Annotated in this window: 53 protein-coding genes (1 of these 53 cut by a window edge); 39 read left to right on the forward strand and 14 right to left on the reverse strand. The window is 70.6% G+C overall.

From position 1 onward, the window contains the following. Positions 1–160 precede the first annotated feature (160 nt). Positions 161–3,196: an SdrD B-like domain-containing protein gene (locus tag ACZ48Z_RS31775; protein WP_468739336.1), complete on the reverse strand. Its 3,036-nt coding sequence runs from the start codon at positions 3,194–3,196 to the stop codon at positions 161–163. 556 nt (positions 3,197–3,752) lie between these two features. Between ACZ48Z_RS31775 and ACZ48Z_RS31780 the strand changes: the two genes are divergently transcribed. After that, positions 3,753–4,094: a hypothetical protein gene (locus ACZ48Z_RS31780; RefSeq protein WP_468739337.1), complete on the forward strand. Its 342-nt coding sequence runs from the start codon at positions 3,753–3,755 to the stop codon at positions 4,092–4,094. Between the two features lie 148 nt (positions 4,095–4,242). On the opposite strand, the gene ACZ48Z_RS31785 is transcribed toward ACZ48Z_RS31780, so the two are convergent. Then, positions 4,243–5,055 carry an AbfB domain-containing protein gene (locus ACZ48Z_RS31785; protein ID WP_468739338.1) on the reverse strand — a complete coding sequence of 271 codons (813 nt, stop codon included), beginning with the start codon at positions 5,053–5,055 and terminating at the stop codon, positions 4,243–4,245. A gap of 446 nt (positions 5,056–5,501) precedes the next feature. Between ACZ48Z_RS31785 and ACZ48Z_RS31790 the strand changes: the two genes are divergently transcribed. The 5 genes from ACZ48Z_RS31790 (at position 5,502) to ACZ48Z_RS31810 (ending at position 9,940) form a co-directional block, all read left to right on the forward strand. Then, complete coding sequence (locus ACZ48Z_RS31790) at positions 5,502–5,822, forward strand: DMT family transporter (protein ID WP_468739339.1); 321 nt, start codon at positions 5,502–5,504, stop codon at positions 5,820–5,822. After that, entirely contained in the window at positions 5,822–6,379 is a 558-nt protein-coding gene (locus ACZ48Z_RS31795; protein ID WP_468739340.1) for a TetR/AcrR family transcriptional regulator, read from the forward strand. Before ACZ48Z_RS31790 ends, ACZ48Z_RS31795 begins: the two co-directional genes overlap by 1 nt. A 634-nt stretch (positions 6,380–7,013) precedes the next feature. Beyond that, positions 7,014–8,003 (forward strand): 2,3,4,5-tetrahydropyridine-2,6-dicarboxylate N-succinyltransferase, encoded by a 990-nt coding sequence (gene dapD / locus ACZ48Z_RS31800; protein WP_468739341.1) that lies wholly within the window; start codon positions 7,014–7,016, stop codon positions 8,001–8,003. Between the two features lie 153 nt (positions 8,004–8,156). Next, entirely contained in the window at positions 8,157–8,726 is a 570-nt protein-coding gene (locus ACZ48Z_RS31805; protein WP_468739342.1) for a SigE family RNA polymerase sigma factor, read from the forward strand. Continuing rightward, positions 8,723–9,940 (forward strand): YncE family protein, encoded by a 1,218-nt coding sequence (locus tag ACZ48Z_RS31810; protein WP_468739343.1) that lies wholly within the window; start codon positions 8,723–8,725, stop codon positions 9,938–9,940. Before ACZ48Z_RS31805 ends, ACZ48Z_RS31810 begins: the two co-directional genes overlap by 4 nt. On the opposite strand, the gene dapA is transcribed toward ACZ48Z_RS31810, so the two are convergent. Continuing rightward, positions 9,941–10,837 carry a 4-hydroxy-tetrahydrodipicolinate synthase gene (gene dapA, locus ACZ48Z_RS31815; protein ID WP_468739344.1) on the reverse strand — a complete coding sequence of 299 codons (897 nt, stop codon included), beginning with the start codon at positions 10,835–10,837 and terminating at the stop codon, positions 9,941–9,943. 152 nt (positions 10,838–10,989) lie between these two features. Here dapA and ACZ48Z_RS31820 point away from each other — a divergent pair, with 152 nt between their 5' ends. From ACZ48Z_RS31820 to ACZ48Z_RS31835, 4 genes are read left to right on the forward strand one after another with little or no spacing between them, the layout of a single operon-like run. Beyond that, entirely contained in the window at positions 10,990–11,118 is a 129-nt protein-coding gene (locus tag ACZ48Z_RS31820) for a hypothetical protein (RefSeq protein WP_468739345.1), read from the forward strand. Further along, positions 11,115–11,795 (forward strand): hypothetical protein, encoded by a 681-nt coding sequence (locus ACZ48Z_RS31825; protein WP_468739346.1) that lies wholly within the window; start codon positions 11,115–11,117, stop codon positions 11,793–11,795. Before ACZ48Z_RS31820 ends, ACZ48Z_RS31825 begins: the two co-directional genes overlap by 4 nt. 52 nt (positions 11,796–11,847) lie before the next feature. Beyond that, positions 11,848–12,270 carry a phage holin family protein gene (locus tag ACZ48Z_RS31830; protein WP_468739347.1) on the forward strand — a complete coding sequence of 141 codons (423 nt, stop codon included), beginning with the start codon at positions 11,848–11,850 and terminating at the stop codon, positions 12,268–12,270. Continuing rightward, entirely contained in the window at positions 12,267–12,722 is a 456-nt protein-coding gene (locus tag ACZ48Z_RS31835) for a DUF3618 domain-containing protein (RefSeq protein WP_468739348.1), read from the forward strand. Before ACZ48Z_RS31830 ends, ACZ48Z_RS31835 begins: the two co-directional genes overlap by 4 nt. A gap of 119 nt (positions 12,723–12,841) precedes the next feature. On the opposite strand, the gene ACZ48Z_RS31840 is transcribed toward ACZ48Z_RS31835, so the two are convergent. Next, positions 12,842–13,843, reverse strand: coding sequence for a YihY/virulence factor BrkB family protein (locus ACZ48Z_RS31840; RefSeq protein ID WP_468739349.1), 1,002 nt, complete (start codon positions 13,841–13,843; stop codon positions 12,842–12,844). 79 nt (positions 13,844–13,922) lie between these two features. On the opposite strand from ACZ48Z_RS31840, the gene ACZ48Z_RS31845 reads away from it, so the two are divergent. From ACZ48Z_RS31845 to ACZ48Z_RS31855, 3 genes are read left to right on the forward strand one after another with little or no spacing between them, the layout of a single operon-like run. Beyond that, positions 13,923–14,624, forward strand: coding sequence for an antibiotic biosynthesis monooxygenase (locus ACZ48Z_RS31845; protein WP_468739350.1), 702 nt, complete (start codon positions 13,923–13,925; stop codon positions 14,622–14,624). A gap of 58 nt (positions 14,625–14,682) precedes the next feature. Next, a complete protein-coding gene (locus ACZ48Z_RS31850) occupies positions 14,683–15,288 on the forward strand; it encodes an ArsR/SmtB family transcription factor (RefSeq protein ID WP_468739351.1) in 606 nt (201 codons plus the stop codon). Between the two features lie 4 nt (positions 15,289–15,292). Continuing rightward, positions 15,293–16,027 carry an SRPBCC family protein gene (locus tag ACZ48Z_RS31855; protein WP_468739352.1) on the forward strand — a complete coding sequence of 245 codons (735 nt, stop codon included), beginning with the start codon at positions 15,293–15,295 and terminating at the stop codon, positions 16,025–16,027. A gap of 11 nt (positions 16,028–16,038) precedes the next feature. Here ACZ48Z_RS31855 and ACZ48Z_RS31860 read toward each other — a convergent pair whose 3' ends face one another. Next, entirely contained in the window at positions 16,039–17,862 is a 1,824-nt protein-coding gene (locus tag ACZ48Z_RS31860; protein ID WP_468739353.1) for an endonuclease/exonuclease/phosphatase family protein, read from the reverse strand. 341 nt (positions 17,863–18,203) lie between these two features. On the opposite strand from ACZ48Z_RS31860, the gene ACZ48Z_RS31865 reads away from it, so the two are divergent. The 5 genes from ACZ48Z_RS31865 to ACZ48Z_RS31885 all read left to right on the forward strand — a co-directional run bounded on the left by ACZ48Z_RS31865 (position 18,204) and on the right by ACZ48Z_RS31885 (position 24,584). Next, entirely contained in the window at positions 18,204–19,628 is a 1,425-nt protein-coding gene (locus ACZ48Z_RS31865; RefSeq protein ID WP_468739354.1) for a hypothetical protein, read from the forward strand. A 460-nt stretch (positions 19,629–20,088) separates the two neighbouring features. Continuing rightward, positions 20,089–21,531 (forward strand): alkaline phosphatase PhoX, encoded by a 1,443-nt coding sequence (locus tag ACZ48Z_RS31870; RefSeq protein WP_468739355.1) that lies wholly within the window; start codon positions 20,089–20,091, stop codon positions 21,529–21,531. Positions 21,532–21,700: 169 nt separating this feature from the next. Next, the gene (locus ACZ48Z_RS31875) at positions 21,701–22,795 is read left to right on the forward strand and encodes an LAGLIDADG family homing endonuclease (RefSeq protein ID WP_468739356.1); all 1,095 of its coding nucleotides are present in this window, start codon (positions 21,701–21,703) and stop codon (positions 22,793–22,795) included. A gap of 84 nt (positions 22,796–22,879) precedes the next feature. Next, the gene (locus tag ACZ48Z_RS31880; protein WP_468739357.1) at positions 22,880–23,527 is read left to right on the forward strand and encodes a GntR family transcriptional regulator; all 648 of its coding nucleotides are present in this window, start codon (positions 22,880–22,882) and stop codon (positions 23,525–23,527) included. A gap of 40 nt (positions 23,528–23,567) precedes the next feature. Beyond that, on the forward strand, positions 23,568–24,584 hold the full coding sequence (locus ACZ48Z_RS31885; protein WP_468739358.1) for a 1-aminocyclopropane-1-carboxylate deaminase: 1,017 nt from the start codon (positions 23,568–23,570) through the stop codon (positions 24,582–24,584). Between the two features lie 23 nt (positions 24,585–24,607). Here the strand turns inward: ACZ48Z_RS31885 and ACZ48Z_RS31890 are convergent, their stop codons facing one another. Next, the gene (locus ACZ48Z_RS31890; RefSeq protein ID WP_468739359.1) at positions 24,608–26,044 is read right to left on the reverse strand and encodes an MFS transporter; all 1,437 of its coding nucleotides are present in this window, start codon (positions 26,042–26,044) and stop codon (positions 24,608–24,610) included. Positions 26,045–26,203: 159 nt separating this feature from the next. Here ACZ48Z_RS31890 and ACZ48Z_RS31895 point away from each other — a divergent pair, with 159 nt between their 5' ends. Further along, entirely contained in the window at positions 26,204–26,770 is a 567-nt protein-coding gene (locus tag ACZ48Z_RS31895) for a TetR/AcrR family transcriptional regulator (RefSeq protein WP_468739360.1), read from the forward strand. A gap of 188 nt (positions 26,771–26,958) precedes the next feature. Here the strand turns inward: ACZ48Z_RS31895 and ACZ48Z_RS31900 are convergent, their stop codons facing one another. The 7 genes from ACZ48Z_RS31900 to ACZ48Z_RS31930 form a co-directional block, all read right to left on the reverse strand. Further along, complete coding sequence (locus ACZ48Z_RS31900; protein ID WP_468739491.1) at positions 26,959–28,185, reverse strand: TerD family protein; 1,227 nt, start codon at positions 28,183–28,185, stop codon at positions 26,959–26,961. A gap of 84 nt (positions 28,186–28,269) precedes the next feature. Next, positions 28,270–29,259: a zinc-dependent alcohol dehydrogenase family protein gene (locus ACZ48Z_RS31905; RefSeq protein ID WP_468739361.1), complete on the reverse strand. Its 990-nt coding sequence runs from the start codon at positions 29,257–29,259 to the stop codon at positions 28,270–28,272. Then, entirely contained in the window at positions 29,256–30,092 is an 837-nt protein-coding gene (locus ACZ48Z_RS31910; RefSeq protein WP_468739362.1) for a carbohydrate ABC transporter permease, read from the reverse strand. Before ACZ48Z_RS31910 ends, ACZ48Z_RS31905 begins: the two co-directional genes overlap by 4 nt. Beyond that, entirely contained in the window at positions 30,089–31,027 is a 939-nt protein-coding gene (locus ACZ48Z_RS31915) for a carbohydrate ABC transporter permease (protein WP_468739363.1), read from the reverse strand. Before ACZ48Z_RS31915 ends, ACZ48Z_RS31910 begins: the two co-directional genes overlap by 4 nt. After that, a complete protein-coding gene (locus ACZ48Z_RS31920) occupies positions 31,024–32,394 on the reverse strand; it encodes an ABC transporter substrate-binding protein (protein ID WP_468739364.1) in 1,371 nt (456 codons plus the stop codon). The genes ACZ48Z_RS31915 and ACZ48Z_RS31920 overlap by 4 nt, the downstream gene beginning before the upstream one ends. 77 nt (positions 32,395–32,471) lie before the next feature. Then, positions 32,472–33,239, reverse strand: coding sequence for a DeoR/GlpR family DNA-binding transcription regulator (locus tag ACZ48Z_RS31925; protein ID WP_468739365.1), 768 nt, complete (start codon positions 33,237–33,239; stop codon positions 32,472–32,474). A gap of 308 nt (positions 33,240–33,547) precedes the next feature. Continuing rightward, positions 33,548–34,357, reverse strand: coding sequence for an NAD-dependent epimerase/dehydratase family protein (locus ACZ48Z_RS31930; protein WP_468739366.1), 810 nt, complete (start codon positions 34,355–34,357; stop codon positions 33,548–33,550). A 192-nt stretch (positions 34,358–34,549) separates the two neighbouring features. Here ACZ48Z_RS31930 and ACZ48Z_RS31935 point away from each other — a divergent pair, with 192 nt between their 5' ends. Continuing rightward, positions 34,550–35,494, forward strand: a complete 945-nt coding sequence (locus tag ACZ48Z_RS31935) for a 5-dehydro-4-deoxyglucarate dehydratase (RefSeq protein ID WP_468739367.1) — start codon at positions 34,550–34,552, stop codon at positions 35,492–35,494. Continuing rightward, positions 35,491–36,651: a hypothetical protein gene (locus ACZ48Z_RS31940; RefSeq protein ID WP_468739368.1), complete on the forward strand. Its 1,161-nt coding sequence runs from the start codon at positions 35,491–35,493 to the stop codon at positions 36,649–36,651. Before ACZ48Z_RS31935 ends, ACZ48Z_RS31940 begins: the two co-directional genes overlap by 4 nt. Here the strand turns inward: ACZ48Z_RS31940 and ACZ48Z_RS31945 are convergent. Further along, positions 36,588–37,991, reverse strand: a complete 1,404-nt coding sequence (locus ACZ48Z_RS31945; protein ID WP_468739369.1) for an MFS transporter — start codon at positions 37,989–37,991, stop codon at positions 36,588–36,590. The two genes, ACZ48Z_RS31940 and ACZ48Z_RS31945, sit on opposite strands and share 64 nt — an antisense overlap. Before the next feature lie 166 nt (positions 37,992–38,157). Here ACZ48Z_RS31945 and ACZ48Z_RS31950 point away from each other — a divergent pair, with 166 nt between their 5' ends. From ACZ48Z_RS31950 to ACZ48Z_RS32035, 18 genes are all read left to right on the forward strand, one after another. Continuing rightward, positions 38,158–38,742, forward strand: coding sequence for a TIGR03086 family metal-binding protein (locus ACZ48Z_RS31950; RefSeq protein ID WP_468739370.1), 585 nt, complete (start codon positions 38,158–38,160; stop codon positions 38,740–38,742). Between the two features lie 95 nt (positions 38,743–38,837). Beyond that, positions 38,838–39,593: an MBL fold metallo-hydrolase gene (locus ACZ48Z_RS31955; RefSeq protein WP_468739371.1), complete on the forward strand. Its 756-nt coding sequence runs from the start codon at positions 38,838–38,840 to the stop codon at positions 39,591–39,593. A 158-nt stretch (positions 39,594–39,751) separates the two neighbouring features. Next, positions 39,752–40,408, forward strand: coding sequence for a GntR family transcriptional regulator (locus ACZ48Z_RS31960; protein ID WP_389109151.1), 657 nt, complete (start codon positions 39,752–39,754; stop codon positions 40,406–40,408). After that, positions 40,405–41,316, forward strand: coding sequence for a dihydrodipicolinate synthase family protein (locus ACZ48Z_RS31965; protein ID WP_468739372.1), 912 nt, complete (start codon positions 40,405–40,407; stop codon positions 41,314–41,316). The genes ACZ48Z_RS31960 and ACZ48Z_RS31965 overlap by 4 nt, the downstream gene beginning before the upstream one ends. Further along, a complete protein-coding gene (araD, locus tag ACZ48Z_RS31970) occupies positions 41,313–43,049 on the forward strand; it encodes an L-arabinonate dehydratase (RefSeq protein ID WP_468739373.1) in 1,737 nt (578 codons plus the stop codon). The genes ACZ48Z_RS31965 and araD overlap by 4 nt, the downstream gene beginning before the upstream one ends. Before the next feature lie 170 nt (positions 43,050–43,219). After that, positions 43,220–44,155 carry a carbohydrate ABC transporter permease gene (locus ACZ48Z_RS31975; protein WP_468739374.1) on the forward strand — a complete coding sequence of 312 codons (936 nt, stop codon included), beginning with the start codon at positions 43,220–43,222 and terminating at the stop codon, positions 44,153–44,155. Further along, positions 44,152–45,048, forward strand: coding sequence for a carbohydrate ABC transporter permease (locus ACZ48Z_RS31980; RefSeq protein WP_468739375.1), 897 nt, complete (start codon positions 44,152–44,154; stop codon positions 45,046–45,048). Before ACZ48Z_RS31975 ends, ACZ48Z_RS31980 begins: the two co-directional genes overlap by 4 nt. Beyond that, a complete protein-coding gene (locus tag ACZ48Z_RS31985; RefSeq protein WP_468739376.1) occupies positions 45,045–45,275 on the forward strand; it encodes a hypothetical protein in 231 nt (76 codons plus the stop codon). Before ACZ48Z_RS31980 ends, ACZ48Z_RS31985 begins: the two co-directional genes overlap by 4 nt. Further along, positions 45,272–45,571, forward strand: coding sequence for a hypothetical protein (locus ACZ48Z_RS31990; RefSeq protein WP_468739377.1), 300 nt, complete (start codon positions 45,272–45,274; stop codon positions 45,569–45,571). The genes ACZ48Z_RS31985 and ACZ48Z_RS31990 overlap by 4 nt, the downstream gene beginning before the upstream one ends. Next, entirely contained in the window at positions 45,568–46,722 is a 1,155-nt protein-coding gene (locus ACZ48Z_RS31995) for a Gfo/Idh/MocA family protein (RefSeq protein WP_468739378.1), read from the forward strand. Before ACZ48Z_RS31990 ends, ACZ48Z_RS31995 begins: the two co-directional genes overlap by 4 nt. After that, positions 46,719–47,564: a DUF6807 domain-containing protein gene (locus tag ACZ48Z_RS32000; RefSeq protein ID WP_468739379.1), complete on the forward strand. Its 846-nt coding sequence runs from the start codon at positions 46,719–46,721 to the stop codon at positions 47,562–47,564. The genes ACZ48Z_RS31995 and ACZ48Z_RS32000 overlap by 4 nt, the downstream gene beginning before the upstream one ends. After that, positions 47,561–49,204, forward strand: coding sequence for a glycoside hydrolase family 43 protein (locus ACZ48Z_RS32005; protein WP_468739380.1), 1,644 nt, complete (start codon positions 47,561–47,563; stop codon positions 49,202–49,204). Before ACZ48Z_RS32000 ends, ACZ48Z_RS32005 begins: the two co-directional genes overlap by 4 nt. A gap of 33 nt (positions 49,205–49,237) precedes the next feature. Beyond that, a complete protein-coding gene (locus ACZ48Z_RS32010) occupies positions 49,238–51,244 on the forward strand; it encodes a pectinesterase family protein (RefSeq protein WP_468739381.1) in 2,007 nt (668 codons plus the stop codon). A 56-nt stretch (positions 51,245–51,300) separates the two neighbouring features. Beyond that, positions 51,301–52,644: an ABC transporter substrate-binding protein gene (locus ACZ48Z_RS32015; RefSeq protein WP_468739382.1), complete on the forward strand. Its 1,344-nt coding sequence runs from the start codon at positions 51,301–51,303 to the stop codon at positions 52,642–52,644. A gap of 94 nt (positions 52,645–52,738) precedes the next feature. After that, positions 52,739–53,533 (forward strand): rhamnogalacturonan acetylesterase, encoded by a 795-nt coding sequence (locus tag ACZ48Z_RS32020; RefSeq protein ID WP_468739383.1) that lies wholly within the window; start codon positions 52,739–52,741, stop codon positions 53,531–53,533. Between the two features lie 35 nt (positions 53,534–53,568). Next, entirely contained in the window at positions 53,569–54,888 is a 1,320-nt protein-coding gene (locus ACZ48Z_RS32025; protein ID WP_468739384.1) for a pectate lyase family protein, read from the forward strand. 115 nt (positions 54,889–55,003) lie between these two features. Further along, the gene (locus ACZ48Z_RS32030; protein ID WP_468739385.1) at positions 55,004–56,143 is read left to right on the forward strand and encodes a pectinesterase family protein; all 1,140 of its coding nucleotides are present in this window, start codon (positions 55,004–55,006) and stop codon (positions 56,141–56,143) included. 1 nt (position 56,144) lies between these two features. Continuing rightward, positions 56,145–56,615, forward strand: partial view of a pectinesterase family protein gene (locus tag ACZ48Z_RS32035; protein WP_468739386.1) — the 5' portion only. 564 nt of this gene lie beyond the right edge of the window; 471 of the gene's 1,035 nt are visible here — the first part of the coding sequence; it begins with the start codon at positions 56,145–56,147; its stop codon lies off the right edge, out of view.

Genomic DNA, 56,615 nt, shown 5'->3' on the forward strand with positions numbered 1-56,615 from the left:
TCTTTTCTTTTTCTTTCTCCTTTTCCGCCCCCCCCCCCCCCCCCGCTCCCCCCCCCCCCCCCCCCCCCCCCCCCCCCCCCCCCCCCCCCCCCCCCCCCCCCCCCCCCCCGCCCCGCGTCACCCTCCCGGGTGCGCGGCTGTCACCCCACTGGGCAGGGCGTCAGCACTTCTTGCCCTTGCAGGGTTCACCCCGCTTGTTGGCGATCTTCACGATCAGCCCTTCGCTGCCCGAGCCGTTGGCCAGGGTCAGCCGGTAGGGGCCGAAGACCGGGTTGTCCGGCAGGACGTAGCCCTCGGGGACGTCCTTCTCCACGAGGTAGTACGTGCCGATCCGGTTGCCGTCGAAGGAGCACGTGCCCGTCCGGCCGCTGACACAGTCGCCGACCATCCGGTCCTTGTGGGCGCCGCCCCGCTGGAGGCCGGACGTGCCGTTGCTGTCGAGCCACAGCTGGAAGACCGCACCGCGCAGCGGCTTGCCGGTCTTCTTGTCGGTCTTGACGACCGTCAGCGCCAACTCCTTGACCAGGCCCGCGTCGAGGGTGAGGTCCTCACGGTTGCCCGGGCCGAGGGTGACGACGGGGGAGCAGCCGGTGGCCGGGTCGACGACGGAGTCGTCTCCGGTGTCGCCGGTGTTCTTCTTGGTCCAGGCGTAGCCGGCCGGCTTCACGAAGCAGACCTTGTACTTGCCGTCGGCCAGCTTGTCGAAGAGGTATTTGCCGCCTGCGTCGGTCTTGACGGTCTTGAGCAGGTCGCCGTTGTCGTTGTACAGGTTGACGGTGACGTTCGGCGCCGGGGGTTCGCCGCGGTCCTGGATGCCGTTGCCGTTGGTGTCGTACCAGACGTAGTCGCCCAGCTTGTTGACCGGGCCGACCAGGCCCGCGTCGAACGTGTGGTTGACGTAGCCGGGGTCGCCGACGCCGACCGTGGTCCGGCCCGCCGAGTCGACGTTCGAGTCGAGCGCACGGTCGGAACCGGCCGCCTGCTGGGTCCACTTCAGCTCGGCGAGCGTCGGGGAGCCGGGCAGCGTCGCCGGGTTGATGCCGCTGTAGTCGAAGGTGGCCGCGTACGCCGTGTTCGGCTTCAGGCCCTCCTCCGTGCCCAGGTAGTACTCGCCGTTCGCGTCGGTCGTGGCGGTCAGCGGCGGCCCGGTCGGCGGGGTCAGCGTGACGACGACGCCTGCGACGGGCGGCTCGGACGGGTCCTGGATGCCGTTGCCGTTCGAGTCGTACCAGACCCGGTTGCCGATCTGGACGGGCGCCTGGTCGCAGACGAGCTCCAGGTCGGCGAGGCCGTTGGCCTTGCCGAACAGGTTCTGGGGGAGGGGGGTGGAGGTGTCATAGGTGGCCTGCACCAGGAGGTTGCCCTCGATCGCTCCGCTGTCCGCGGTCCAGCGGCGGACGCCCTGCTCGTAGGCGTTGATCGGGTCGTAGACCGTGCCCCACAGCTTGTCGCGGTTCGGCTGGAGTGCCGTGGCGCCCTGGCCGACCTGGTCGTGGACCGCGTCATTGAGGGTCGTGGAGTCATCGTAGAACTCGCCGTTGCCCGGGCCCTCGAGGTTGCCCGGCAGATTGCCGGGCAGCGAACCGCAGGAGCCGTTGCTCTCCAGCGTGTACGTCGTCCCGGACTTGCAGGCGCGCAGCACGTCGCCGGCGGCGATGCCGGTGACCAGCGGTTCGGTCGTGCTGTTGTAGGCGTAGGTGTAGGTCCCCGTCATGTCGCCGAAGCGGTCGCGGTAGCCGAGGACCAGGTCGCCGTTGTCGGCGATCTCGATGTTGGACAGCATCGGCTGGGGCGCGGAGATGAAGGAGTGCTCCTCCCGAGCCGGCACGCGCTCGTTCCAGGCCTCCCACATACCGCTCATGCGCTGGCCGACCGTGGAGGGCTTGGTGCAGCGGAAGGCCTCGGGCGGCGTACCGGTGAACCGGTAGGCGCAGCCGCGGGGGTAGTCCAGCGCGTGCGTGAAGATCTCGCTGAACGCGCCGTTCTTGAACTCGTAGACGTGCGCGCTCAGTTGCCCCGGGTTGCCCCACGCGAGGTCCGAGGTGACGGTCGTCTCGGCGCCGCACACCCCGCCGACCAGGACGCGCTTGCCGCGCACGCCGATGCCGTACGGGTGCCACTGGCCGACACAGGCCTGCGGCCTCGGGATGGCGTACGACGTCTGCGTGCCGGGCGTGACGGAGTCGCCGGAGCCCGTGATGGCCACGCTGTACAGCTTGGAGTCGTTGAGGTTGACCGCGTACAGCGTCTTGCCGTCGCCGGTGACGTCGACATCGCCGATGCCCTCGCGGCCGACCTTGCTGTAGACGGCGTTGTCGTGCAGCAGGTTGTCGGTGGTCTCGTGCGCGGTGAGCGTCCCGGGCAGCGTGACGAAGGTGTCGACGGCGTTCTCGGTGCCGAACTGACGGTAGATCGTGTTGGTGGCGCCCGCCGGGCCGTAGGCCGTGTGCCGCTTGACCAGGGTGCCCATGTACTTGTTGCCGGTGCGGTCCACGCCGATACCGAACACGGCCTGCTGCTTCGTGTTGTCGGTCAGCTGGGTGACACCCCCGTAGCTGTTACCGGTGAAGCCCCCGCCGAAGGACACCAGGCCCTTGTACGTGTCGGGGGCATCCCCCTTGGCGAGGTTGCAGGTGACCAGGGTCGGGTTCTCCTGGCAGTAGAGGCTGGGATCCCAGAAACCCGTGGTGTACGTGACGTCCGTACCGCCGGAGACGTCGACGAAGCCGACGCTGCTGCGGATGACGTCGGCGCCCGTGCCCAGGCCCGCGACGGCGGGGGAGAGGTTGTCGGGGTCCGGGTTGGCGACCTGGACGCGGTACTTGCCGCCGGTGAGCGCGGACGTGGCCGCGAAGGTGGCGGTGCCGTCGGCCCCGGTCGTCGCGTTCCGGACCTGGCCGGCGTCGTCCGTCAGGGTGACCCTGACGCCGGCGAGGCCCGGCTCCAGCACGCTGTCGTACGCGCCGTCGGCGTCCACCTCGGTGACGACCCGCACGGTCAGGGTGCCGTCACTGGGAGCGGCGGCCCGTGCGGTCGCGGCGAGCGGGCCGAGCCCGGTGACCGCGAGGGCCGGTGAACCGGTCGCGATCAGCGCGATGCTCAGACCGGTCAGACCGGCGAGCCGTCTCCGCCGTCCGGGCGGAGCGTCGTGCAGGCGCCGGCGCGAGGCGGCGGTACCTGGTTCTGCTCTGAACACTGTGTCCTCGTCTCGTGGAGCGAACACCCCCATCGAGCTATGTATGGGATCAATGAAGAAGATCGAATCGACCCGTTCGGAGGAGAAGACGGATTATCGGACCGGCCCGGTGGGGCCATCAGGGTGGTGGCGGACGCTGCCGTGGTGATCTCGCGGGTGCATATGGGGTCCGTCAAGAGCGGGTGAGTGGCCCCATGGAAGCCGTCAACAGGGGCGGATCCGGCCCCGGAGGCGCTGAGCACGCACTGTCCGAACCGATCCCACCTCACATCTCGCCACGAGCTCGCGATGACCGATCTGGCCTTCGTCGCCACCACGATTTCGCGTCGGTGTCCGCCGCGGCCTCGCTGCGGTCGTCACGGCAGGCGGCCCAGGCCAGGCAGGCGCCCGGCACGGCGGGGCCAGCGCGACCAGCGTGGCGGAGAGCCGAACCCCCTCAAACTGCCTCGAAGCCACAACGCCAGCGCCACCGTCGCCACTTGCAGGACTGTGCAGATGACGGCTGCCCGGCGATCCGCGATCGTTGCACGGGGGCGCATGGTCGCCAGCCCGCCCCGTGACGCGGGAACAGGTCGCGCGGCTGACCGCGCAGCTCGACGAACTCGGCCGGGCCGCCGAGGAAGTCCGGATCACCCGCAAGACACTGCTGGAGCTGCCCGGCCCCGGGCCGCCCGCGCCGCCGGCACCGAAGCTGCCGGATCATCCGGCCTACCAGCAGATCATGGCGGTGTTCACCGCGGGCGACCACCGGCTGCGGGCCCGGCAGGTGTGCGAGGCGATGGACCTGACGGTCGCGCCCAACAACATCGACAACGTCCGCCTGAAGCTCAAGCGGCTGGCCGACCGCGGGATCCTGGCCGAGACCGAGCCAGGCTTGTTCACCCAGCCCCGGCCGTAGTCGACCGACGTCGCCACAACCTGCCCGCTTGTCCCGCACGAAACGAAGAATCGGGCATCAGGCCTCATACCGCCCTCTGAGAGACCCCGTTCACGGGAAAGCGGCGGCACCTGTCGGGTGCCGCCGCTTTCCCGTGCTCAGGTGCGACTCAGGCCAGCGGGTCCACCAGCTGGAACGACGAGTCCTGGAGGTACTGGGGGCTGTACTCGAAGCGTTCCAGGCGGACCACGAAGTTCTCGTGGCGGAGGAAGTAGCCGGGGTAGTTGACCGACTCCAGCATCTTCGCGCCGGAGTACGAGGAGTCGCGGGGGCAGAAGGTGGCGTCCTGCTTGAAGAGGGACGAGCCGTCGTTGCGGGCGGCCCGCAGGACGAAGTTGCTGTGGCGGAGGTACCTGCCGTCGTGCGTGGTGAAGGAGTAACAGGAGGCGTTCGCCAGGCCCTTGACCAGCTTGAAGGTCGAGTCCTCGCGGGATTCCGAACCGCGGACCGGGTCCAGGCCGACGTAATACTCGGTCACGTGCCAGTAGCGGGCGGGGTAGTTGACCGAGCGGACCGAGCGGTAGGTCACTGAAGGCTTCGGCTTCGACGAAGCGCCCTTGGACGCCGTCGATTTGGGCGGCTTCGGGGTGACCGTGACGGTTGCGGTGGGGCTCGGGCCCTGCTGCCGGGGGTCCAGGGGGCTGGGCGACACCGACGAGAGACCGCTGTCGCCCTCCGGGGCGGTGGTCGCGGGCTGCGAGGTGAAGGAGATCAGGCCGGAGCCGTCGTCCTGCGTGGTTTTTGACGGTGAGTCGATCGCCTTGTTCGTGGCGACCACCGCCGTCACGCAGGCGACGATCGTGGCCACTGCCAGCACTCCGGCGAGATAGAGCCGTCTGGTGCCGGGCGTACGGGCGGTGTCCAACGTCCAGCCGTTCTCCCAGGGGCGGTCCTGGGGTGGCCGGGACTTGTCTTCGGGCATGCGCTGTTCCTCCGGCGCGGCGGGCTGCGACGGCCGCTGCTGTGGTGGCGCGGTATGTGAATGGTGAAGCACTAGCGCTTCCGGGTGAACACTAGTGGTTACAGGGGCTCCCGAGCAGCCTTTTGAACCGGCTGGTTTCCAGATTTCCCGCCTGCCGGGTTCCAGTTCCGCATCGGAGGACGACGGTGGCGTGACGGTGTGATCACCTCTGCCCCCGGTTGTCCCGTACGGCCCGTCTTCGTCCTCCGGATCTGCTTGCGAGGCGTGCCGGGGTGGCAGGAGGCGGCTCCGGATCCTGGCTGACGACCAGTCGGATACGTCCGTGCGGCGCCGGATCGGACGAACGGGTCCTGGGTGACGGCCGCCCCGTACCGCGCGGTGTGCCCGGGACCGCGGGTGCGGGACCGGGGATTCGGAGTCGCGCGCCGTTATGTACGCTCGTACACATGGGATACCTGATGCTCGCCGGAGCCATCGCCGCCGAGGTCGGAGCGACCACGGCCATGAAGTACACCGAAGGCTTCAGCAGGCTCGGACCCTCGCTGCTGACCGTGCTCGGTTACGTCCTCTCCTTCGCCCTGCTCGCCCAGACCCTGAAGACCGTGTCGGTCGGCACCGCCTACGCGATCTGGGCCGGGGCGGGCACCGCGACCATCGCCGCGATCGGCATGTTCTTCCTCGGGGAGGGCATGACGGCCACCAAGGCCGCCGGGATCGCGCTGATCATCGTCGGGGTCGTGGTGCTGAACCTCGGAGGGGCGCACTGATGGCCCGGCGTCACGACCCCGAGCGTCGGCAGCGGATCATCGACGCGGCCATCCGGGTCGTCGGCGAGAAGGGCCTCGCGGGACTCAGTCACCGCACTGCCGCCGCCGAGGCCGATGTGCCGCTCGGCTCGACGACGTACCACTTCAAGAGCCTCGACGAGCTCATGGTCGCCGCGCTGCGCCAGGCCAGCGAGGGCTTCGCCAAGGCGGTCGCGGCGCACGGCGCCCTGGACGATCCCGGCGGCGACCTGGCCGCCGACCTCGCCCGCGTCCTCGGCGACTGGCTCGGCGGCGACCGCACCGGCGTCGAGCTGGAGTACGAGCTCTATCTCGCCGCGCTGCGCCGCCCCGCCCTGCGTCCCGTCGCCGCCGAATGGGCCGACGACCTCGCCGCACGCCTGGCCCACCGCACGGATCCGGCCACGGCACGGGCGCTGGTCGCGCTGACGGACGGGATCTGCCTTCAGGTGCTGCTCACGGGGGCGCCGTACGACGAGGAGTACGCGCGGGAGATGCTGGCGCGGGTGATCCCCGACCGACCGGCCGACCACGGATGACCGCCGGTCCCCGGACCGTCGGCCCCGGCTGCGCTCCTGGACCGGCGGCGTACGGGGCGCGCAGGTCGCGGCAGCAGCCTCGCGCCGGGTGCGGCCGACCTCGTTGTCCAGGGCGACACCCCGCCCGGTCTTACCGGATGCCGCAGGCCATTCCGGGCTGTCGGTGCGACCCCGTCCACTGCCTGGCTGCGGGCCCTAGTGCGGCGCCGTCCCAGCCTGGCCCCGACTGGGCCGGCGGCGTGCGGGGCGCGCAGGTCGTGGCAGCAGCCTCGCGCCGGGTGCGGCCGACCTCGTTGTCCAGGGCGACACCCCGGGTCTCACTGGATGCCGCAGGCCATTCCGGGGCCGTCGCCCGGCCCTGTCCTCAGCCTGGCTGCGGGCCCTCGTCAGGCCCCGCCCCAGCCTGGCCCGGGCTGCAGTCCGGGCCACCCTCTGCCTGGCCCGAGCCGCAGTCCGGTCCCACCCCCGCCTGGCCCCCAGCCGTCGCCCACCCCCACCCTCAGCCTCGCCCCGAGCCGTCGCACGGGCAGGCCCCGAGTCGCAGTCCAGCCCGCCCCGGCCCATACCGCCCGACTCATGAGACGTCCCGTGCATGGGTTCGCATCGCATGGCTCCCGGCGGTTAGGTTTCCCTCATGACCGACACGACTGTTCCGCGCACCACCGGCGCCATCGCCGCAGGCCTCGCCACCGTCACCGCTGACGGCACCGTTCTCGACACCTGGTTCCCCGCCCCCGAGCTCTCCGCCGAACCCGGACCGGCCGGTACCGAGCGGCTGTCCTCGCAGACGGCCGTGGAACTGCTCGGCGAAGGCGCCGCCAAGGCGGTCGGACCGGATGCCCGCCGTGGCGTCGAGGTGGTCGCGGTGCGTACGGTCATCGCCTCCCTCGACGAGAAGCCGCTCGACACGCACGACGCCTACCTGCGTCTGCACCTGCTCTCGCACCGCCTGGTCAAGCCGCACGGCCAGAGCCTGGACGGCATCTTCGGCCTCCTCCCCAACATCGCCTGGACCTCGCTGGGCCCGGTCGCCGTCGACGACGTCGAGAAGGTGCGTCTCAACGCCCGCGCCGAGGGCCTGCACCTCGCCGTGACGAGCATCGACAAGTTCCCCCGCATGACCGACTACGTGGCGCCCAAGGGCGTCCGGATCGCCGACGCCGACCGGGTCCGGCTGGGCGCCCACCTCGCCGAGGGCACCACCGTGATGCACGAGGGCTTCGTGAACTTCAACGCGGGCACGCTCGGCACGTCCATGGTCGAGGGCCGGATCTCCGCCGGTGTCGTGGTCGGCGACGGTTCCGACATCGGCGGCGGCGCCTCCACCATGGGCACGCTCTCCGGCGGCGGCAACGTTCGTATCACCATCGGCGAGCGCTGCCTGATCGGCGCCGAGGCGGGCGTCGGCATCGCGCTCGGCGACGAGTGCGTCGTCGAGGCCGGGCTGTACGTCACGGCGGGAACGCGCGTGACCATGCCCGACGGCCAGATCGTCAAGGCCCGTGAGCTGAACGGCGCCTCCCACATCCTCTTCCGCCGCAACTCGGTCACCGGCACGGTCGAGGCCCGCCCGAACAACGCGGTCTGGGGCGGCCTCAACGACATCCTGCACAGCCACAACTGAGCCCGCTGACGCGCGTTCACAGGAGTCGCCGCGAGAGGACTTTGCCTCTCGCGGCGACTTTTTTCGTCGGGGTGGCATAGCGGCAGTGCACCGCGCGCGTCACAAGGGGCGGAGGGGCGACGCACAGGCGTCGCCGGGGAAGAGAAGGTGCCGATGAATGCCGAAGGGCTGGAGAGTTTCCGGGACTTCGTCGACAGCAGGTCGTCCGCCCTGCTGAAGACCGCTGTGCTGCTGTGCGGGGGAGACCAGCACGCCGGTGAGGACCTGCTCCAGAACGCCCTCGTCAAGGCGGCCGGGCGCTGGCAGCGGATCGACGAACCCGAGGCCTACGTGCGGCGGATCCTCTACCGTCAGCAGGTCAGCCGCTGGCGGCTGAAGTGGCCCCGGCGGGAGGTCAGTGTCGCCGAGCCGCCCGAACCACCGGGGACCGGTGTCCCAGGCGCCGACACGGCCGCCGCGGCCGAACTGCGCCTCGTGATGCGCCAGGCGCTGTCCCGGCTCACCGCACGCCAGCGCACCGTGCTGGTGCTGCGCTACTTCGACGACCTGCCCGAGGCCGATGTGGCCCGCCTCCTCGGCTGCTCGGTCGGCACCGTACGGTCCACCACCCACCGCTCGTTGGCCCGGCTGCGTGCGCTCGCGCCGGAGCTGGCCGCCCTCGGCGAGGCCGACACCGAGCGGTTCGCGTCCCGTGACTACTCGCCCGTGGAGGTGCGTTCGTGAACGTCGACGATCTCGTGCGCGACGTCCTGCGCGAGCAGGCCGCCCAACAGGCCCCTGCGGCAGGCGGGTTCGCCGACCGGGTGCTGTCCGTCCGCCGGCGCCGCCGGACCCGCAGGATCGCGGTCGCCGCCGCGGCCACGGCCGCCGTGGTCGCCGTCGCGGTGGCGGTGCCGCTCCTGGACTCCGGCAAGGAGGACGTACGGCCCTCCGGCGGCATCGTGGTGGAGAAGAAGACGAAGGCCCACCCCGACCAGTCGCCGCCGCGCGAGGAGATCTCCGTCGGAGGCACGACCCTGGCCGGCTACTTCGTCCCGGAGACGGTCAAGAAGAGCGCGGACAGCGCCGTCTACGAACGCACCTACCACCTGCTGAACCCGAAGACGGGCAAGTACGCCAAGGCCGCGGACTGGTCGTGGATCGCCGTCGCCCCCGGCGGGAGGACCGCCGCCGTCCTGGAACGGGACCTGCCCGCCTCGCGGATCGGTCTGCTCGATCTGGCCACCGGCAAGGTGGAGCGGTGGATCCCGGTCGACCACGGCGTCGGCGGACTCACCTTCTCCCACGACGGCCGCAAGCTGGTCGCGACGACGTACAGCCAGAACCCCGACCGGCTGGTCAAGGTGGAGGGCAACGTCGAATGGGGCCAGCCGCAGACGTCGAGCCGCACCGGTTTCTACGTCCTCGACGTGGCCTCCGGGAAGGGCGACTGGACCGAGATCAAGCTCGTGCGCGACTCGCGCGTCCCGTTCGGCATCATAGTCAACAGCCGCCAGGACTTCGCCCTCACCGACGACGGCCGGTACGTCTGGGAGGGCCGCCCCATGGAACCCGGATATGTGTTCTACGACCGCACGGGCAAAGTGGTCCCCGTGCCGACGGGCTACAAGTACCTGGAGTGGGCCGTCGAAGCGGGCAGGTCGCCGAACGGCAGCCTCGTGGCCGGCTCGTTCGCCGGGCAGAAGTGGCACACCTCCTCCTACGTCGTCAACGCCCTGACCGGCGCCAGGACCGAGGAACGCGGGCAGCAGCTGCTCGCCTGGGTGGGCGAAAGCCGGCTCATCGCCTGGGACATCGGCAAGAACGACAAGAACGAGTTCCATCAGCGGCTTGTGCTTGTCACCGTCGGCAGCGACAAGGAGGTCCCGCTCAGCGGCTTCCTTGCGGGCAACGACGGGGACGCCGGACGATGGGAGCCGATCTTCGCGCAGCCCTGATCAGGTGGCGGCCACGAGCCGTTCGTACTCCGCCAGCAGCCCGTCGGCCGTCTCCCGGTCGGCGGGCCGCAGCGGGGCGCGGACCGGGCCCGCGGGCAGACCGAGCGCGTTGAGGAGGGACTTGGCGGTGACCGTGCCGGGCAGACCCGCCGACATCATCGCCTCGATCAGCGGCGTGGCCCTTTGTTGGAGGCGGGCGGACACGGGGGTGTCGCCCGCCTCGAACGCTTCCAGGACCGCCGCGACGTGGGCCGGGACGACGTTGGCGACGGTGCTGACACAGCCCGTCCCGCCCACCGCGTACAGCGCGAGATTGTGCTCGTCGCAGCCCGCGTAGTACGCCAACTCCGTTGCGTTCAGCACCTTCTGGGTGCCGAGGAAGTCGTAGGAGCAGTCCTTGACCGCGACGATCCGGGGGTGTTCCGCGAGCCGGATCACCGTCTCCGGCTCGATGCGGGTGCCGGTGCGGCCCGGGATGTCGTACAGCATGACGGGCAGACCGGAGGCGTCCGCGATCTCCCGGAAGTGCGCCTCCAGCGCGTCCTGCGGCGGCTTGCTGTAGTAGGGGCTGACCACCAACACCCCGTCCGCGCCCGCCTTTTCGGCCGCCAGGGTCAGTTCGACGGTGTGCCGGGTGTCGAAGGTGCCCACCCCCGCGACGACCGACGCCCCCGCGCCCACGGCCTCCCGCACCGCCGTCACCAGTGCCGCCTTCTCCGCGTCCGTCGTGGTGGGCGACTCACCCGTCGTGCCGGAGAGGACGAGCCCGTCGCACCCGTTGCCCACCAGGTGCGCGGCGAGCAGCTGTGCGCCGTCGAGATCGAGGGCGCCTGCCTCGTCGAAGGGCGTGATCATGGCGCAGAGAGTGCGGCCGAAGGGCGGGGCGGGGGTTGTCATACAGGTAGTCTCGACAGGTCGACCGTGAAGCTCCACTTAATTCTCCTACGACATACAGCTAAGGGATGCTGCATAAAGGCCCTATGTCCAAACCGGGCCCGCATGGGTCACCATGGCCAGGACCGTGCACGACCCCAGGTCCTGGAGGCGTCATGAAGCTCGGCAAGGCACTCGCCACCGGAGTCGCGGAAGAGCGGCCGGAGATCCATGAGGAAGAGCTCGAACTTCCCGAGGAGATCATGGAGTTGAGGGTCCCCGAAGAGGTTCCGGCGGGCCGGTGAGGCTGCGGCTTCCGGAGGAACGCCCGACGGAGCCGCCGACCGGATACAAGATCGCCCACCCGGTGCTGTCCCAGGACGGCGGCCGGGCCGGGTTCACCGGTGTGTCGCTCGGCGGCGCGCTGCCGTACGGAGCCCTGGCCGACGCGTCCTGCGTCTACGGCCTGCGGCACCGGGCACCGAACCGCCGCTGCGACTGCGGCTTCCACTGCGTGCACGACCGCGCGGCGGCCGAGGCACTGCTGTGCACGGCCGAGCACCGCACGGCCGTCCTCCTCGACGTCCTGGTCCTCGGCCGCTACGTCCGCTTCGAGCTCGGTTTCCGCTACGCCCGCCAGCGGGTGCGTACGGCCACCGTCGGCCCCTGTGCCTGCGGCACCGTCGCCGCGGCGCTGGCCGACGCCGGCTGGGGCAGACCGGGATGGCGGGCGCTGGCCCCCTCCTGCGCGGGCTGCCTGCGGGGCCGTACGTCCGTCTCGCTCGCCGGGTTCGCCCGGCTGGCCGGGGAGGGGCTGCGGGTGGTCGCCGGGGCCGCGGTCGCCGGTCCCGATCTGCCGGAGGCACTCGGCGTGCCCGAACTCGCCGCGGAGGCCGCCCTGTTGCAGGCGAGGCTCGACTGGTTCCAGGGCCAGCTGGCCCGCCTCGGACAGCACGGTCCGGGCGGCGCCCCGCAGGGGTAGCGGGAGCCGGGCCGGGTACCCGGGTGTTCCGACCGAGAGGAGGCGGAGCACCGTGACCGGAACCACGGCCCCCAGGCCGGCGGCGCACGACGGACAGCACTCAGTGGGAGAACTCGTCGGGCAGGCCACCGAACAGGTCTCCCTGCTGCTACGGCAGGAGGTCGCCCTCGCGAAGGAGGAGCTGGCCGCGAAGGGCCGACGCGCCGGAAAGGGCGGCGGGCTGCTGGGCGCAGCGGGTGCCTTCGCTTACGCGGGGCTGCTCGCACTGGCCGCAACGGCCGTCGCCGCCCTGTCGCTGGTGCTGCCGGTGTGGGCCTCGGCGCTGATCGTGACGGCCGTGCTGTTCGTGATCGCCGGGGTGCTCGCCGCGACCGGCCGCGCCCAGCTGCGCCAGGCCACACCCCCCACGCCCGAGCAGGCGCTCGACAGCGTCAAGGCCGACGTCGAGGAGATCAAGGAGAGGGCGCACCGATGACGGACCGGACACCAGCGCAGAGCACGGGCGCCGACGCCGCTCAGGCGGTCGGCGCCGAAGGACCCGAGGAGCTGCGGCGCCAGATCGAGCGGACCCGCAGCCGACTCGGCGACACGGTCGAGGAGTTGGCAGGAAAGATGGACGTGAAGGGCCGCGCGCGGGCCCGGGCGGCCGACCTCAGGGACAAGGCGGGCGCGATGACCGTCCAGCTGCGCAGCACCGCCGCGCAGGCCGGTCACATCGTGCACGACAAGGCCACACAGGCCGGCCACAAGGTCCACGACAGGGCAACGGGTACGGGCCAGGAGCTGGAGCGCGGAGCGGAGAACAGCGTGCCCGTACCGGCGCGGTCCCTGGTCAGGGCGGCGGTACGGCGTCCCGGGCCGGTGCTGATCGTCGGCGCGGCGGTGGCCGTGGTCGTCGTGGTGGCGTGGCGGTACCCCAGGAAGTGAGCAGTGCGCACAAGGGTGGGCGCGGGCCGCGAAGCCCGCGCCCACCCTTGTGCCTCGTCTGTGCGCTGTCACCAGCCGTCCGCTGTCACCAGCCGACCACCGTCACCGGCTGAGCGCTCTCACCGGCCGCGCTTCGCCCGCAGCTTGGCGGGCCACTTCCTGGTGTCCCGGGGTTCCACATAGGGCTCGTCCGTCGGCTCGTGCTCGCCGGAGGTGATCGCCCGTTCCCGCGCGAGCTCCGCGTCGAACTCCAGGCCCAGCAGGATCGCCAGGTTGGTCAGCCAGAGCCACACGAGGAACACGATGGCGCCGGCGAGGGTGCCGTAGGTCTTGTTGTAGGAGCCGAAGTTGGCGGCGTACAGCGCGAAGCCGGCGGATGCGGCCAGCCAGACCACGGTGGCCAGGACGCTGCCGGGGGAGATCCAGTGGAAGCCGCGGCCGCGGACGTTGGGAGCGGCCCAGTACAGCAGGGCGATCATCAGGACGACCAGCAGCAGGAGCACCGGCCACTTGGCGATGCCCCACGCCGTGATCGCCGCGTCTCCGAAACCCACCGCCCGGCCCGCCCGTTCGGCGAGCGGGCCGGTGAACACCACGATCAGCGCGCTCGCCGCCAGCATCAGCATCAACGTCACCGTCAGTGCCAGCCTCAGCGGCGTCAGCTTCCACACCGGCCGGCCCTCGGGCAGGTCGTACACCGCGTTGGAGGTACGGATGAACGCGGCGACATACCCGGACGCGGACCACAGCGCGGCGAGCAGTCCGAGGATCGCCAGGATGCTGCCCGTGCCCCCGCTGTCGCCGAGCTGGACCACCGCGTCCCGCAGGATGTCCCGGGCGGGGCCCGGCGCGAGGTCCCCGATGTTGTCGAGGATCTTGTTCGTCGCGCGCTGTCCCACCACCCCGAGCAGGGACACCATCACCAGCAGGGCGGGGAACAGCGACAGAACCCCGTAGTACGTCAACGCCGCCGCCCGGTCGGCGAGTTCGTCGTCCAGCAGCTCCTTGAAGGTGCGCCGCACCACGGCACCCCACGACCGCTTGGGCAGCTCGGAGGGGCTCTCCGGCTCCACCGTCCCGGTCTTCTCGGGCTTGCCGTCCTTCTCGTCCTTCTCGTCCATGGGCAGGCGGGTCTCCCGAACGGGCCGTTCGAATCGGCTGCTTGACCTGAATCGTGGTCGAGGTTGCAGGGTCGTCGGTATGACACGTCGTACCGAAACTCATCCGGACCTCACCGACCCCCGCGTCGGCGCCTCGTTCTTCAGCCACTGGCGGGTGGGCACGCCCGAGCGGCAGGAGCAAGCCGTGGAGGCGATCGCGCGCACCTGGGAACGCCGGCCGTGGCCCGCCGCCGGCCTGCTCGGCTACCACGTCCACACCTCGCACGACGGCGAGACCCTGATGCACTACTCGCAGTGGGCCACCGAGCAGGCGTACGAGGCCTTCGTGAAGACGCACCGGCAGGAGCGCGTCGACGAGATCGACACCCTGGTGCCCGGCATCGAGCGGCTGGGGCTCGGCCGGTACCGGCACTACCGGAGCAGGGTCCAGGAAGGTGACACGCGAGTGCCGGGGTGTGTCGTGGTCGTCGACATCGAGTTCGAGGGGCCCGACCCGGACCGGCAGCGCGCCTGGACCGACGCCGTTCTCGATGCGCTGGAGAGCGAGCCGAACGCGCACCCCGGAGGCATCTTTGGCCACTTCCATCTGAGCACCGACGGCAGCAGGGTCCTCAACTACTCGGGGTGGGAGAGCGCCCGGGCGCACATCGACGCCCTCGCCGGACCGGGCGAGGGGATCGGTTCGGCCTCCGGCCTCTGGGAGCGGGTGCACACCTGGCCGGGCCTGAAGAGCGGGACCGTCAGCCGCTACGACCACGCCCTCGGCCTGGTCCCGAACTGAACCGTCCGAAAAACAGAACCGTCTGGACAAAAAAAGTGTTCGGTGAGACGGTGGACCCATGCTGGACGTCACCGTGATCGAGGACCCCGAGGCCGCAGCCGTCTCCCTGGACCCCATAAGGGCGAGGCTGCTGGCCGAGCTGGCGGCAGGACCCGCGTCGGCCGCCATGCTGTCCGGCAAGGTCGGGCTGCCCCGGCAGAAGGTGAACTACCACCTGAAGACACTGGAGCGGCACGGCCTGGTCGAACTCGCGGGGGAGCGCCGCAAGGGGAACGTCACCGAGCGGCTGATGCGGGCGACCGCGGCGTCGTACGTGATCTCACCGCTCGCCCTCGCCGCCGTACAGCCCGACCCCGACCGCTTCCGCGACCAGCTCTCCGCGCGCTGGCTGCTCGCGCTCGGCGCCCGCCTCGTGCGGGACGTCGGCTCGCTGATCACCGGCGCGACGAAGGCGCGGCAGCGACTGGCCACCTACGCGCTGGACGGCGAGGTGCGTTTCGCCTCCGCCGCCGAACGGGCCGCGTTCATCCAGGAGTTGACCGCCGGAGTCACCGCCCTGATCCGCAAGTACGACGCCCCGGACACCGAGGGCGGCCGGGACCACCGGATCGTCGTGGCCGTCCACCCCACGCTGAAGCAGACCGAGCAGACCGAGTTGGAGTAGAACGATGTCCAAGGAATTCGAGATCGCCCGCGAGTTCGAGGTCGACGCCACCCCCGAGCAGGTGTGGGAGGCGATCACCACCGGGACCGGCGGTTACCTGTGGCCGATGGAGCCGCCCGAACCCCGTGTCGGCGGTGCGGGTCCCTTCGGGTCCAAGGTCACCGCCTGGGACCCGCCGCACCGCTACACCAACCGCGTCGAGGACGTCGAGGGCATCTCCGAACAGAGCCTCAACCAGCTCGACTACACCGTCGAACCCCGCGACGAGGGCCGCCGGGCCTGGGTGCGGTACGTGCACAGCGGGATCTTCGTCGACGACTGGGACAACCAGTACGACGGCGCCGCCCGGCACACCGACTTCTATCTCCACACCCTGCGCGAGTACCTGACGCACTTCGCGCCGCGGCCGGCCGCCTTCGCCACCTTCGACGGACCCGAGGCGTCCAGGGCGGCCGACGCCCTCGCCGTTGTCGGGCAGGCACTCGGTGTCGGGGAGGACGTGGCCGCCGGTACCCGGCTGACGGTCAACGGGCCGGACACCTTCGACGCCGTGGTCGACTTCCGCAACCCGTACTTCATCGGCCTGCGCACCGACCGGGGCCTCACCCGGATCTTCGGGCGCAACCACTGGGGCCACCCGGTCGGCATCTCCCTGCACGACTTCGCCCCCGACTCCGACATCAAGGAGTGCGAGAGCGAGTGGCAGGGCTGGCTGAACGGAGTGTTCAACCAGCCCTGACCTGGCCGGAGTTACGGCTGGAAGCGCAGCACCTGCGGGTCGTGGTCGCTGATCTGGTCGTTGAACTCCGAGTTGATGTGCACGCTGTCGTACTCGAAGTCGCAGCCGCGCCGGATCGACGGGCTCACCAGGATCTGGTCCAGGACCTGCTGGTTGCCCTGGTAGTCGTAGGTGTAACGCTCGCTCGCGGGCAGCGACTTGATCGCCGACCAGAGTTCGCCGTCACCCTCCAGGATCTTCGCGGTGTCGGAGAACTCGAAGTCGTTGATGTCGCCGAGAGCGATGACGTCCGCGTTCTTCTGGACGTCGAGGATGCTCTTGACGAACCCGTTGACCAGCGTCGCCTGCGCGTGACGCTGGATCTCCGAGCTGCGCGGCACCGGCTGGGTCGCCGAGGTCAGACTCTGGTCGCCGCCCTTGGAGTTCAGGTGGTTGGCGATCACGAAGACGGTACGGCCGCGGAAGACGAACTCGCCGGCCAGCGGCTTGCGGCTGGACTTCCAGGCGTCGTTCGCGGGGTCGATCCGGCCGGGGGACGCCGTCAGCTGCGCCTTGCCGTGCACCTTGGTGACGCCGACGGCGGTCGTCGAGTCGCCGCCCGCGCGGTCCACGAAGGACACCCGCTCCGGGTTGAACAGGAACACCTGGCGGATGTTGCCGCCCGGCTCGCCGCCGTCCTGGTCGTTGACCGGGTCGATCGAGCGCCAGTCGTACTTCGGGCCGCCCGCCGCCACGATCGCGTCGATGAGCTTGTTCACCGTCACGTCGGCGGCGACCGTGCCGTCGTCCTTCGCGCCGTTGTTGTCCTGGATCTCCTCCAGGGACACCACGTCGGGCGACTTCAGGTTGTTCACGATCGCGGAGGCGTGCTCCTCGAAGGTGGCGTCGGTCGGGTCGAGGTTCTCGACGTTGTACGTCGCGACCGCGAGCTCGCCCTTCTTCTGCTTCTGGGTCGTCTCCCGCGCCAGACCGGCGCTCTTCAGCGTCCCGATCTGATTGGCGACCAGGGTGTACCCGCCGAACTGGTTGTAGTCCAACGGGCCCGCGGTGGTGCCGGTGAGGACGTCACCGACGTTCGCGACGGGGAAGGCGGAGGTCGCGCCCAGGGACTGGATCTGGAGCCGGCCGGTGTTCTGCGAGGTGTAGGAGCCGTAGAGCGTGCCACCGCGCCTGGTGGTGTTCTCGCGCGGCTTCACGGTCACCCACAGCTCGGTGTACGGGTCGCTGGCGCCGACCACGCGGGTGTCGGCGACCTTGACGTTCATGCCCTCGAGGGACTCGTAGTAGTCCAGGGCGTACTTCTTCGGCTGCAGCGTCAGGCCGTTGATCGAGTTGGCTGCCGCCGGGTCGCCCGCCGGGGCGTACGCGGCCGGCACCGACTTCGCGTCGACCACCGTGGCGGCCGGGACCGCGTTGCCGCTGGAGACGACGGTGACGGTCGGCTTGGTGATCTCGGTCAGCGACTGGTTGCCGGTCGACGTGCCGCCCGGGACGTACTCCGACACGGTGCCGGTGACCGTGACGGCGTCGCCCACGGCGACCTTCGGCACGGAGCTGGTGAAGACGAACACGCCCTCACTGGTGGCCGGGTCGGCATCCGGGTTCGGATCCTGGATCCAGAAACCTCTGGAGGAGCCGTAGGTGCGCACTCCGGTGACGATTCCGGCCACGTCCGTGACCTTCTGCCCGGCGTACGGGGATATCCGGGTCGCGCCCTGGATGTCATGGATGCTCACGCCGGCCGCGTGGGCGGGCGAGATCAGAACGACCGTGGAGGCCGCGGACAGGGCGGCGACGGTGAGCGCGGCGAGACGCGCGGACTTCTTGCTGGGCAACGGAATCCCTCCGGGGACGTGCGTTGGGCGCCGGGACGAGGGTGGCGGTGGAACGATGGGAGCGGCGACCTGTGGGGCGGTGACCACGCGCGTAGAAAGTACGGTGAACAGATGTCCGCCCGGTTTCTACGCGCGTAAATCTCGTGCCTGGTCTGGGCAGTTGTCAAGGTTTCAGCCATGTACAGAACCGGTCCGGGAGATGAACCGGGCGGCATGGGTGGATATCCGTCTAGGCTGAGCGACTGAGTCGTACGGCGTCCGGATGGCCGTACGGCCCGCCGTCGTTCTTCGGCCGTACTCCGGTGGTACGGCCTTCAGAGGCGCCCTAGGAGAACCAGCCGATGTCAGACAGCTCCCCCCTGCCGCCGGTGCGGCTGCACTCCGAAGCGGAGCTGGCGCGAGACGCCCTGTCCACGCCGCTGCTCGCCCGGGCCGCCCGGCTCGCCCGCTGGGCCGGCGAGGACACACGCGTCGATGCCGGGGGCGGACTCGTCGAGGAACAGCTGCCCGCGGCGGCCTCGGAACTCGCTCTGACCGGGGAGGACGCGGCCGCGTACGCGAGCGAGGCCTGGCGGGTCGCCGTCGACACCGGGCTCGTGGAGATCGTCGACGAGGAGGCGGGCGCCGTCACGGCGGGCGAGGACCTGGCCCTGCTGACCGGGTCGCCGCAGGACGTGCTCGCGGTGTGGCTGACCGCGCTGGAGACGGCGCTGGCCGACGCGAGCGTGCCCGACCTGGACGACCTGGTCGACGCGATGGACGAAGGCGGCGAGGTCGACTTCGCCGCCCTGGACTGGGACCCGCAGGCCGAGCAGGAGTTCCTGGACGGGGTGCTCGGGAACCTCTACCTGCTCACGGTGAGCGAGGACGGCCCAGGGGACGGGACCGTACCGCTGCCCGCCCTCGCCGCGTCGATGATCGTGCCGAGCGACATGGGCGAGCCCACGAACGACGTCCTGGAGCAGGTGTCCGACGCGATGATGCGGCTGGACGACCAGTTCCGGGTCCTGGAGCCGGTGGGGATCGTCGAGTACCAGCCCGTCGACGAGGCGTTGATGGCCGACGCCGACGAGGAACCCGCCGCGGCGGTCGACGACACCGACGTCTCCCGGTACGGCATGGTGCGGCTGACCCCGCTCGGGCTGTACGGGCTGCGCTCACGGCTCCTTGAGGCGGGGATTCCCGCGCCCGCCGTCGGCGACCTGGCCGGCAAGGGAGCGGACGTGCTGCTCGACGGCACGTCGTCGTTCCCGGCGGCTGCCGCGCAGGCCGAGACCGAACAGTGGCTTGACCGGCGTGAACCCCTGGCCGCGGCACGGGAGTTGCTGACCGCGGCCCGGGGGAACGACCCGGGTGCTCCGCTGCGACGGCTGCGGTGCCAGCAGGCGCTGTCGCTGGTGGGCCCGGCCGCGGAGCCCGCGCTGCGGGAGGTGCTGGACGACGCCGAACTGGGCGGGCTGGCACGCGTCTGGCTGGCCGAGCGGGGCTTCGCGGACGTGCCCGCACCCTCCGAGGACCTCGTCTTCTGGCTGACCGTCGACACGATTGCCGCGCAACTGGCCGCCGAGGGCAACTCCGACGAGCTCCGGGGGCTGGTGGAGGGGCTGGCCCAGCAGCACGGCGGGTTCTTCGCGGCGGCCTGGAAGGTCGACCACCCGGCCACCGCGGACGTGCTGGAGGCGATGGGGCGGCTGCACCCGGACAAGCGCGTCGCGAAGGAAGCCCGGAAGGCGGCGTTCAAGGCGAGGTCACAGCAGGGGAGTTGAGGGTGCGGTCGGCGGACACGAGCCGTCTGCGGTCCGCGCCCGCTGCGGTCTGTGCCCGCTGCGGTCCGCGCCCGCTGTGAACTGTGCCCGCGTCCGCTGCGACCCGCGGTGGATCGGTTGTGACCCGCGCGGCGTCGGGCAGGCAGGTGGACAGGTGGACAAGTGGACAGGTGAGCCGACGGGATCATCCAGGCGGTCGCCGCCCAGCGCAGTGCGCCGGGGTCGTCGTGGCCCTCGGCGCCCGGTGCGCCGTGGACGACCCCGCCCGCACGGCGGAGCCGCACAGGGGCACGGCCCCGCGTCCCTATAGGGGAGCATGTCCTGCCCTTTGTTGATTCATTGAAGTTGGCCCGCTGAAGTCGCCTGGTGTTCAACCGGTGTTCAGGCACGGGCGAGACGGTTGCGCCGATTCGAGGTCCGCCACCCTCCACGGCATACCGACCGTCTCAGGAGACACACCATGTCGCTCACCCGCAGGGACTTCGCCAGACAATCCGCGATCACCGGTGCCGGCGTCGCGCTGGCGGGCAGCGTCGGCGCCCTCGCCACCGCGCCGAACGCACTCGCCGCCACCGACGTCGAGAGCGACGGGGCACAGACCGCGGGCGCCCACGGCGGTGTCGGCTACGGGCAGCTCGTCCCCGACCCGGACGGCATCCTCGCGCTGCCCGCCGGGTTCAAGTACCGCGTCATCACCTACAGCGGTAAGACCAAGCTGGAGTCGGGCGAGTTCACCCCCTCCAACCACGACGGCACGTCCACCTTCGACGGCCCCCGCGGCACCACCCTCCTCGTCAACAACCACGAACTCGCCGGGCCCCGCGCCAACTGGCCGCACCCCGTGCCGCTCATCGACGGCCTGGTCTACGACCCCGCCGCGGCCGGCGGCTGCACGGTCGTCGAGGTACGCCCCGGCAAGGTCGCCGAGTGGGTCGGCATCGCCGGCACCGCCACCAACTGCGCCGGCGGCAACACCCCTTGGGGCACCTGGCTGACCTGCGAGGAGACCGAGGACAAGGCCGGCACCAACGGCTTCACCAAGGACCACGGCTACGTCTTCGAGGTCGACCCGTCCGACCGCCGCGCCAACAAGAACCCCAAGCCGATCAAGGCACTGGGCCGTTACGCCCACGAGGCCGTCGTCGTCGACCCGAGGCGCGGACACCTCTACCTCACCGAGGACGCCTCCAACCCCAACGGTCTGCTGTACCGCTGGACCCCGCCCGAGGGCTTCTGCCACGGCCACGGCAAGCTGCGCACCCTCGCCGAGAACGCGGGCACCCTCCAGGCCTTCAAGTGCTTCGACTCCGGCGGCAAGTTCGTCGACGACCTCTCGCGCGCCACGAAGATCGGGACGGTGTACGGCGTCGACTGGGTCGACGTCCCCGACCGGGACGCGAGGACGACCTCCGTCCGCAAGCAGTTCACCACCGGCCAGGTCACCCGCGCCCGCAAGCTCGAAGGCATGTGGTGGGGCGACGGCGGCACCTACATCGTCTCCTCGTTCGCCCGCACCGAGAGCCCCGTCCAGCACGACGGAGCGGTCTGGTTCTACGACCCCAAGCGCCGCACCCTCACCCTGAAGGTCCTCCTCGGCGTCAACCCCGACCCCTCCGTCGACGGCGCCTTCGACGGCCCCGACAACATCACCGTCTCCCCCTACGGCGGCCTCGTCATCGCCGAGGACGGAGAGGGCGTCCAGCACCTGTTCGGCGCCACGGAGAGCGGCCGCACCTATCCCATCGCCCGCAACGAACTCAACATCGGCACCGAAGAGGACCCCGAGTACAGCGAGTTCACCGGAGTCACCTTCTCGCCCGACGGAAGGACGCTGTACGCCAACATCCAGACGCCGGGAATCATGCTGGCGATCACGGGGCCCTGGAAGCGGCAGCGGCGTTAGAACGTGGTGTCACTCGTGCGAGTGGAGCTAGTTCGATTCGATGAGTGACTGACGGTGCTGGACATACGGTCCCTGTATGTCCAGCACATGTAGCGGGCGCGGTATCCCGGTCCGGAAATGCCTAGCTGAAGGAACGCCGATCTGGCTTCCGGACGGCACGGTTGCTCCCGTGGAGGATGTAGTTGGCGCGAGGCTTCCCGTCCTCGCCTACGACAAGGCGTGGGATCTCCGCGAAGCCAGACCTGGACGGCCCTACCCGCCGAGAGATAGCCAGGTCGGCGACCTGGTAGTCACCCGCCCGGTGCGCTGGATCGATGGTGGTGTGCAGCCAGTGTTGGCCGTGAAGTTTGCTTCGGGTCGTGTGATCGAAGCCACAGCCGACCATCAGTGGGCAGTTCGAGGCCGCGAGGGTTCACGACGTCCGACGTGGCGGTCGACTGCCCTGATGACGCCGGGCTGCGCGGTTCCCGCGCCACTCACTGCCGATTTCTTCGGAACAGTAGGTGGCGAATGGGATGGATGGTTCGTCGGAGCGATGCTCGGCGATGGCAACATGACTGGCCGTACCCCAGTATGGCTTGGTCACGATGATGGGACGCTTCGACAGATCCGCGACTACGTGGCCAAGTACGGTTGCCAGGCCAACGTGGAGGACAACGCCACTTGGCTGCGGGTACGCCTGGTGGATCCGAAGTGGCATTGCAACGCGCTTCGTGACTTGCTGATCGAGCATCGTGTGTGGGGGCTCAAGGGTGAAGGTAAGCGGATGGCCAACCTCCCCTACACTCGCGAATTCGTCTGTGGGCTTGTCGCAGGGCTGATCGATAGCGACGGCTCGGTGGAAGCGCGACAGGTGGAGTTTGCCAACATCTCTGCAGGCCTTGTGCGCCAGCTGGGGGATGTCTTGCTGAGGCTTGGTGTTCAGAGCAGCGTCGGCAGCAAGCGGAACAATCAGAGTGACAAGCCGTTATGGCGGCTTCGGGTAGCCGATGGCCGTTCTGTGGCGCAGCTGAATGAATTGGTGCAGCTCCGGGCGGATCACAAGGCGGCGGCGCTGGCTTCTTTGGCCGCCCGCAATCGTGTTTCCCGCCGCTCGGCAGTTGGTCGTCGCGGATACTCAGAATCCATTATGTGGGACCGCGTTACTGCCATTGCTCCGGCCGGCGTGAAGAGGACGTACTGCGTCGACGTGCTTCCGTCCGGCCTGTGGGTCGCGAACGGCGTTGCGACCGGGAGCTCTGTCGCTCCCTCCAAGGAGTTGTAGCTACATGAGTGCGACTGTGGCCTGTTCTTTCGCGCAGGATTTTACCCTTGTCCGCACCGAGGCTGACATTTAACATTTCAGTCCATGGACGCCATACGACCGCTCGGCCGCACCCTCCTCAGGGACCGCGCCTACGCATCCATCCGGGACGCCATCGTCGCCGGGGAGATCGAGCCAGGCGCGGTGGTGCGGGACGCCGAGCTCGCCGAGCGGCTCGGGCTGTCGCGGGCGCCGGTGCGGGAGGCCTTCGCGCGGCTGGTCGACGAGGGGCTGCTGGAGAGCAAGCCGCAGAGCTACACGCGGGTGACCCAGGTCGTCGCCGCCGACGTGCGGGACGCCGCCGCCGTGGTCGGAGCCATGCACGAACTGGTCACGCGGGTCGCCGTGCCCCGGCTGTTCGCCGCCGACATCGAGACGATGCGCGCCGCCAACGAACGCTTCGCGGCCGCCGTCCGCGCCGGTGAGGTGGACGAAGCCATCCGGGCCGACGACGAACTCCACGACGTCCTCGTCCGCGTCAGCGGCAACCGAGCGGCCGCCGCCACCGCCGCCCGCTACACCCCGCTCATCCGCAGGCTGGAGCGCCGCCGCTTCGGCGAGGGCGGCAACTGCCGTTCGGCAGGCCTGCACGACCGGCTGATCGAGGCCTGTGCGGCCGGAGAGGTGGACAGGGCCGTCCGGGTCACGGCGGAGATCTGGCGGGGCCTGGCCGAACTCGCCGACAGCGACTGATCCCTCCCAGGAGGGCCCCACCCCGTCCCAGGAGGACCCCATGCCCCTTTCGTCCTACGACCGCTACCCGCTCCTCTTCGGCCCGTCCCCCGTCCACCGCCTGGAGCGCCTCACCGCGCACCTCGGCGGCGCCGCCCTGTGGGCCAAGCGTGAGGACTGCAACTCCGGGATCGCGTACGGCGGGAACAAGACCCGCAAGCTGGAGTACCTGGTCGCCGACGCGCTCGCCAAGGGCTGCGACACCCTCGTCTCGATCGGCGGCATCCAGTCCAACCACACCCGTCAGGTGGCCGCGGTCGCCGCCCGGGCCGGGCTCAAGTGCGTGCTCGTGCAGGAGAGTTGGGTGGACTGGCCGGACGCCGTGTACGACAAGGTCGGCAACATCCTGATCAGCCGGCTCGCCGGGGCCGACGTACGGCTGGTGAAAGCCGGGTTCGGGATCGGGTTCAAGGAGAGCTGGGAGCAGGCGCTCCGGGATGTCGAGGAGGGCGGCGGGACGCCGTACGCCATTCCCGCCGGCGCCTCCGACCATCCGCTCGGCGGACTCGGCTTCGCCGCGTGGGCGTACGAAGTCGCCGACCAGGAGCGCGAGTTGGGTGTCTTCTTCGACACCGTCGTGGTCTGCTCGGTGACCGGATCCACGCAGGCGGGCATGGTCGCCGGGTTCCGGGCGCTGGAGGAGGCGGGCGGCCGCCCCCGGCGCGTCCTCGGCATCGACGCCTCCGCCAAGCCCGCCGCCACCCGGGAACAGATCGCGCGGATCGCCCACAACACCGGGCAACTCATCGGCGTACAGCAGGAGTTGACCGAGGACGACGTGGAGCTGGACGAGCGCTACCACGCGGGAATCTATGGCATCCCCGACGAGAGCACCCTCGCCGCGATGCGCCTCGCCGCCCGCACCGAGGGGATGGTCACCGACCCGGTCTACGAGGGCAAGTCGATGGCGGGAATGATCGACCTGGTCGAGCGCGGCGAGATCGGCCCGGATTCCACCGTGCTCTACGCCCACCTCGGCGGACAGCCGGCGCTCAACGGGTACAGCGCGCTGTTCTAGAGCGGCGGGGTGAGGGGCGTGGCTCAGGAGCCGGACTTCGGCCTGCCGCCCCTGATCACCGCCCCGCACACGATCAGCGCGGTCACGGCGACGAGGGCGCCCACCCCGAACGCGCGGGCCGCGCCCTCGACCAGGATCTCGGACGGTGACCCGGTGGCATGCCGGGTCGCCGTGCCGTAGACCGTGACGAGGACGGACAGGCCGAGGGTGCCGCCGAGCCACTGGAGGGTCTGGAGCAGCCCGGAGGCGGCGCCCGCCTCGGACGGCCGGACCCGGGCGAGGATCGTCGCGTTGAGCGGCATGAAGCTCAGGCCGACCCCGACGCCCAGCAGGAGCAGTGGGCCGAGCAGTCCGGAGAGGTAGCCGTCGTCCGGGTCGAGACGCCACAGCCATCCGGCCGCGCCGGCGACCAGGGCCATACCGGTGAGCAACACCGGCTTGGCGCCAAGGCGTTGCAGCAGGCGCGGCACGAGGCGCACGGTGCTGAACATGGTCAGGGTCAGCGGCAGGAACGCGAGCCCCGCGCGCAACGGGCTGTAGTGCAGCACCTGTTGGCTGATCAGCGTGAGGAAGTAGAACGCGCCGAACATGCCCGCGGGCAGCAGCAGGACCCCCGCGTAGGCTCCGGCCCGGTCGCGGTCGGCGAACAGGCGCAGCGGCAGGACGGGTTGCCCGGCCCGGGACTCGACCAGGGCGAAGCCGACGAGCAGCGTCGCCGCCGTACCGAAGCCGAGCAGCGCCAGGGTGTCGCCCCAGCCCGCCTCCGACACCCGGACGAACGCGTACACCAGCGAGGTCGTCCCGGCCGTGCCGGTGAGGGCGCCCGCCAGGTCGAAGCGGCCCGCGTGACGCGGGGTCTCGGCGGCGAAGCGGGGGAGCGCGAGGGCCACCGCGAGGCCGATCGGCACGTTGATGAGCAGGGCCCAGCGCCAGGACGCCCAGTCGGTGAGCATGCCGCCGAGGACCAGGCCGACGGAGGCGCCGATCCCGGCCATGGCGGAGTAGACGCTCAACGCGTGGTGGCGGCGCGGGCCTTCGGGGAAGGTGGTGGTGATCAGGGCGAGGGTGCTGGGCGCGGTGAGCGCGGCGCCGACGCCCTGGAGCGAGCGGGCGGCGAGCAGCCATGCGCTGTCGGTGGCGAGCCCGCCGAGCAGCGAGGAGCCGGCGAACAGGAGGACGCCGGTGATGAGCGTACGGCGGCGGCCGACGATGTCGCCGACGCGGCCGCCGAGCAGCAGCAGGCCGCCGAAGGCGAGCGTGTAGGAGTTGAGGACCCACGACAGTCCGGTCGGGCTGAATCGGAGATCCTGCTGGATGTCGGGGAGCGCCACGTTGGCGACGGTGGAGTCGACGCCGACCATCAGGTAGGCGGTGACGACGACGAGGAGGGTGGCGCCGAGTCGGACGGAGTCGTCCGGTGGTGCGGAGGGTGAGGCGGTGCTCATGGACGGGGTGGACATGTTGTTCTCCCGTTCTCGCGTCCCCGGTCAGCGCCCGCGTAAAGCGCGCGGGCAGCACGGACTGAGCCGCCGCACCTGTCGGCACGTCAAGCGGGGACTGTCTCCGTTTAGTGTTCGATAAGATACGGAGAGAGTCCCCGGTTCGCAAGGAGTATCTGGATGACGCAGGTCAGGCCCATGCGCGCGGACGCTCGGCGCAACTATGAGCGGCTGCTGAAGGTGGCGGTGGAGGCGTTCGCCGAGCACGGGGAGGGCGCGTCCCTGGACGACATCGCCAAGCGGGCGGGAGTGGGGTCCGGCACCCTGTACCGGCATTTCCCCACGCGGCAGGCCCTGCTGGAGGCGGCGTACGTGGACCGTGTCGAGGGTTTCGCCCGGCGTGCCGACGAGCTCGCGGCGCAGCTGCCGCCGGGGGAGGCGCTGACGGAGTGGCTGTACGAGCTGTGCGTCGGGACGATCCAGGTGCGGGGCCTGAAGACGCTGCTGGGATCGGCGATGGTCGACGGCAGCAACGCGGCGCTCACCGTGTGCGGAACGCATGTGCGGGGCGCGGCCACGCGGTTGGTGTCGGCGGCGCAGGCGGAGGGGGTCCTGCGCAGCGATATCGAGCCGGTGGAACTGCTCCGCCTGACCCACGGGGTCACCGGAGCGGCGGAGCTGGGCGACGGGGGCGGAGAGTCCATCCGCCGCTACCTGACACTGCTCACGGAGGGCCTGCGGGCGTAGCGGACGGGGACGCCCGGGGCCGGGGCGCGCTCCTTCAGGGGCGCGGGGAACTGCGCGACCAGCCCCCACCGGCCCGCAGACGACGACGATCCCGCTCACAGCCCTGCGCCGCCCGCCCCCCCAGGGGCGCGGGGAACTGCGCGACCGGCCCCCACCCGGCCGCAGACCACGCAACCACCTGCTGTCGGCTACAGCGCCTGCGCCGCCGGCTTCACCATGCCCCTCACCGTGCGGGACTTCACGAAGTCGCCCATGGCCGTCATCTCCCACTCGCCGGAGAACTGCTTGATCAGCTTGGCCATCATCACGCCCGTCTGCGCCTCCGCGTTGGTGAGGTCGAAGCGGACCAGTTCCTCTCCGCTCGCGGCGTCGATGAGGCGGCAGTACGCCTTGGCGACCTCGGTGAACTTCTGACCGGAGAAGGAGTTGACCGTGAAGACCAGGCCGGTGACGTCCTGCGGAAGTCGCCCGAGGTCGACGACGATCACCTCGTCGTCACCGCCGCCCTCACCCGTGAGGTTGTCACCGGAGTGCTTGATCGCGCCGCCGACGATGGACAGCTTGCCGAAGTAGCAGCTGTCGATGTGGTTGCGCTGCGGGCCGTAGGCGATGACGGACGCGTCGAGGTCGATGTCCTTGCCGCGGAACGCCGGTTCCCAGCCGAGACCCATCTTGACCTGGGAGAGCAGCGGGCGACCGCCCTTGACCAGGGACACGGTCTGGTTCTTCTGGAGGCTGACGCGGCCCTTGTCGAGGTTGATCTTCCCGGCGCCCGGGGCCGCGGCGGGCGGCGCCGGGGGAGCGGCGGGCGCAGGCGGCGCGGCGATCCTGGGGTCCACGGCCGGGGCGGGCGGAGCCACCGGGGTCTGCAAGATGGGAGTGACCGGCGGAGCCACGGGTGCCTGGGCGGGCGCGGGCGCCGGTTCCTCCACCGTCACGCCGAAGTCCGTCGCGATGCCCGCCAGCCCGTTGGCGTACCCCTGCCCCACCGCGCGGGCCTTCCACGCGCCGTTGCGCAGGTAGATCTCCACGACGACCAGCGCCGTCTCGGCGCCGAGCTGCGGCGGCGTGAACGTGGCCAGCGCGCTGTTGTCGTCCGCGTTGCGGATCGTGGCTGTCGGTTCGATGCCCTGGAAGGACTGGCCGGCCGCGTCCGGGCTGGCGGTGACGACGATCTTCTCGATGCCGGGCGGTACGGCCGCCGTGTCGACGACGATCGCGTCGGGGGCCGTACCGCCGCCCGAGCGGTACGTCACACCCGGCCCGTTCGGCTGGTTGTAGAAGATGAAGTCGTCGTCGGAGCGCACCTTGCCGTCGGCGGTGAGCAGCAGGCCCGATACGTCGAGCCGCACGGGCGCGGCGACGTCCACCGTCACGCGGGCGGCGGACAGGGGGATGTTCGAGCCGGGGGTCATAGCTGTCATGCCCCGTGAACGATCGGGCCCACTTTGCCGTTCCCTTACCCGGCGGCCAAATGGGGGCCGGGAGATCCGACCGGGTTACGGCACTACCACGATCTTCCTGCCCACCCCCGCCGCGAACTGGTCCAGCGCCTGCGGATACCGGTCCAGGGGCAGCCGGTCACTGATGAAGATCTCCGGGTCCAGGACCCCGGTCGCGAAGAGTTCCGCCGCGCGTTCGAAGCTGTGCAGGACGGCCATGGAGCCGGTGATGGTGATCTCCTGGTTGTAGATGCGGTACGGGTCGATCGTCACCCTGGTCGCGTAGTCGGCCACCCCGAACTGGAGGAAGGTGCCCGCCTTGGCCACCCGTTCCAGGCCGTCCTGGATCGCCGCCGCGTTGCCCGTCGCGTCGACCACCAGGTCCCAGCCCTGTGGGCGGTCCAGCTCGTCGGGGTTCGCGGCGGACGCCGAGACGCCGAGCAGGCGGGCCGTCTCCAGGCGGGCCGGGTTCACGTCCACCATGTCCACGCTCGCCGCACCGGTCCGCTTGGCCAGCTCCAGCATCATCAGACCCATCGTGCCGGAGCCGTAGATCAGGACGTGGGCGCCGAGGCGGGACCGGAGGACGTCATACCCCCGCACCGCGCAGGACAACGGCTCGACCAGCGCCGCGTCCTGGGTGCGGACGTGCTCAGGCAGGCGTGCGCAGTTGGCCACCGGTGCGACGGCGTACTGTGCCGCGCCGCCCGCCGTCGTCACTCCGATCGCGGCCCAGCGTTCGCAGAGGTTGTTGTGGCCGGTACGGCACTGCCGGCACTCGTAGCAGTACAGGGACGGGTCGACCGCGACCCGGTCGCCGACCGCCAGCTCGGTGACCTGGGTGCCGACCCCGACCACCGCGCCCGCGAACTCGTGGCCGGGCACGATGGGCAGCTTGGGGGCGAACTCGCCCTGGAGGATGTGCAGGTCGGTGCCGCACAGACCGCACGCGGCGACCTCGACGACGACCTCGCGCGGGCCCGGCGTCGGGTCCGGGACCTCGGTGACGACGGCACGGCCCACGGACTCGATGACGGCGGCCTTCATTTCACGGCTCCCAGTGACAGGCCCTGGACCAGTTTGTCCTGGGCGGCGAACCCCGCGGCGAGCACCGGCAGGGAGACGACGAGCGACGCGGCGCACACCTTCGCCAGGAACAGGCCCTGGCTGGTGATGAAGCCGGTCAGGAAGACGGGGGCGGTCTCGGCGGCCACGCCCGTCAGGACCCGGGCGAACAGCAGCTCGTTCCAGCTGAAGATGAAGCAGATCAGGGCGGTGGCGGCGATGCCGGGCAGGGCGATGGGGGCCACCACGCGCGCGAGGATCGTCGGCAGCCGGGCGCCGTCCACGCGCGCGGCCTCGATCACCGCGACCGGGACCTCGGCGAGGAAGGACTGCATCATCCAGACCGCGATCGGCAGGTTCATCGACGTGTAGAGGATGACCAGCAGCCAGATGTTGTCGAGCATGTCCGTGTTCTTCGCGAACAGGTAGATGGGGAGCAGGCCCGCCACCACCGGCAGCATCTTCGTCGACAGGAAGAAGAACAGGACGTCCGTCCACTTCCGGACCCGGCGGATGGACAGCGCGTACGCCGCCGGGAGGGCGAGGAGCAGGACGAACAGGGTCGAGGTGAGCGACGCGACCGTCGAATTGATCAGCGCGGGCCAGGGGCTCGCGCCGCCGCCGGTGCCGAAGAACTCGCGGTAGCCGTCCAGGGTGAGGGCGGCGCCGAAGGACGGCGGGTTGGTGGCCGCGTCCGCCTCCGAGTGGAAGGACGTCAGGGCCATCCACGCGATGGGCAGGAAGAAGACGATCCCCAGCAGCCAGGCCACCAGGCCCAGGCCACGCCCCTTACGTTGTACGGCGGTTGTGCTCATGCCCGGCCCGCCTCCTCACGGAACAGGGACGACACCACGCGCAGGGCGAAGGTCGCGATGATGATCGAACCGATGACGACCAGGACGCCGGCGGCCGAGGCGAGGCCGTTCTCGTGGGCCTGGTAGAAGCTCTGGTAGACGGTGTAGGGCAGGTTGGCGGTGCCGAGGCCGCCCGAGGTGATGGTGAAGACCGCGTCGAAGTTCTGGACGATGTAGATCGAGCCGAGCAGGGCGCCCAGCTCCAGATACCTGCGCAGGTGCGGGAGCGTCAGATAGCGGAACATCTGCCAGCCGCTCGCGCCGTCCACCCGCGCGGCCTCCATCTGCTGCTGGTCGCGGCTCTGGAGTCCGGCCAGCAGGATCAGCATCATGAACGGGGTCCACTGCCAGATGAGGGACGCCTCGACCGCGAGCAGCGGGGTGTTGGAGATCCAGTCGGGCTGTGAGCCGCCCACATAGTGCAACAGCCCATTGAGCAGGCCGTATTCAGGGTTGTAGAGCACATGCTTCCAGAGGAGGGCGGCTGCCACCGGGACCACCAGGAAGGGGGCGATCAGCAGGGTGCGGACCACTCCCCGGCCCCGGAAGCGGCGGTCGAGCAGCAGCGCCAGGAGCAGTCCGAGAACCAGGCTGACCAGGACGACCGTCACCGTCAGCAGGACCGTCGTCCACACCGAGTGGCGCAGGTCCGCGTCGGTCAGCACCTCACGGTAGTTGTCGACGCCGGTGAAGTGGCGGGCCTTGGGGTACAGGGCGTTCCAGTCGAAGAACGAGATCACCACCGTGGCCACGAAGGGCAGTTGGGTGACCACGATCATGAAGACCAGGGCGGGGAGCAGCGGGGCCCGGGTGGCCCAGGCCCGCAGGCGGGCCTTCGACGGGTCCGCGGTGCGTATGTGCGCGGTGGCCACGGGGGCCGTGGTGGTCGCGGTCATCGTCCCTCGTACTCCTCGGAGATCTTCTCGGCGAGCTGCTGGGACCTCTTCAGGGCCGCCTCGACGGACTGGCGTCCGGCGACGGCCGCGCTGATCTCCTGGGAGACCTTGGTGCCGAGATCGGTGAACTCGGGGATGCCGACGAACTGGATGCCGGGCGCCGGGCGCGGCTGCACCCCCGGGTCGTCCGGCCGGGCACCCTCGATGGCCTGCTTGGTCATCTCCTGGAAGGAGGCGGCCGACTTCCGGTACGCCGGGTTCGTGTACGTCGACGCGCGCTTGCCCGCCGGGACGTTGGACCAGCCGATCTCGTCGCCGACCAGTTGCTCGTACTGCTTGCCGGAGGCCCAGGAGACGAACTTCCAGGCCTTGTCGGGATTGCGGGAGGCGTCCTGGATGCCCCAGGCCCAGGTGTAGAGCCAGCCGGAGGACTCGGTCTTCTCGACGGGGGCGGGGGCGTAGCCGAGCTTGCCCCTGACCGGGGAGTCGGCCGCCTCCAGCAGACCGGCGGCGCTGGTGGCGTCGTACCACATGGCGACCTTGCCCTGGGTCATGTTGTTGAGGCACTCGGCGAACCCGGACTGGGCGGCGCCGGACTCGCCGTGCTCACGGACGAGGTCGACATAGAACTTCGTCGCCTTCTCGAAGGCGGGTGAGTCGAGCCGGGCCTTCCAGCCCTTGTCGAACCAGGTACCGCCGAAGGTGTTCACGACCGTGGTGAGCGGGGCCATGATCTCGCCCCAGCCGGGCAGTCCGCGCAGACAGATGCCCTTCATGCCGGACTCGGCGCCGTCCGCCTTCGCGGCCAGGTCGGCCACCTGGGTCCAGGTGGGGTGGGCCGGCATCGTCAGACCCTTCTCCTCGAAGACGTCCTTGCGGTACATCAGGAAGGACGACTCGCCGTAGAAGGGCTGGCCGTAGAGCTTGCCGTCGTCGCCGGTCAGGGACTGGCGCATCGGCTTCAGGATGTCCTGTTCGTCGTAGGCGGGGTCCTTGGCCACGTACGAGTCCATCTCGTGCAGCCAGCCGTTGCGGGCGTAGATCGGGATCTCGTAGTTGGACAGGGTCGCCACGTCGTACTGGCCCGCCTGGTTGGCGAAGTCCTGGCTGATCTTGTCGCGGACGTCGTTCTCGGGCAGGACGGTGAAGTTGACCTTGATGCCGGTCTCTTCGGTGAAGCGCGGGGCGAGCTTCTGCAGCTCCGTCATCTGGGAGTTGTTGACCATCAGGACGTTGATGGAGTCGCCGCCCGACCCGGTCCCGCCCGCTCCGACCCAGCAGCCGGAGAGCAGCGGGGCGAGCAGCGTCCCTGCGGCGGCCATGGCGAGCGTGGCTCGCGGTGGCCGTCGTCGGCTCTGGGTTCGCATATCGCTCCTGGACATATGGGGAGAAAAGGGGCTTCGCCGGGTGTGGTGAACCCCTGTCGAACGCATCGGTCGGACCATCAGACGCGGATGACCTGCGGCCCGAGGAGCGAGTACCGGTGGGCCTCGGAGGAGGGCAGCAGCGTGCTCGTCACGATCGCCTCCAGCGCGCCGATCTCCGCGAACCGGCAGAAGCTGACCGCGCCGAACTTGGTGTGCACGCCCGCGAACACCGTGCGGCGAGAGGCGCGGATCGCCTGCGCCTTGACCTCGCTGACCGCGGGGTCGGGTGTGGTGAGGCCGTGCTCGCGGGAGATGCCGTTGGCGCCGATGTAGGCCAGGTCGAGGACGAAGCCGGCCAGCATCTTCGTCGTCCAGTGGTCGACGGTCGCCAGGGTGCCGGGGCGGACCCGGCCGCCGAGCAGCAGTACGGAGGTGTTCTCGGCCTCGGCGAGAGCGCCCGCGACCGGCAGGGAAGCGGTGACCACGGTCAGTAGCCGGTCCCTGGGCAGGGCCTCGGCGATGAGCTGCGGGGTGAAGCCCTCGTCGACGAAGACCGTCTCGGCGTCCCCGAGCAGCTCGGCCGCGGCGGCCGCGACCCGGCGCTTCTCGGGCACGTGGCTGGTGGCCCGGAAGGCGAGCGTCGTCTCGAACCCGGCGCTCTCCACGGGATAGGCCCCGCCGTGCGTACGGCGGACCAGGCCGTGGTCCTCCAGGGCGCGGAGGTCTCGGCGCACGGTTTCCTTGGCCACGCCGAGTTGGGCGGCGAGGGAGTTGACGTCGACGGCGCCCGTGGTGCGGGCGGCGCGCACGATGTGCCGCTGGCGTTCTTCCGCGGTTCCGGACATGTGGTCACCCGCTTTCCTTCGCCGTCTGCCCGTTCGGGCCGTATGCAGGAAGTTGTACAGCGGGTGCGCGGTGGTGACCAGGTCCGTTGCGGGGGTGAAAGTGACCGCGTGTGCCCGTTCGGGCGGGGTGGCCTACGAGCTCGGCGGCTCCTGTTGTGTGGCGACTGCGGGTTCGTTGTGGCTGGTCGCGCAGTTCCCCGCGCCCCTGGGGGTGGCGCTGGCGCGCCTACACCCAGGACGGTTGCCTCCTGCCCGGATATACCTGCGGGCGGGCCCGTTCGGTGCCCGCCCGTCCTCGCGACAAGGATTCAGTACGGCCAGATCGGCGGGTCCGTCACGAACTGGCCGCCCAGGTAGGCGTGTCCCTCGTTGCCGTCCTGGAGTTCGCCCTGTTCGGCGATCAGCTTCTCCGCGTACGGCTCGGAGTCGTCCTGCGGCTCGTAGCCGAGCGCCCGCGCGGTGCTCAGGTCCCACCACAGCCGGGTGTTGGCGGAGGAGCCGTAGACCACGGTGTGCCCGACCTCCTCCGCGGTCAGCGCCGCGTGGAAGAGGCGGGCGCCGTCGGCCGGGCTCATCCACAGCGAGAGCATGCGCACGCTGGTCGGCTCGGGGAAGCAGGAGCCGATGCGCACGGAGACGCTCTCCAGGCCGTGCTTGTCCCAGTAGAACTGCGCGAGATCCTCGCCGAAGGACTTGGACAGGCCGTAGAAGGTGTCCGGGCGGCGCGGGGCGTCGATCGGGATCAGGGGATCTTCGCCCTGCGGGCGGGGGTTGTAGCCGACAGCGTGGTTCGAGGAGGCGAAGACGATCCGGGGCACGCCCTCCGCGCGGGCGGCCTCGTACAGGTTGTACGTGCCCTCGATGTTCGCCTTGAGGATCTTCTCGAAGGGGGCTTCCAGGGAGATGCCCGCCAGGTGGATGATCGCGTCGACGCCTCGCACGGCCTCGCGCAGCGCGTCCTTGTCGGCGAGGTCGGCGACGACCGCGTCGGGCTCGCCCTCCACGGGGCGCAGATCGAGCAGGCGCAGCTCGTAGCCGTAGGCCGGGAGCAGATCCCGCATCAGGGTGCCGAGCCCGCCGGCGGCACCGGTGAGCAGAACGGTACGGGGAGCGGGCATCCTCGGGTCTCCTTGGGGCGACGGCCGTATGAGTGCACGGTATTCACATTCATGGACAAGTTAAGGATCATTGCCCGGCTGCGTCAAGGGTGGCGCGACCTATGTTCATAAATGTAAACTCTGATCAGTATCCCGCACGCGTGTTCTCGTACTCGCTTGTATTGCCCGTGCTACTCGTTCTAGGGAGAGCCTGTGACGTCTGCCGACCTCGTCCATCGACTCGGGATCCCCAGCGGGCCGCTGTTCTTCCCGGTCACGCCGTACGGCGCCGACGGCTCGGTCGACCTCGACATCTACCGCGCGCATGTGCGCCGGGGCGTGGAGGCGGGCGCCGCGGCCGTGTTCGCGTGCTGCGGCACCGGGGAGTTCCACGCGCTCACGCCCGAGGAGTTCGAGACTTGCGTCCGGGCGGCCGTCGAGGCGACGGCGGGACGCGTTCCGGTGATCGCGGGCGCCGGATACGGCACCGCGCTCGCCGTGCGGTACGCGCGGCTCGCCGAGACCGCCGGAGCCGACGGACTGCTCGCCATGCCGCCCTACCTGGTGATCGCCGGGCAGGAGGGGCTGCTGCGGCACTACCGCGAGGTGGCCGCCTCGACCGCGCTCCCGGTGATCGTCTACCAGCGCGACAACGCCGTCTTCACCCCGGAGACCGTCGTCGAACTGGCCCGCACGCAGGGCGTCATCGGTCTCAAGGACGGCCTCGGCGACCTCGACCTCATGCAGCGGACCGTCAGCGCCGTGCGCACCGAGATCCCCGGCGGCGACTTCCTCTACTTCAACGGACTGCCGACCGCCGAGCAGACCCAGCTCGCCTACCACGCCATCGGCGTCACCCTGTACTCCTCGGCAGTCTTCTGCTTCGCCCCCGAGATCGCCCTCGCCTTCCACCGCGCCCTCAGCGAAGGCGACCGGGCCACGGCCGACCGGCTCCTCGACGGCTTCTACCGTCCCTTCGTCGAACTGCGCGCGCGTGGCCGCGGATACGCTGTCGCACTGGTCAAGGCGGGCGTACGGCTGCGCGGACTGGAGGTGGGGGAGGTCCGGCCCCCGCTGCACGAGCCGACCGAGGACCATGTGAAGCAGCTCGCGCGGATCATCGAGCGCGGTTACGAACTCCTGGAGGAGCAGCGGTGAAGGCGTCGACGTTCGTCTACCCCTGGGACGTCAACGGGGACCCGGAGGCCGCGGCCCGGATCGCCGCCCTCGGCGTACGGCAGGCCACCCTCGCCGCCGCCTACCACTCCACGCGCGCGTTGACCCCCCGCCACCCGCGCCACCGCATCGTCACCGCCGAGCACGCGTCCGTGCTGTACCCGACGGACTCACGGTGGGAAGGACGCGAACTGCGGCCGTATGCGGCCGGCGACTGGGCCCCGGGCGACGCCTTCGGCGAGGCGGCCTCCCAGCTTCTCGAAGCGGGCCTCGAAGTGCACACCTGGGTCGTCCTCGCGCACAACTCCCGCCTGGGCGCCGAGCATCCGGGCACCTCCGTCGTCAACGCCTACGGCGACCGCTACCCGTGGGCCCCGTGCATCGCGCAGCCCGCCACGCGCGCGTACCTCGTCGACCTCGCCGTCGAGGCGGCCGTGCGCCCGGGCACGGCCGGCACCGAACTGGAGTCCCTCGGCTGGTACGGCCTCCAGCACCTGCACGCGCACGACAAGACCGGCGGGGTTCCGCTCGGCGACGCCGGGATGTACCTCATGGCGCTCTGCTTCTGCCCGGCCTGCCGTGAGGGGTACGGCGAACAGGGCGCCGACGCCGACGAGTTGGCGGCGGCCGCACGCACCGCCCTGGAGCCGCTGTGGCAGGGCACCGCCGCCGACGAGGGCTGGCCGACGGTCGAGAAACTGCTCGGCACGTCGAACACGGCGGTCACACGCGCGTGGCGGGACGAGAGTGCCCGCACCCTCCAGGAGACGGCGGTCCGGGCGGTCCGGGCGGCGGCGCCCGAGGGCTTCCAGATCCTGTTGCACGCGGACCCCGTGACGTACCACGTCGGTGCCAACCCCGGTGTCGACCCCGAGCACATCCTGTCCGTCGCGGACGGCGTCGTCGTGCCCTGCGCGGGCGGACCGGGCCTGCTCGCGCCCTTCGCCCGGGCCCGGAAGGACGCGGTGATCGCCGCCAACTTCCCCGTCATCTCGGCGATGGGCGGCAGCCCCGGCACGCTCGCGGCGGACGTGGCGGCGGCGCGGGAGCTCGGGGCGACCGAAGTGCGGCTGTATCACGCCGGGTTGGCGTCGGACGGCGACCTGGACGCGATCCGCGAGGCACTGGCCGGCCTCTGAAACAGCGGCAGGGCCGACGCGAGCCACACCACGCCGAGAACGGCCGACAGCGGCCGTTGGTCGACCAGTTCGACCAGGGCCGCACCGGCGGCGAGGCCGAGCACGTTCGGGGCGTACACGAGGGTGTGGGCCGTGGCGACCGTACGGCCCAGCAGTGCGTCCGGCGTCTCGCGCTGCACGGCCGTGAGGGCGGCGATCAGCACGCAGGGCAGGCCCGCGCCGATGGCCGCGCTGCACGCGAGGGCGAGCGGATCGGAGGGGATCGCCCGCAGCCCGGCGGCGACCGCGGTCAGGGCGATGCCGTACCCGGCGAACCGCCGTTCGCCCAGGCAGCGCAGAGCCGGCCCGGAGAGCAGCCCCACCGCCACGGATCCCGCGCCCTGGGCGGCATACAGCGCGCCGGCGTACGCGGGGGAGCGGCCCAGGCCGTCGAGCACGGCGTAGATCAGGGCGCCGTTGAGCCCGGCGAAGAGCATGGTGGTGCCGCCGGCCAGGACCAGGGGGCGCAGTGTGGGGTGGGCCCATATGTGGCGGGCGCCTACGGCAGCCGGGGTGCTGCGGGGTGACCTCGGGCGGCCGGTCGTGGCCGAGCGCAGCCCGGACGGCGGTGACCCCCTCCGGGCGACCGGCGTGGCGTCGACGGCCTGCGCTGCGGTCGCCGCGCGACCGGGCACGCCACGCCTGCTTCGGGACGTCCTCGCCCGTCCGAACCGACGGCGTCCGGTGGTCGTGGGCGGCGCGGTGGAATCCCGTCGGCCCTCGTGGACGCGCAGGCAGGCGTACAGGAGGGCGGCGATCACGAACGTGATCGCGTCGAGGAGGGCGACACCCGGACCACCGTAGACCGCGAAGAGACCCGCGCCAGCCAGGGGAGCCACCAGCTTCATGCCCTCCGTGATCGCCGTCCGCAGCCCGTTGAAGTCGCCGAGCAGGGCCGGGGCCACTGCCCCGGTGACCAGGGCCGACTCCGCCGCGTCGTGGACCACGCCCGCCGCGCCGTAGACGAAGAGGACCATGAGGACGAGCCACACGCGGTCGGGGGCGTCGACGGCGAAGAGGACCGGCAGCAGGGCCGCCGGCAGGAGGTTGCCGCCGATCAGCAGGGGTTTGCGGCGGACCCGGTCGGCGAGCGCCCCGAGCAGCGGGCCCGCGAGCGTCGGTGCCCACATCGCGAGCATGCACAGCGCGGCCAGGCCGTCCGAGCCGGTGAGTTCCTTGACCCACATGCCGGACACCAGCCACAGGGCCGAGGTGCCGAAGCCGGAGACGACGGCAGCGGTCAGGAACACGGCGGAGTCACGGTCGCGCAGAACCGATCGTGTCTTCCATGTCTTGGTCATGCCTGGAGATCGTGGGGCTAAGGCCCCGGCGTCGGGATGGGGCAGGTGCCTTAGATGTCGACGGACATCACACGAACCGGGGCCCGGGCGATGAGTTCTCGGGCCGCGGACGGTCCACCCCTCACGACACCGGGATTCGTTGCCCGTACATCACGAGGAGTGCCGCATGACCGTCCCGACCCTGGACCTCGGACCGCAGACCCGTGTCATCGCCGATCTCGCCGACGCGGTCACCGACGATCAGCTGGGGAACACCACGCCGTGCCCGGAGCTCGCGGTGCACAACCTGCTCGGCCACCTGCTCCACCTCGCCGCCGCCTTCCGCGACGCGGCCCGCAAGGACCTGGGCGTCACGACCGACACGGCCCCGACCGACTCCGTCCCGGACATCGGCCCCGGCTGGCGCGAGGACCTGCCCAAGGTGCTCGACGAACTCGCCGAGGCGTGGCGCGACCCGGCGGCCTGGACCGGGATGACGCGTGCGGGCGGCGTGGACCTGCCCGGCGCGGTCGCCGCTGCCGTCGCCGTCGACGAACTGGTCGTCCACGGCTGGGATCTGGCCCGCGCCACCGGTCAGTCCTACGACCCGGACCCCGCCGCGCTCCAGGCCTCGCACGACTTCCTCCAGGCCTGTGCCGACGATCCGGGCAGGGGCGCCATCTTCGGCCCGATCGTCCCGGTCCCGGCGGACGCGCCGCTGCTGGACCGGGCCCTGGGGCTCAGCGGGCGGAACCCGCGGTGGACGCCGTGAACCGGGGCACCGATCCCGTAGACGCCGGTTCGAGAGTGCCGTAGAGGAAGCCAAACGGGCGGCGGAAGGCAGGCCCGGACCGTACGCTCCCCACCATGCCGCCCCTCAGTCTCACCGTCCTCGGAACCGCCTCCCCGCATCCGGGACCGGGCCGCCCCTGCTCCGGTTACCTGGTGCGCGGCGGGGGCGCCGAGGTGTGGGTGGACGCCGGGCCCGGCACCTTCGCCGAGTTGCAGCGGCACACGGACCCCTCCCGGCTGACGGCGATCTGGATCTCCCATCTGCACGCCGACCACACCGCCGATCTGCTGGCCGCCGTCTACGCCTTCGCCTACGGCGGACTCACCCCGCCCGCCCCGATCCCGGTGTACGCGCCGCCGGGCTGCGCCCACCGGCTGGCCGGGTTCTTCGGACAGTCCGACATCCGTTTCCTCGACGGGATCCTCGACTTCCATCCCCTGTACGACGGCCATGCCGTCCGGCACTGGAACCTCCGGCTCACCACCCGGGCCGTCGTCCACGACGCCGAGGCCTACGGGCTGCGCGCCGAGTGCGCGGGGCGCGTCCTCGCGTACTCGGGGGACAGCGGGCCCTGTGACGCCCTCGTCGAACTGGCCGCCGAGTCGGACGTGTTCCTGTGCGAGGCGGACATCGACCGTCATCGCGAAGGCGAACAGGTCCACCTGACCCCAGAGGACGCGGGCGACCTCGCCCGCAAGGCCGGTGCGCGCGAGCTGATCGTCACCCACGTCGGACCCACGCTCACCAGGGAGGCGGCGACCACGCGAGCGGCCGTCGCCTTCGCGGGGCGCACCAGTACGGCGTTCGAGGGCGCCACCCGTCTCGTCTGACGCGCCTTCACGGAAACTTCGGCTTCCTCTGTCGGAAGCATTGACGAAACAACACCGTCCTCTTACCTTCAACCCGTCGTACTTCGTACGTCATATATGAGACGCGATATGCGAGATCAGATCCACACGATCCGATACGCGAGATCCGAGAGGCGCGCATGACCTCTGTGCCCACGCCGATCCCCTCCCGCACGCAGTACGTGCAGGAAGAGATCAAACGCCGCATCCTCACCGGGCGTCTGACGCCGGGTCAGGCCCTGGTGGAGACCGAACTCGCCGCACAGTTCGGGGTGTCCAAGACCCCGGTGCGCGAGGCGCTCAAGACCCTGGCCGGCACCGGGCTCGTCGTGATGAACCAGTACAAGGGCGTCACGGTGCGCATGGTGGACGCGGACATGGCGCGCGAGGTCTACGACGTCCGGCTGCTCCTCGAACCCGAGGCGCTGAAGCGGGCCGTACGCCGGGGGGCCTCGCTCGACGCGGCCCGTGACGCGCTGACCAGGGCCGACGACGCCACCGACACCGCCGAACGCTCCCTCGCCAACCGGGAGTTCCACCGCTCCCTCTACCTGCCCTGCGGCAATCCGCTGCTCGGCCGGATGCTCGACGAGGTCCGCGACCAGGCGGCCCTCGTCTCCGCCGTCGCCTGGGCGGCCTCGCCCTCCTGGGAGCGGGAGGCCGGTGAGCACCGGGAGATCCTGCGGCTCGCCCTGGAGGGTGACGCGGACGGCGCGGCCCGGGCCCTGCACGCCCACATCGCGTCCTTCGTCGAACGAGCGTTCCCCGGAGTGATGGACCAGGAAGGTCAGGAATGAGCAGCGAGACGTATCAGGCCCAGCGGGCGGCCCTGGCCGACGTGGTGGCGATCCCGGTGACCCCGTTCGCCGAGGACGGCACCGTCGACCAGGACGTCCACCGGGCCCTGCTGCGTCGGCTGCTCGACGGAGGGATCACCACCCTCACCCCCAACGGGAACACCGGCGAGTTCTACACCCTCACCCCCGAAGAGCGCCGCCTGGTAACGGAGTTGACCGTCGACGAGGCCGGGGATCGCGCGAACGTCCTCGTCGGCGTCGGTCACGACGTGCCCACCGCCATCGCCTCCGCCCGGCACGCCCGAGAGCTCGGCGCGGGGATGGTCATGGTCCACCAGCCCGTCCACCCGTACGTCTCGCAGGCCGGGTGGGTCGACTACCACCGCGCCATCGCCGAGTCGGTGCCCGAGCTGGGCGTCGTCCCGTACATCCGCAACGCCCAGCTCAGCGGCGACCGCCTCGCCGAACTCGCCGACGCCTGCCCGAACGTGATCGGCGTGAAGTACGCCGTCCCGGACGCCGCCAAGTTCGCCGCCTTCGCCCGGGACGCGGGACTCGAACGCTTCGTGTGGGTCGCCGGACTCGCCGAGCCCTACGCCCCCTCGTACTTCTCCGCGGGCGCCACCGGCTTCACCTCGGGGCTCGTGAACGTCGCCCCCGCCGTCTCGCTGAACATGATCGAAGCGCTTCGGTCCGGTGACTACGCGGCCGCCATGAAGGTCTGGGAACAGATCCGCCGCTTCGAGGAACTCCGCGCGGCCAACGGCTCCGCCGACAACGTCACCGTCGTCAAGGAGGCCCTTGCCTCCCTCGGCCTGTGCCGTCGCGAAGTGCGCCCGCCGAGCCGCGAGTTGCCCGAGCAGGGGCGCGCCGAGGTCGCCGCGATAGCCGGCGGGTGGGCCATATGACCGGCAGGGAGCGGATGAGGCCGGAGGAACTGCGCAGCCACCAGTGGTACGGCGCCGAGGGCCAGTTGCGGACCTGGTCGCACAACGCCCGTATGCGCCAGCTCGGTTACGAGTCGGAGGAGTACCGGGGCCGCCCGGTGATCGCCGTCCTCAACACCTGGTCGGACATCAACCCCTGCCACGTCCATCTGCGCGAGCGCGCCGAGGCCGTCAAGCGGGGGGTGTGGCAGGCCGGGGGCTTCCCCCTCGAATTCCCGGTCTCCACCCTCTCGGAGACGTACCAGAAGCCGACCCCCATGCTCTACCGCAACCTCCTCGCGATGGAGACGGAGGAACTGCTGCGGTCGTATCCGATCGACGCGGCGGTGCTGCTCGGCGGCTGCGACAAGTCGACGCCCGCGCTGCTCATGGGCGCGGCCTCGGCCGACGTCCCGTCGGTCTTCGTGCCCGCCGGTCCGATGCTGCCGGGACACTGGCGCGGTGAGACCCTCGGGTCCGGCACCGACATGTGGAAGTACTGGGACGAGCACCGCGCGGGCAACCTGACGGACTGCGAACTCCGCGAACTGCAGGGCGGGTTGGCGCGTTCCCCGGGGCACTGCATGACCATGGGGACCGCGTCCACGATGACCGCCGCCGCGGAAGCCCTCGGCATGACACTGCCGGGCGCCTCCTCGGTCCCGGCCGTCGACTCCGGGCACGAGCGGATGGCGGCCGCCTCCGGGCGCCGCGCCGTGGACCTCGCCTGGACCGGCCTCAAGCCGTCGGAGATCCTCACCCGAGAGGCCTTCGAGGACGCCGTCACCACGGTGCTGGGGCTCGGCGGCTCCACCAACGCGGTCATCCACCTGATCGCGATGGCGGGGCGCTCCCACGTCCCCCTCACCCTCGACGACTTCGACCGCATCGCGCGTACCGTGCCGGTGCTGGCGAACGTACGGCCCGGCGGTCAGACGTACCTCATGGAGGACTTCTACTTCGCCGGGGGGCTGCCCGCCTTCCTCTCGCGGATCACCGACCTGCTGCACCTGGACAGGCCGACCGTCAACGGCACCCTGGGGCAGCAGCTCGAAGGAGCCGTCGTCCACAACGACGACGTCATCCGCACCCGCGAGAACCCGGTCGCGAGCGAGGGCGGGGTCGCCGTACTGCGCGGCAACCTCTGTCCGGACGGCGCGGTCGTCAAGCACGTCGCCGCCGAGCAGCACCTGCTCAAGCACACCGGCACCGCGGTCGTCTTCGACGACTACAGGACCATGCAACGCACCATCGACGACACGGCATTGGACATCACCGCCGACAGCGTGCTGGTGCTGCGCAACGCCGGACCCAAGGGCGGTCCCGGCATGCCCGAGTACGGCATGCTGCCGATCCCGGACCACCTGCTCAAGCAGGGCGTGCGGGACATGGTCCGGATCTCCGACGCCCGCATGAGCGGCACGAGTTACGGCACCTGCGTCCTGCACGTGGCGCCCGAGTCGTACGTCGGCGGACCGCTCGCCCTCGTCCGCACGGGGGACAGCATCACCCTCGACGTCGAGGCACGCTCTCTCCAACTCAATGTGGATGACGAGGAGTTGGAGCGTCGCAGGGCGGACTGGACACCACCGCCCACCCGCTACGAACGCGGCTACGGCGCCCTCTACAACGACCAGATCACCCAGGCGAACACCGGCTGCGACTTCGAGTTCCTGGCCAGGCCGGGCAAGTCCCCAGACCCTTACGCAGGTTGACTCAACCCACGTAGGGGCGCGGGGAACGGCGCGACCAGCCACACGCACACCCGCAGCCGCCGCGCAACAGCAAGAGGCACCCCGTACCGCGCACAGGGGCGGGCCTCCGCATATTGAGAAAGCGCTTCCTGTACGACCACCGCACGACGTACCGAGAACGGAGAACAGTCGTGGCCCAAGCCGTAGCCGTGGCGAAACCGCCCGCGCCGCCCCGGCGACGCCGTGCCTCCGCCACGCCGCGCAGGCTGCCGTACCTGCTGATCGCGCCGGCGGCCCTGCTGATGCTGGGCTTCATCGCCTACCCGGTCATCAGCGTCTTCTACTACAGCCTCCAGAACTACAACCCCACCAAGCCGTGGCGGAACGGGTACGCGGGCTTCGACAACTTCGTCCAGATCTTCACCAAGGACCCGCAGTTCTGGGACACGCTGGCCTTCAGCGCCAAGTGGGTCTTCGTCGAGGTCGGACTGCAGCTGCTGTTCGGCCTGGCGCTCGCACTGATCGTCAACCAGACCTTCGTGGGCCGGTCGATGGGCCGCGCGCTCGTCTTCTCCCCGTGGGCCGTCTCCGGCGTGCTGACCTCCGCGATCTGGGTGCTCCTCTACAACTCCCAGACGGGCGTCACCCGTTATCTCGCCGACATGGGCATCGGCTCCTACGGAACCAGCTGGCTGTCGGACACCTCCACCGTCTTCTCGGCGGCGGTCGTCGCCGACCTGTGGCGCGGAGTCCCCTTCTTCGCGATCCTCATCCTCGCCGACCTGCAGTCCGTCTCGAAGGACCTGTACGAGGCCGCCGAGGTCGACGGGGCGAGCAAGATCAAGCAGTTCTGGCACATCACCCTGCCCCACCTCAAGGACGCGATCATCCTGTCCACGCTGCTGCGCGCGGTGTGGGAGTTCAACAACGTCGACCTGCTCTACACGCTCACCGGCGGCGGCCCGGCGGGGGAGACCACGACCCTGCCGCTCTACATCGCCAACACCTCGGTCGATGCCCACAACTTCGGCTACGCGTCCGCCCTGACCACGGTCGCGTTCGTGATCCTGCTCTTCTGCTCGATGGTCTATCTGCGGCTGAGCAAGTTCGGAGGCGGTTCCAAGTGATCACCAAGGAGGCCACCGAGGTCGCCCCCGCGCCCGCGCCGGAGACACCTGAGCCACCCCGCCCGGTGAAGCACCGCCGCGCCTGGGACGAGGCACCCCGCTGGCAGATCTACACACCGCTGTCGATCTACCTCGTCTTCACGCTCATCCCCTTCTACTGGATCCTGCTCTTCGCGCTGCGCCCGGCCGGCTCGACCTCGCTCGTGCCCTGGCCGATCACCTTCGACCACTTCGAGAAGGTGTGGACGGAGCGGTCGTTCGGCACCTACTTCGAGAACAGCGTGTACGTCGGCCTCGCCACCCTGGTGATGACGACGCTGGTCGCCCTGGCCGGCGGGTACGCCCTCGCCCGGTTCGACTTCAAGGTCAAGAACGCCTTCATGCTGGCCCTGCTGTGCTCCCAGTTCGTGCCGGGCGCACTCCTGCTGGTCCCGCTGTTCGAGATCTTCGCCGAACTGAACATGATCAACTCGCTGGGCAGCGTCATCATCGCCGAGACGGTCTTCCAGCTCCCGCTGTCGATGATCCTGATCAGCAACTTCATCAAGAACGTGCCGTACACCCTGGAGGAGGCGGCCTGGGTCGACGGCTGCAACCGCCTGACGGCGTTCCGGATCGTGGTGCTCCCGCTGCTGCGGCCCGGTCTGATCGCCGTCGGCTCCTTCGCCTTCGTACACTCCTGGAACCACTTCCTGTTCGCCCTGATGTTCCTCAACAACCAGGACAAGCAGACGATCCCGGTCGGCCTCAACACCCTGATGAGCGCGGACAGCGTCGACCTCGGCGCCCTCGCGGCGGGCGGCATCATCGCGGCCGTACCCGTGGTGATCGTGTTCGCCTTCATCCAGAAGTGGCTGATCACCGGCTTCAGCGCGGGGGCGGTGAAGGGATGAGCCTGCGTCGGATCGCCCTGGGCGGCATGGTGCTCGGCCTGCTGGGTGTCGTCGTACGCGCCGAGGGGCGCGCCGTCGGCCGCGTCCTGCTGGGGGTGGGCGACGCCCGGGTGTCCGACGGGGCCGCGGTGCCGGTCGGCCGCGGTGGCGCGAACGCGCTCGTGCACCGGACCGCGGGTGTGCGCAGCCGGTCGTTCCCCGGCTCCGGCGAGGGGGCGAGGACATGAGGTTCCGTCATACCGCCCTGCTCCACGCCGAGGGCCGTGTTCCGACGAAGCCCTCGGGCATCGAGGCCGCCGACCTCGTCAAGAGCCGGAACGGCAGCGCACCGCACCGGACCGGCACCCTCTTCGGGAGCTGCCAGGTGGACCTGCTCGCCGTGCACACCGCCTACGACTCGGGCAGCGAGCGTGATCCGGCGGCGGACGTCGGCCGGCCGCCTACCCTGCACACAAAGATCGACAGCGCCGAGGCGGCCGACCGAGAGGTGGCGCGCGGCGCGGGCGCAGGGAGGACCCCATGAGCACCGTAGACATCGTCCTGGCGGGCGCGCGCGGCCACGGCCGCTGGCACCTGGAGAACATCCGCCGGCTGCAGGACAAGGGGATCGTACGACTGGCGGGGATCTGCGAGCTGACCCCGCTGACCGGCGACGAGATCCCCGAAGGCCTGGGCACGCCCGAGCAGTCCGCCGACTTCGGGGCGCTCCTGGACTCCACCGGCGCCCGGATCGCCGTGATCTGCACGCCGATCCCGACGCACACGGACCTGGCGCTCGAAGCGGCCTCGCGAGGGGTGCACATCCTGCTGGAGAAGCCCCCCGCCCCCTCCTACGCCGAGTTCCGCCGCATGGCCGACGGGGTCGCCGCGGCCCGGGTCGCCTGCCAGATCGGCTTCCAGTCGCTGGGCTCGCACGCCGTGCCCGCGATCCGCGAGCTGGTCCAGGAGGGCGCGATCGGCGCGCTGACCGGGATCGGCGGGGCCGGTGCCTGGGCGCGTGCCGAGGCGTACTACCGGCGTGCGCCCTGGGCGGGCAAGCGGCGGATGAACGGCGTCGACGTCATCGACGGCGTGCTGACCAACCCCCTCGCGCATGCCGTCGTCACCGCGCTGGCCCTGGGTGACGCGAGCCGTGCCGAGGACGTCACCCGCATCGAGACCGAGCTGCTGCGGGCCAACGACATCGAGTCCGACGACACCTCGTGCGTCCGCGTCACCACCTCGGCCGGTCTCACGGTGACCGTCGCGGTGACCCTGTGCGCCGAGGAGCCCGGCGAGCCGTACGTCGTCGTGCACGGCGACCGCGGCCGGATCACCTACTGGTACAAGCAGGACCGCGTACTGCTCCAGCGGGCCGGCCACGGCCCCGAGGAGTACGAGTACGGCCGCACCGACCTGCTGGAGAACCTGGTCGACCACCTCACCGACGGCACCGGCCTCCTGGTCGCCCCGGACGTGACGGGCGCCTTCATGAAGGTCGTCGAGGCGATCCGGCTGGCCCCGGACCCGACCCAGCTGCCGGCCACGGCCTGGCAGCTGCTCCCCGACGAGGACCGCCGGGTCGTCCCCGGCATCGACGGCCTCGTCACGGCCGCCGCCGACACCCTCGCCCTGTACTCCGAGCTCGGCGCCGGCTGGGCCCCGCCACACGACGCGAACGAGGTGAGCACATGACGACCCCCGACTCCCCGGTCCTGCGTGTCGCGGGCCGCCCGGTCGGCCGCTACGTCACCCGGCCCGAGCTGTCCGCCCACGTCTCCCCACGCCCCTATCTGCACCCCGTCACCACCTTGGCCGGTACGGCGGTCACCGAACTCAGCCCCGCCGACCACATCCACCACCTCGGCGTCGGTGTCGCCGTACCCGACGTCGAGGGGCACAACTTCTGGGGCGGCCGGACCTACGTCCGCGACCAGGGCCCGACCGAGCTCGACAACCACGGTGCCCAGCGCCACAGTTCCTTCCAGCTCCGCGACCCGGACGGCTTCGTGGAGGAGCTGCGCTGGGTCGCCAAGGGGACCGAGCTGCTGCGCGAGCGCCGGACCGTCGCGGCCACCGAACTGACCGGCACCGCCTGGGCGCTGGACTTCACCTTCTCCCTCACCAACGTCACCCAGGACCCCCTGTCGATCGGCAGCCCGGCCACCAACGGCCGCCCGGGAGCGGCCTACGGCGGTTTCTTCTGGCGGGCCCGCAAGGAGCAGGAGGCGCCGGACGTCTTCACCGTCGACCGCGAGGGCGAGGCCGCGATCCACGGCACCCGGGCCGACTGGGTCGCCCTCACGGGCCGTACCTGGACGCTCGTCTTCGCCGGGGCCACCGACCGGACCCGCCGGGACCCGTGGTTCGTGCGCGCCGGCGAATACCCGGGCGTGGGCTCCTCGTTGGCGTCGCAGGAGCGGCTGGACGTGCCGCCGGGCGAGACCGTCGTACGGCGGATCATCACCGTCGTGGCCGACGGACGCCTCCCGCGGCTCGAAGCGGCGGCCCTGGTACGGAAGGCGGTCAGCCAGTGACCCACCCGAACCCGGCCTCGCAGTCGAGGCACCCGGACCCGGCTTCGCCGTCGACGCACCCGGACCCGGCCCCGCCGTCGACGCACCCACGTCAGGTTCTTCCGCCGTCGACGTACACGAACCCGGTCCTCGACGCCGACTGGTCCGACCCCGACGTCATCCGCGTCGGCGACGACTTCTACCTCACCGCCTCCAGCTTCGGCCGCGTCCCCGGCCTGCCGCTGCTGCACTCCCGCGACCTGGTCAACTGGACGCTGATCGGCCACGCCCTCGAACGCCTGGAACCGGCAGGGGAGTTCACCAGGCCCCGGCACGACTGCGGCGTCTGGGCGCCCTCGCTGCGCTACCACGACGAGCGGTTCTGGATCTTCTGGGGCGACCCCGACCAGGGCATCTTCCAGATCAACGCCCCCGGGATCAGGGGCCCTTGGACCCGCCCGCACCTGCTCAAGTCGGGCAAGGGCCTGATCGACCCCTGCCCCCTGTGGGACGAGGAGAGCGGCGAGGCCTACCTCGTGCACGCCTGGGCCAGATCCCGCTCCGGCGTCAAGAACCGGCTCACCGGCCACCGGATGGACCTCGACGGCCGTGAACTCCTCGACGAGGGCAAGCTGATCGTCGACGGCGACCGGATCCCCGGCTGGTTCACCCTGGAGGGCCCCAAGCTCTACAAGCACGACGGCTGGTTCTGGATCCTCGCCCCCGCGGGGGGAGTCGAGACCGGCTGGCAGGGCGCCTTCCGCTCGCGCGGGTTCTTCGGGCCCTACGAGGAGAAGATCGTCCTGGAGCAGCGGGACACCGACGTCAACGGCCCCCACCAGGGCGGCTGGGTGCGCACCCCGGCCGGCCAGGACTGGTTCCTGCACTTCCAGCAGAAGGGCGCCTACGGCAGGGTCGTCCATCTCCAGCCCATGCGCTGGGGTTCGGACGGCTGGCCGGTGCTCGGCGACGAGGGCGCCCCCGTCGCCGAGCACGTCAGGCCCGACCTGCCGCCACAGCCGGACGCGGCACCCGCCACCGACGACTACTTCCCCGGCGGACGCTTCGGCCGGCAGTGGCAGTGGACCGCCAACCCGCAGCACGGCTGGGCCACCCACCACTCGGGCGACGGCCTCCGGCTCACCTGCGTTCGCTCGGCCGACGCGCACGACCTGCGCAAACTGCCGAACCTCCTCACCCAGCGGCTGCCCGGCACCCCCTCGGCGGTCGAGGTCGAACTGCGGTTGGACAGCGAGGAACCGGGGGCCCGCGCCGGACTCACCGTCCTCGGCGACGCCTTCAGCTGGATCGGGCTCCAGCGCGGGGCCGACGGGGCGGTCCACCTCGTCCACCGGTTCGCCGAGGGCGTCGCCGCGGGGGCACCTCCCACGCCTTTCGGGCAGTGGGGGAGGGAACGGGACGCAGACCACCCGCGGCCAGCCCTCGCCGAGAAGGTACGGCTGCGGATCGAGATCGGCGCCGGGGCGCGCTGCCGGTTCCTCTACGACCTCGGAGACGGCCTGCACCCCTCCGGGCCCGTCTTCACCGCCACGCCCTGGCGCTGGGTCGGCGCCCTGCTCGGCCTGTTCGCGCTCGCGCCCGTCGGAGCAGGACACGCCGGCGCGGCAACCTTCTCGCACTTCAGGATCGACCACCTGTAACGCACCGAATCCGTAAGCCTGTTGGGAGCCGCAATGACGCAGCACCTGCATAGCAAGCGCTTGCAGAGACCGGGGTACGGCAGAGTCGTGGCCGCCGTGCTCGGCCTCGTGGCCGCCCTGGGTCTCGGGGCGGTGGGCGAGGCGAGGGCCTCGGCGACACCGGCCGTCGGAGCGTCGGCCTCCGGGGCCACGGCCTCCGCGGACCGTTTCGACGACCGGCCGCACGGCTTCGCCTCCCTCGCCGGCGGCACCACCGGAGGGGCCGGCGGCAAGGTCGTCACCGTCACCGACCAGGCCTCGCTCGCCAGGTACGCGGCGGCCGAGGAGCCGTACGTCATCCGGGTGTCGGGCGCGATCGCGGTCGAGCCGTTCGGCTCGGACATCGCGGTCGGCTCGGACAAGACGATCATCGGCGTCGGTGACACCGGCGAGATCGTCCACGGCGAGCTGCATCTCGGCCCCGGCACGCACAACGTGATCATCCGCAACCTGACGATCCGCGACTCGTACGTCGAGGGCGACTGGGACGGCAAGACCACCGACTTCGACGCCATCCAGATGGACACGGCCGACCACGTCTGGATCGACCACAACACCTTCGAGCACATGGGCGACGGGCTGCTCGACATCCGCAAGGACAGCCAGTACGTCACCGTCTCCTCCAACCGGTTCCGGAACCACAACAAGGCGTTCGGGATCGGCTGGACCGCCAATGTGCTGACCCAGATCACCATCGACCACAACTGGTTCACGGGGACCAAACAGCGCAACCCCTCCGCCGACAACTGCGCCTACGCGCACCTCTACAACAACTACCTCTCGGCGCAGGTGGCCGACGGGGACCCGGTGTGGACGTACGGCAACTGGTCGCGCGGCAGGACGAAGATGGTCATCGAGAACAGCTACTACGACGGCGTCCGGCATCCCTACCAGGCCGACGCCACCGCCGAGTTGGTGCAGCGCGGCTCGATCCTGAGGAACACGGCCGGGCGAACCGACGCGTGGGGTACGGCCTTTGACCCCCGGTCCTTCTACGACTACCGGCTTGATCCCGCAGCCGCTGTGCCCGCGCTGGTGTCCCGGTTCTCCGGGCCGCAGCGGCGGATCGGCGTGACCCTGCACGTCCCGGACGACCACCCGACCGTGCAGGCCGCCGTGGACGCCGTGCCCGACGGCAACACCGTGCCGGTGACGATCGCCGTCGCGCCGGGCACCTACCGCGCCAAGGTGTACGTCCCCGCGACCAAGCCGAACATCGTGCTGCAGGGCACTGGACACGACCGGTCCGACACCGTCATCGTCTTCGACACGCCTGCCGAGTACGGCGGTTCGACGGGCAGCGCGACGGTCCGGATCGCCGCGAACGACGTCACCGCCCGCCACCTCACCTTCAGCAACGACTTCGACGAGGCCGCGGTCGAGCTGAAGGGCGAGCAGGCGCTGGCGATGAAGACGACCGGCGACCGGATCGTCTTCGAGGACACCGCCTTCCTGGGCAACCAGGACACCTTGATGACCGACAGCCCCAAGCTGGACGTGATCAGCCGGGTCTACGTCCGCGACTCGTACATCGAGGGCGATGTCGACTTCGTCTACGGCCGCGCGACCACCGTCGTGGAGCGGTCCGTGATCCGCCTGCTGAGCCGGGGCTCCACCACCAACAACGGCTATATGACGGCCGCTTCGACCTGGACGGGCAACCCCCACGGGTTCCTGATCACCCGCTCGAAGGTCGTGAGCGACGCGCCGGAGCAGTCCTTCCACCTGGGACGGCCCTGGCATCCGGGCGGTGAACCCGCCGCCGTGGCCCAGGTGTTGATCCGGGACACCGAGCTGCCGGCTGCGGTGAAGTCCTCGCCGTGGACCGACATGAGCGGCTTCTCGTGGAAGGACGCCCGGTTCGCCGAGTACCGCAACTTCGGGCCGGGGGCCACCCCGAGCGCGGACCGGCCGCAGCTGAGCGCCGCCGACGCGAGGGTGTACACCGTCGCGAACCACCTCAAGGGCACGGACGGCTGGGCCCCGTACGCCCGCCACTGACTTCCCCCCACACCTTCATTTCTCCGCTGGAACCAGAAGAAGAAGAGAGCCGACCAATGAAGATCAGCATCCGCAGAAGCAGGCGCGCTGCCATAGCCGTCGCCCTCGGGTCCGTCCTGGCGCTGACCGCCACCGCCTGCGGTGACGACGGCAGTGGGTCCGGTGGCGGCAAGGGCGACGAGGGCAGCGGCAAGGGCAAGATCGTCTTCTGGGACAACAACGGCGGTGTGCGCACCGACATCTGGAAGGAGGTCATCGCCGACTTCCAGAAGGCGAACCCCGACATCAAGGTCGAGTACGTCGGCATCGCCTCCACCGAGTACCAGTCCAAGGTCGACACCGCCATCCAGGGCGGCGGCCTGCCGGACGTCGGCGGTGTCGGTGCGGCCATGCTCGCCGGGTTCTCCGCGCAGAACGCGCTGGAGCCGCTGGACGCCCGGCTCGCCAAGTCCTCCCTGAACGGCAAGCTCAACGAGAACATGGTCGAGTCGCTGAAGGCGGCCGGGGGCGGTGACGGGACCCTGTACTCGATCCCGACCTCCGCCAACAACGGTGTGCTCTACTACCGGACCGACCTGTTCAAGGCGGCCGGCCTCGACGAGCCGACGACCTGGGAGAAGTTCTACGACGCGGCGGCGAAGCTCACCGACGCCAAGAAGAACAAGTTCGGGTACACCATCCGCGGTGGAGCCGGGTCCATCGCCCAGGCCCTGGACGCCTCGTACGGGCAGAGCGGGATCACCTCGTTCTGGAACGGCGACAAGACCACCCTCAACGACCCGAAGAACGTGGCGGCGCTGGAGAAGTACGCGGCGCTGTACAAGAAGGACACTCCGGCGGCCGACCTCAACAACGACTTCACCAAGATGGTCGCGCAGTGGGACTCCGGCACGATCGGGATGCTGAACCACAACCTGGGGTCCTACCAGGATCACGTGAAGGCGCTCGGGGCCGACAAGTTCCGGGGAATTCCGCAGCCGATCGGGTCCTCCGGCAAGCGGGTCCAGGTGTCCAACCCCGTTGACGGGCTCGGGGTGTTCAAGAGCTCGAAGAACAAGGACGCCGCCTGGAAGTTCATCGAGTTCGCGACCTCGAAAGCGGAGAACTCGAAGTTCAACAAGTCGGCGGGACAGGTGCCGTCCAACAACGACGCCGCCAAGGACACGTGGATCTCCGAGGCGGAGCCCACGAAGCTTGCCGCCGCCGCGCTGACCGACGGCTCCACGAGCATCGTCCAGCTGCCGTACTACCTGCCCGACTGGAACACGATCTCCAAGGCCGACAACGAGCCGAACTTCCAGAAGGTGCTGCTGGGCGACATGAGCGCGAAGAAGTTCCTGGACACCATGGCCGAGCAGCTGAACAAGGCTCAGGCCGAATGGAAGGAACAGAACGGCTAGGAGCCCCGGTGGTTGCGGTCGTGGGGAGCTGCGGGTCCGTCGTGGCTGGTCGCGCAGTTCCCCGCGCCCCTGAAAACATGAAGGTGCACCTGAAATGTCCCTTACCCGTAGACAAGTCACCGTGGCGGCGCTTGCCGCCGTGCCCGTCGCTTTCAGCGCGACCGGTACCGCTCAGGCCAAGGAACAGCGCACTCTTTACATCGCCGGTGACTCCACCGCCGCCCAGAAGTACTCCGACGCCGCACCCGAGACCGGGTGGGGAATGGCACTCCCCTTTTTCCTGCACAGGAATCTCCCGGTCGCCAACCACGCGGTGAACGGCAGGAGTTCGAAGTCCTTCGTCGACGAGGGGCGGCTCGACGCCATCCTCGGACTGATCGGACCCGGTGACTTCCTGCTGATCCAGTTCGCGCACAACGACGAGAAGACCGCCGATCCGACCCGGTACACCGAGCCGTGGACGACGTACCAGGACTATCTGCGCCTGTACCTCGACGGCGCCCGCGCGAAGGGCGCCCGGCCGGTGCTCGTCACGCCCGTCGAACGGCGGAAGTTCGACGCGAGCGGCAACGCCGTGCCGACCCACGGTGAGTACCCCGCCGCCATGCGCGCGCTCGCCGGGGAGGAGGGCGTGACGCTGCTCGACATCCAGGCGCTGTCGCTCGCCCTTTGGCAGAAGCTCGGGGTCGAGGAGACCAAGCGGTACTTCAACTGGACCGCGACCGAGCAGGACAACACGCACTTCAATCCGCCCGGTGCCATCGCCGTGGCCCGGCTCGTCGCCGGAGAGCTGCTGCACCGGCGGGTGCTGGCGCCCCGGGACGTGTGCCGGCTCCACGCCGAGATCCCGGAGTCCTGGATCACCTGGCCGTCGCCGGCCACCGCCTGACACCTCCTTCTTCGCAGTCGAAAGAGAGCCGCACAATGAACGCACGCATATGGCATGGGCATGTCATGACAAAGGCGATGGCCGTGGCGGGTTGCGCCGCCCTGGTCCTCACGGTCACCGGCACCACCGCCCAGGCCAAGGGACATGACGTCACCCGCGAGGCCCTCGCCGCGAACGACGGCTGGGCCTCCGACGGCACCGGCACCACCGGAGGAGCCGCCGCCGACGCCGCCAACGTCTACACCGTCACGGACTGGGCCGGCTTCAAGGCCGCCCTCGCCGCCGGCGGCACCGCACCGAAGATCATCAAGGTGAAGGGGACCATCGACGCCGTCTCCGAGGGCTGCGACTCGCTCGCCGCGCCCGGCTACGACTTCGACGCCTACCTCGCGAAGTACTCGCCCGAGGCCTGGGGCCTGGACACCGACCTGAGCGCCGAGCCCGCCGACAGCCCCGAGGGGCTGCGCCGCGTCTCCGCCGCCAACCAGGACCAGACCATCAAGGCGAACGTGCCCGCCAACACCACGATCATCGGGGTCGGCAGGAACGCCGGGTTCAAGGGCGCCAGCCTCCAGATCAAGGCCGTCGACAACGTCATCGTCCGCAACCTCACCTTCGAGAGCCCCATCGACTGCTTCCCGCAGTGGGACCCGACCGACGGCGACAAGGGCAACTGGAACTCCGAGTACGACACCGCCGTCGTCTACGGCTCCACCCATGTGTGGCTGGACCACAACACGTTCACCGACGGATCCCACCCCGACAGCGCCGCGCCGACCTACTTCGGCATGCTCTACCAGCAGCACGACGGCGAGCTGGACATCGTCCGTGGCGCCAACTACGTCACCGCCTCCTGGAACGTCTTCACCGACCACGACAAGACGATCCTGATCGGCAACAGCGACAGCGAGTCCACCGCGGTGGGGGACCGGGGCAAGCTCAAGGTCACCTTCCACCACAACCTGTTCTCGGACCTCGTCGAGCGCGCGCCCCGCGTCCGCTTCGGACAGGTCGACTCCTACAACAACCACTTCGTGGCGAACGGCGACTACGCCTACAGCTTCGGCATCGGCAAGGAGTCCCAACTCGTCGCCGAGCACAACGCGTTCACCCTGCCGGCGGGCGTCAGCGCGGCCAAGGTGCTCAAGCGGTGGAACGTCTCGCCGCTCACCGCCGCCGACAACTACGTCAACGGCGCCCCCACCGACCTGATCGCCGTCCACAACGCGGAGATCCCCGCCGAGACCCTTCCGTCCGGCGCCGGCTGGACGCCCACCCTGCGCACGAAGATCGACCCGACGAAGAAGGTGCCGGGGATCGTCGACCGCGGCGCGGGCGCCGGACGCATCTGCTGACACGCCCCACCCCCAGAACCGGCCGGGGCGGAATCCAGCGGCCGCCCCGGCCACTCCACCACACCCCCCACGCGAGGCACCCCACCACTGAGCCGCGTTTCCAAGGAGCACCCGCATGTCCTCGCCCCACACCCAACTCCCCCTGAACAGAAGGGGCTTCCTGCTCGCGAGCACCGGAGCGGCAGCCGCGCTCGCCCTGACGCCGGCCCCCGCGTCCGCTTCCTCCGGGGCCACCGGAAGACGCCCGTTCGGCCGCTTCGGGTCACCGGCCGCGCGGCTCACCCCGCAGACGCTCTACGTCGACCCCGGGGGCCGCGGTGACCACACCACCGTCAAGGACGCCGTCACCGCCGCCACCGGCAGCGGCTGGACGCTGGTCCTCGCCCCCGGCACCTACCGGGAGACCGTCGCGCTCGACGTCACCCGCACCGAGGCGACCTGGATCGGCGCCTCCGAGGACCCCCGGGACGCCGTGATCGTCCACGACAACGCGGCCGGCACCCCCAAGCCCGGCGGCGGCACCTACGGCACCACCGGGTCGGCCACCACGACCGTGCAGGCGGCCGGCTTCACCGCCCGCTGGATCACCTTCGCCAACGACTGGCTGCGCGCCGACCACCCCGACATCACCGGCACCCAGGCCGTCGCCCTCAAGGTCCAGGGCGACCGCTCCGCCTTCCACCACTGCCGCTTCCTCGGCCACCAGGACACCCTGTACGCCGACTCGACCGCCCTGACCTCCTTCGCGCGCCAGTACTTCGCGCACTGCTACGCCGAGGGCGACGTCGACTTCGTCTTCGGGCGGGGCACGGCCGTCTACGAGGACTGCCACTTCCGGACCCTGAACCGGACAGACCTGGCGGCGCCGCCGTACGGCTTCGTCTTCGCGCCCTCCACCGCGGGCGCCAACCCGCTCGGCTACCTCGTCACCAGGAGCCGTGTCAGCAGCGAGGCCCCGGACGGCTCCTACAAGCTGGCCCGGCCGTGGGTCCCGAGCTCCGACACCACGGCCCGTCCGTCGCTCGTGGTCCGGGACACCCGGCTCGGCCCCGGCATCGACGCGGTCGCCCCCTACACCAACATGTCGGACGCCTTCCCCTGGCAGAACCAGCGGTTCTCCGAGTACCGCAACACGGGCCCCGGCGCGAGGATCACCGTCCCGGAGAACCGGCCCCAGCTCACCCGCGAGCAGGCCGGGTCGGCGACCCGCGAGGCCTACCTCGGCGACTGGAAGCCGTGGAAGGAGACGTGCTGAGATGCTGCGCAGACGCGCCCTCCTCGCCGGGGTCGCGGGCGGCCTGACAGCGGCCGCCTCCGCTCCCGCCTCCGCCGCCGGCCGTCACGTCCTGCACGTCCGCCCCGGCGACTCCGTCCAGGCCGCCGTGGACGCGGTCACCGGCCCCGGCCGGACCATCGTCGTGCACCCGGGCACCTACCGCGAGGTCGTCACCGTCCCCGCCACCGCCGCCGAGTTGACGGTACGCGGTGCCACCCGCGACCCCCGTGACGTGGTCATCGTGTACGACAACGCCAACGGCACCCGGAAGCCCGACGGTTCGGGCACCTACGGCACCGCGGGCTCCGCCACCTTCACCTCCGCTGCCCCCGGTCTCACCGTCCGCGACCTCACCCTCGCCAACGACTGGCTGCGCGCCGACCACCCCGACATCACCGGCACCCAGGCGGTCGCCGCCTACACCTACGGCGACCGCACGCACTTCGAGAAC

It is taken from the genome of Streptomyces sp. NPDC031225 (assembly GCF_055570355.1).

Bases quoted from the DNA above. Each gene is read 5' to 3' on its own strand.
- ACZ48Z_RS31845 (WP_468739350.1), top strand. From the start codon at position 13,923: ATGACACGTCGTACCGAAACTCATCCGGACCTCACCGACCCCCGCGTC.
- ACZ48Z_RS31850 (WP_468739351.1), top strand. From the start codon at position 14,683: ATGCTGGACGTCACCGTGATCGAGGACCCCGAGGCCGCAGCCGTCTCC.
- ACZ48Z_RS31855 (WP_468739352.1), top strand. From the start codon at position 15,293: ATGTCCAAGGAATTCGAGATCGCCCGCGAGTTCGAGGTCGACGCCACC.
- ACZ48Z_RS32000 (WP_468739379.1), top strand. From the start codon at position 46,719: ATGACGACCCCCGACTCCCCGGTCCTGCGTGTCGCGGGCCGCCCGGTC.
- ACZ48Z_RS32020 (WP_468739383.1), top strand. From the start codon at position 52,739: ATGTCCCTTACCCGTAGACAAGTCACCGTGGCGGCGCTTGCCGCCGTG.
- araD (WP_468739373.1), top strand. From the start codon at position 41,313: ATGACCGGCAGGGAGCGGATGAGGCCGGAGGAACTGCGCAGCCACCAG.
- ACZ48Z_RS31905 (WP_468739361.1), bottom strand. From the start codon at position 29,259: ATGAAGGCCGCCGTCATCGAGTCCGTGGGCCGTGCCGTCGTCACCGAG.
- ACZ48Z_RS31925 (WP_468739365.1), bottom strand. From the start codon at position 33,239: ATGTCCGGAACCGCGGAAGAACGCCAGCGGCACATCGTGCGCGCCGCC.
- ACZ48Z_RS31890 (WP_468739359.1), bottom strand. From the start codon at position 26,044: ATGTCCACCCCGTCCATGAGCACCGCCTCACCCTCCGCACCACCGGAC.
- ACZ48Z_RS31960 (WP_389109151.1), top strand. From the start codon at position 39,752: ATGACCTCTGTGCCCACGCCGATCCCCTCCCGCACGCAGTACGTGCAG.
- ACZ48Z_RS32015 (WP_468739382.1), top strand. From the start codon at position 51,301: ATGAAGATCAGCATCCGCAGAAGCAGGCGCGCTGCCATAGCCGTCGCC.
- ACZ48Z_RS32030 (WP_468739385.1), top strand. From the start codon at position 55,004: ATGTCCTCGCCCCACACCCAACTCCCCCTGAACAGAAGGGGCTTCCTG.
- ACZ48Z_RS31790 (WP_468739339.1), top strand. From the start codon at position 5,502: ATGGGATACCTGATGCTCGCCGGAGCCATCGCCGCCGAGGTCGGAGCG.
- ACZ48Z_RS31885 (WP_468739358.1), top strand. From the start codon at position 23,568: ATGCCCCTTTCGTCCTACGACCGCTACCCGCTCCTCTTCGGCCCGTCC.
- ACZ48Z_RS31955 (WP_468739371.1), top strand. From the start codon at position 38,838: ATGCCGCCCCTCAGTCTCACCGTCCTCGGAACCGCCTCCCCGCATCCG.
- ACZ48Z_RS31900 (WP_468739491.1), bottom strand. From the start codon at position 28,185: ATGACCCCCGGCTCGAACATCCCCCTGTCCGCCGCCCGCGTGACGGTG.
- ACZ48Z_RS31870 (WP_468739355.1), top strand. From the start codon at position 20,089: ATGTCGCTCACCCGCAGGGACTTCGCCAGACAATCCGCGATCACCGGT.
- ACZ48Z_RS31950 (WP_468739370.1), top strand. From the start codon at position 38,158: ATGACCGTCCCGACCCTGGACCTCGGACCGCAGACCCGTGTCATCGCC.
- ACZ48Z_RS31920 (WP_468739364.1), bottom strand. From the start codon at position 32,394: ATGCGAACCCAGAGCCGACGACGGCCACCGCGAGCCACGCTCGCCATG.
- ACZ48Z_RS32010 (WP_468739381.1), top strand. From the start codon at position 49,238: ATGACGCAGCACCTGCATAGCAAGCGCTTGCAGAGACCGGGGTACGGC.
- ACZ48Z_RS31820 (WP_468739345.1), top strand. From the start codon at position 10,990: ATGAAGCTCGGCAAGGCACTCGCCACCGGAGTCGCGGAAGAGCGGCCG.
- ACZ48Z_RS31805 (WP_468739342.1), top strand. From the start codon at position 8,157: ATGAATGCCGAAGGGCTGGAGAGTTTCCGGGACTTCGTCGACAGCAGG.
- ACZ48Z_RS31865 (WP_468739354.1), top strand. From the start codon at position 18,204: ATGTCAGACAGCTCCCCCCTGCCGCCGGTGCGGCTGCACTCCGAAGCG.
- ACZ48Z_RS31835 (WP_468739348.1), top strand. From the start codon at position 12,267: ATGACGGACCGGACACCAGCGCAGAGCACGGGCGCCGACGCCGCTCAG.
- ACZ48Z_RS31965 (WP_468739372.1), top strand. From the start codon at position 40,405: ATGAGCAGCGAGACGTATCAGGCCCAGCGGGCGGCCCTGGCCGACGTG.
- ACZ48Z_RS31990 (WP_468739377.1), top strand. From the start codon at position 45,272: ATGAGGTTCCGTCATACCGCCCTGCTCCACGCCGAGGGCCGTGTTCCG.
- ACZ48Z_RS31795 (WP_468739340.1), top strand. From the start codon at position 5,822: ATGGCCCGGCGTCACGACCCCGAGCGTCGGCAGCGGATCATCGACGCG.
- ACZ48Z_RS32025 (WP_468739384.1), top strand. From the start codon at position 53,569: ATGAACGCACGCATATGGCATGGGCATGTCATGACAAAGGCGATGGCC.
- ACZ48Z_RS31915 (WP_468739363.1), bottom strand. From the start codon at position 31,027: ATGACCGCGACCACCACGGCCCCCGTGGCCACCGCGCACATACGCACC.
- ACZ48Z_RS31840 (WP_468739349.1), bottom strand. From the start codon at position 13,843: ATGGACGAGAAGGACGAGAAGGACGGCAAGCCCGAGAAGACCGGGACG.
- ACZ48Z_RS31785 (WP_468739338.1), bottom strand. From the start codon at position 5,055: ATGCCCGAAGACAAGTCCCGGCCACCCCAGGACCGCCCCTGGGAGAAC.
- ACZ48Z_RS31930 (WP_468739366.1), bottom strand. From the start codon at position 34,357: ATGCCCGCTCCCCGTACCGTTCTGCTCACCGGTGCCGCCGGCGGGCTC.
- ACZ48Z_RS31895 (WP_468739360.1), top strand. From the start codon at position 26,204: ATGACGCAGGTCAGGCCCATGCGCGCGGACGCTCGGCGCAACTATGAG.
- ACZ48Z_RS31985 (WP_468739376.1), top strand. From the start codon at position 45,045: ATGAGCCTGCGTCGGATCGCCCTGGGCGGCATGGTGCTCGGCCTGCTG.
- ACZ48Z_RS31945 (WP_468739369.1), bottom strand. From the start codon at position 37,991: ATGACCAAGACATGGAAGACACGATCGGTTCTGCGCGACCGTGACTCC.
- ACZ48Z_RS31995 (WP_468739378.1), top strand. From the start codon at position 45,568: ATGAGCACCGTAGACATCGTCCTGGCGGGCGCGCGCGGCCACGGCCGC.
- ACZ48Z_RS31880 (WP_468739357.1), top strand. From the start codon at position 22,880: ATGGACGCCATACGACCGCTCGGCCGCACCCTCCTCAGGGACCGCGCC.
- dapA (WP_468739344.1), bottom strand. From the start codon at position 10,837: ATGACAACCCCCGCCCCGCCCTTCGGCCGCACTCTCTGCGCCATGATC.
- ACZ48Z_RS31910 (WP_468739362.1), bottom strand. From the start codon at position 30,092: ATGAGCACAACCGCCGTACAACGTAAGGGGCGTGGCCTGGGCCTGGTG.
- dapD (WP_468739341.1), top strand. From the start codon at position 7,014: ATGACCGACACGACTGTTCCGCGCACCACCGGCGCCATCGCCGCAGGC.